Origin of the sequence: Flavobacterium arundinis, from assembly GCF_038289855.1 — a bacterium.
Classification (GTDB): Bacteria; Bacteroidota; Bacteroidia; order Flavobacteriales; family Flavobacteriaceae; genus Flavobacterium; species Flavobacterium arundinis.
The window spans coordinates 237,829-295,499 of the sequence record NZ_JBBYHR010000001.1; the positions used below are offsets into that span (position 1 = coordinate 237,829).

Consider the following 57,671-nt stretch of genomic DNA (forward strand, 5'->3'; position numbering starts at 1 on the left):
TACAATATATGTTCCTGCTGCCAATCCTGTAGCCGTAGCTGTAGTTTTTACAGGCACTGTAGTCCATGAGTACGAGTAGGCTCCCGTTCCGCCTGTTGCTGTTACAGTTGCCGAACCATTCGTGCCGTTAAAGCACGATACATTAGTCTGGGTTGTGGTTGCTGCCAGTACATTCGGTTGGGTAATGGTAACTGATTTTGTGATTGAGCAGCTGTTGGCATCCATAATGGTTACAACATAGGTTCCTGCAGAAAGCCCATTGGCTGTAGCCGAAACCTGTACCGGTACAGTATTCCATGAGTATGAGTACGCTCCTGTGCCTCCAGTTGGTGTCACCGTTGCTGAACCATTCGTGCCGTTAAAACACGATACATTGGTCTGTGTAGTTGTAGCTGCAAGTACGTTCGGTTGCGTGATGGTAACCGATTTGGTAGTTGAGCAGCTGTTCGCATCGGTGATAGTTACAATATATGTTCCTGCTGCCAATCCTGTAGCCGTAGCTGTAGTTTTTACAGGCACTGTAGTCCATGAGTACGAGTAGGCTCCCGTTCCGCCTGTTGCTGTTACAGTTGCCGAACCATTCGTACCATTAAAGCACGATACATTCGTTTGTGTGGTCGTTGCTGCCAGTACGTTCGGTTGGGTGATGGTAACCGATTTTGTAGTTGAACAACTATTAGCATCGGTGATATTTACAATATACGTTCCCGCTGCCAATCCTGTTGCCGTAGCTGTGGTTTGTACCGGAATGGTGTTCCATGAATACGAGTAGTTTCCCGTCCCGCCTGTTGGTGTTACTGTTGACGATCCGTTAGTGCCGTTAAAGCACGATATATTGGTCTGCGTGGTCGTTGCTGTCAAAACATTTGGCTGGGTAATAGTAACTGTTTTGGTGATGGAACAACTATTAGCATCAGTGATATTTACAATATACGTTCCTGCAGAAAGCCCATTGACTGTAGCCAAAGTTTGTGCCGGAATGGTGTTCCATGAGTACGTATAGGTTCCTGTTCCGCCTGTTGGCGTTACAGTTGCTGAACCGTTCGTACCGTTAAAGCACGACACATTTGTTTGCGTAGTTGTTGCTGCCAGTACATTCGGCTGGGTGATAGTAACCGATTTGGTAGTTGAGCAGCTGTTAGCATCAGCGATAGTTACAATATAGGTTCCTGCTGCTAAGCCTGTGGCAGTAGCTGTGAACTGGACCGGAACGGTGTTCCATTCGTAGGAATAAGAATAAGGATCGGGTAATCCTGTCCCTGCGTCATACATAACACTACCGCCGTCAGCCAGTGCCGTAGCCCAGCCTGTTGCTTCGCCATTGCACAAAACATTTCCCTGATCAACGATCAAAGCAGTAAGCACATCCGGCTCTCCAATTATGAAGCTTTGGGTAGCTGTGCATCCTGCAGCACTTGTAACTGTTACGGTATACGTTCCTGCTGCCAGGCCGGTAGCTGTTGCTCCATTTCCTCCATAAGGTGCCCAGGAGTACATATAATCAGCCATCTCGGTAGGCGTTGCAAGAGGGTCTAAACCGCCTGTCGCATAAACTGTTGCCGAACCTGTATTGTCGCCGTGGCAGGCCACATCATTGTAGGTGTATGGGGTTAAGATCAAAGGCTCCGCTACGGTAACATTTATCTGTGTATAGGCACTTACACACCCGTTTACCGTTTGTGTGGCAAAATATGTTCCAGATCCAAGTGGTTCAGTACTATCAATAGCGGTAACGCCATGGTACCATTGTATATTTTCTCCTGTTATTTCAAGGTCGGCAACCGTGGCAGCGTTGCAAAACACCTGGTTTGCGGCAACCGGTGCAGCTACTTCCGGGTTCACTATCACATCAAAACTTGCTGTCGCTTCACATCCCGCTGCTGTAGCCGCATTGTAAGTGACTGTAGTTGTACCCACAGGGAAAACACTGCCTGATGGGAGTCCTGCTTCAAGGGTTAACACCGGTGGCGCAAGAGGCCGCGCATTAAAATCTAAAATCGTATGCGCGTAGCCAAATCCGATGTTGGCAAGATCTGTAGGCTCCGGTAAATTACAACCCACAGTCCTTATATAAGAAGCTCCGGTTTGTGCCGCATTTGTTCCACCCGGATAAAACGATGTACCGGCATCTACTGAGAACGCTATCACTAAGGTCGAATTACCAGGCACTGTGATCCCTCCCATAGGCGCCGAGTATAACACATTTGGTGCCGTATTTACAGCAATAGTAGTGCTTCCCAATATTGTAAGGTTATCCATAATGAATGGGCCCGACAACGTGTATGCTGTTACTGTAACATTCTGTGTGGCCAGATTTTGTTCCACCGCAAAATTTATGGTATCCAAAAGAAGCCCGTCCGAATAACCCATGGCCTGCAGGTCGAAAACCCTCAGGTACGTATTATCGCTTGACGGACAGGAAATGCCGTGCTGGGGAAGCGGCATCCTGCTTGCGGTTTGGGTAAGTAACCCTCCGTCTGCGGGTACGATTGCCGCTTCTATGCTATAATTGACCACCTCATTCGCGCAGGCGGTAATAGTCGCAGGAACAGTAATTACAGGAAACCCATTTATCGTTACTGCAACTGCGGTCATTGCGCTTTCGCAATCGTTCAATGTTTGTGTTACAAAGTAATTCCCTGAAGTCAATACAGTTGAAGCATCCAAAGATATTCCTCCTGTAGTTGTATCATACCATTTTATATCAGTGCCTGTAGCTACAAGCTGCCCTACCGTTGCGGTACCACAAAACGACTGTGCTGCCGCTAAGGGCGCAGGGGTATCATTTACTGTAATATGTACTTCCAGCCTCTGGCTTTCACAGCCGTTAAGGGTTTGCGTTACATAATAATTCCCTGTTTCCAGCGGTGTATTGGCCAAAAGCGGTGTGCCATCTGTAGCAACATCATACCATTTTATATCGGTCCCGGTAGCCTGAAGATCAAAAACTATTGCTGCGTTGCAAAATATTTGGTCAGATGCGACAGGTGCGAGAGTTGCAGGATTTACCACAACGTCAAAACTCGCCGCAGCCGTACACCCGGCAGCGCTGGCTGCGGTATAGGTAACCGTGGTAGTACCTACAGGGAATAAGCTGCCGGAAGGTAATCCTGAATCGAGTGACAACGTAGTGCCGTTAATTGCATTAAAACTCAATAATAGGTTAATGCCAGGACCAAACGGTACAGGCTCAGTATATCCACAAGCATCGGCCTTTAGATAGCCGGTAGCAGATTCTCCATCTGAATTGTAACCAAACAGAAGAGTATCTGGCGATGAAACCGCGATTACGAGAATCGAGTTTGCAGGCACCATTATATCACCCATCGGTACTGTATGAGAAGAAAATGACGATCCTACTGGAAATGTAGTGTTTCCTAACAGTGTAAGGTTTTGTAAAAGCAATGGCCCCGACAACGTATAGGCGCTAAAGGTAGCCTCCCCATTTGTCGAACCACCATTGAAAACGACAGAGCTTAATGTAATCCCATTCGAGTATCCTAATGCATTGAGGTCAAAAATCCTGTATACTGCATCTCCTCCATTACCACATAACCCGCTATAAGTCAATTGGTTTTGAGTCGTGTTTTGAGTTACAAACACTTCATTGTTTACGCTTACATCATAGGTAACCAGCTCATTGGCACAAACTGTTATCGTGGCAGGGACTGTGATCACGGGATCACTTATACTTACTGCTACTGCCTTTCTGGCGCTTTCGCATCCGTCTATAGTTTGCGTTGCATAATAAATACCTGTTAACAATGCTGTTGAAGCGCTCAAAGGCATTCCTCCTGTTGGAGCATCATACCATTTAATATCAGTTCCTGTAGCAGCAAGGCCGGCAACCGTTCCCGCAACGCAAAAAGACTGCGGTCCCGCAACCGGTACCGGAGTATTATTTACGGTAACCTGTACTGCAACACGGTTGCTTTCGCTATCCGGAGCTACTTTTCTTATCCTGTGATTAAACCTGTCTGCAACATATATCGTACCGTCAGGATTTATAGCAAGGCCATCAGGGAAATTAAATTGCGCAGTGTCAGGAGCGCCATCTGCGAAAGAACCCATATTAGATCCCGCTATCGTGCTTACAATACCCGATGGCGTGATCTTCCTGATCCTTGCGTTACTGTCGTATATAAATAAGTTTCCTGCTGTGTCATTTTGCAATACCTGTAGCTGCCCAAATTTGGCTGAACTTAACGGGCCATCTACATAGCCAGAGCCGTTAGTTCCCGCAAATGTTGTTACAACTCCTGAGGGCGTGACTTTTCTTAACAGGTTATTGTTCGTGTCTGCAACAATTATGTTACCATCAGCATCAAAGGCTAATTGTCGCGGAAAATAGAATTGTGCGGCTGTACCCGTTCCGTTTGCAGATCCCTGCGTACCCCCTGCAAGTGTAGTAACTACACCTCCCGGTGTGATCTTCCTTATGGCGTTATTGCCCTGATCTACAACATACACATTGCCGTTAGCATCGACTGCCACGTCAGTAGGAAAATTAAATAAGGCATTACTTCCTGTACCGTTGTTAAATCCCGCATATGCTCCCGCCAAAGTAGTCACTACTCCGGCAGGTGTGATTTTCCTTATGGTATGGTTCGACTGATCCGCTAAATACAAATTGCCGTTCGCATCTATGTCCATTCCGGCAGGTTGCTGGAACCCGGCATTGGTACCGGTGCCATTTGCGTTTCCTAATGTACCGCCGGCCAGTGTAGATACTATACCGCCCGGCGTTATTCTCCTAATTGCACTATTCTCACTGTCGACAATATAGTAGTTGCCTGCATTATCAATAACTATCGAGCGTGGGTTGTTAAATGTCGCATCTGCAGCATTACCATTTGCAAATCCCTGCGTACTTCCCGCAAAAGTACTTACGATACCAGGCTTCACCTGGGCTGCATAGTAGTTACCTGTTACGAGCGTGCTTACACTGCCGAGGGGGGTACCGTCTGAAATAGCGGCAAACCATTTTACGATAGTCCCCGTTGCCGGTGTGGCAGCAAGGCTGGCGATTATTGGTGCCTGACTTGCGCAAAATACTTGCGCAGCCTGGCTGATATTAATTACGGTAACGGCCAACCGTGATGGGCTTTCGCAGCCGTTTATAGTTTGTGAGGCATAGTAAGTTGTGCCGTCTGTTAATGCCGTGGTTGTAACTAAAGGCGAACCTCCTGTTGCTGCGGCATACCATTGCACAGTAGTACCTATGGCTGATAAATTAGCAATTGTGCCGGTGCCTGCGTATACCTGGCTTGTTACACCTGTAGGGGCAGGTGTAACATTTAAAGTAACTGCTACTGATGTGCGGGCACCTTCGCAGCTGTTGAGGGTTTGGGAAACATAATAAGTCCCGGTACCCAAAGCTGTAGTTCCGGCAAGTTGTGTTCCGCCGGTTGAGGCAGTATACCATTTTAATACTGTTCCTGTGGCAACAAGGTTAGCAACCGTGGCACTGTTACAAAATGATTGCGCAACGGCAGATGGTGCGGGTGTGCTACAGCCATTACATAAGATATACCGGATCCTGCTAACATTTTCCACAGTGCAGGATGCGTTTTTGTGAATATAGTAGCGAATACTCCCGCTATTTGCACCGGCATTCCAAGCCAGCGGGGATATACCCGAAGCGAGTATCGTTGTGCCCCCGCTATCAGATATAGTAATATAATCGGTAGCTGTAGAACTTGAAAATGTATATTGTGTGTTTGATGTAACGATAACCGCAGCATATTCACCCGCCCAGGCATCGGTATTTATCGTTTGCGCCGCGCCTGTACAGGTTGGAGTGAAAATTTGATCCGGGTATTGCGATCCGGTAGTACAACCTGCAAATGTTGTGGTGGCCGCATTTTTATTTAGGGCCATTCCTGCCGAAGGCGCAATGGCCGAAGCAGACACATAGTCGAGCATTTGCTGTGATTTTAGCGTTGTGCATAACATCACTAGAGACAATGATAGACAAAAGGAGGTTTTTTTAACGAATAATTTCATAATAAAAAAATGTTAAATTTAACATGTGCAAGGTTACGTCTTAATATCCGAAAGGGTAACCCAATTCGGATATATTAATTTTTAATTTGAGACCTTTAAGTTGTTGCGATTGTGCTTGATAAAACTGAGATGTCTTTGGTATAAAAATCCATTGCGAGATGCGCAATTCTTTAAAAAGCAAAGATGAAAGATTTGCAAAAGAAATCGTACAAGGGGAAACCCCTGAACTTTAATAAACTATCGAAACCAATTAAAATATAAATACTTTTACCAAAAAAAATATGGGCTTCCATACAAACAATCTAAAAATATTCGCTGTATTTATCTTGCTGTCCACTGTATTTGCATGCCATGAAAAAAGTGACAATGTGATATATGAGAAAAAAGTCAGCACAGGTAAACTTGATGCTACTTTTGCATGGCTGGATAAGGAGGAAAATTACGCAAAGGCTAACTATATGCCCGTTTTTTACGACTATTACCAAAAGATATTAAACAAAGATATAGGGCAGGCAGCTCATGTATTGGAGGTTGTTTGCAGCAAAAAAGCACGTGCCAGATCATTCGACAAAAAGTTTGTTAACACAATAAATACTTTTAGCAACAGGTACAGGTCGAAAATACCGGTTAAAAAAACATTATTTATAAATTCCTATTTTACTACTCTGTACAATGATAAAGGCGACTATAAAACTGCCATTTCCTATGCGCTGAAAACAGTCTCAACCGAGGTTACAGATTATGATAGTTGCCGGGACATAGCTTATGCCTATTGTGATTTATCTTTTTGTAATTTCAATATTGGCAACCAGGACTTAGCCATTAAATACAATATGCAGGCATTAACCTATTTTAAGAAAATTAATCATATTAATGGCATAGGGGCGGTTTACAATAGCCTGGCAGGGATTTATTACACTGCAAATAACTATCCGGAAGCTGAAAAATATTATGATAAAGCTATCGATTGCTTTAAAAAAGCGAAGGATCTGGATAATGTCTTTATAGCTTTATACAATAAAGCTGCGATATATAGCAACGATAATAATAAGAATTTAAATGCACTTGTTGAATCGACCTATAATTATTTTAATTCATCCGGATCCAAGTCTAAGGACACTAAAATAAGTGTATATACGAGTTATATCAGTTCGTTATTGCGCCAAGAAAAGCTTAAGGAAGCCAAAAAAATAATAGATGAAATTGAACCTGTTGTAAGGGAGGTAAACAGCACACAAACGAACATGGAGTTTGACGTGATCGTGGCAGATTATAAATTAAAGAACAACGAACCCATTGATACCGAAAAGATTCGCAATACAGTAATTCCATATCTGGTTGAAAATCAAAACTACCAACGGTTAAAAATCTATTACCTCATTTTAAAAGATGATGCAGTTAAACGAGGTGATTATAAAACAGCTTATGAGTATGAAATAAATCTAGTAAATGTGTCATTAGATATCGGCAATGAAGCTAATTCAGATAAAGTGATCGAACTGGATAAAAAATACCAAAATGCTGAAAAAGAAAAGAAGATCGTAACGCAGGAAAGAACCATCGCTAAAAAAAATTCGACAATAGCCTGGCTGGCATTTTCAATTTTGGCAGCACTAGTAATAATCGTAGTGTATCAAAGCAGGCAAAAACAGAAAAAGCTGAAAAATGAAAAACAAACCGCGCAAACCTACACCAGGCAGCTTTTAGAAAAAACGGAAGAAGAGCGTAAGCGTATTGCCAGCGACCTGCACGATAGCGTGAGCCATGAACTGTTAAGCTTAAAAAATATGTTTGACGAAAAAACATCGGTAACCAATACTAAGATAGATGCTATTATCAATGATATTCGGAGCATAAGCCGCAATTTGCATCCCGTAATGTTTGATAAGATAGGATTGAAAGACAGCATCAGGCAATTGGTAGACCGCGCACAATCAGTAAATAATTTTATGATCACTGCTGAAATGGACTATGAATATGACCTGACATCATCTGTAGAATTGCAGATTTATCGGATTATACAGGAAGCAATATCTAATATTATTAAATATGCCAATGCCATAGCATCGAAGATCACTATTTCGGAGTCAAAAAACAAAATCCACATCGAAATAAAGGATAATGGACAAGGTTTTGACGTTGATGAGACCCTGAATAGCAGCGCTGCCTTTGGACTTCACAACATCATCGAGCGAAGCAGGGCTATTGGCGGGGAAGCCAAAATATTTTCTGACAAAAACGGAACGATCATAACAATTGAGATCAAAAAACAATGAAGATACTAATAGCGGATGACCATCCTTTTATGTTGCAAGGCACTAAAAGCTTTATAGAATCCTACGGTTATAAAGTAACTGATACCTGTTCAAACGGAATTTCGGCACTTAACCTGATCTTACTCCATCTGCCCGATATTGCCATTCTGGATATTAACATGCCCGGTCTCGACGGTTTGGAAGTCGCCAAAAAAGTGCAGGAAGCCAAAATTAAAACGAAAGTGATCCTGCTGACCATGCATAAAGAAATGACCATCTATAAAAAAGCCACACAATATAACATATTCGGCTATATATTAAAAGAACATGCCCAGGCAGAGTTAGAACACTGCTTAAGGGAAGTTAAAAACGGCAAAAAATACATCAGTGCATTCTTAGAAGATGATTTAATTCCTTCTGCCGGACCAGATACGGGCGAACTGGCAACACTGACTTTTTCGGAAAGAAAAATATTGGAGCAGGTGGCCTGCCAAAAAACCAGCAGGCAAATTGCCGATTTGTTATTCTTATCTGAAAAGACCGTTGAAGGGCACCGAAGTAAAATAATTGAAAAGCTGGGCCTGCCCAAAGAAAAAAATGCCCTGCTGAAATGGGCTATTCAAAATTATAAATCCCAACCATAAGATTTTACGACAACTTCATTAGTTTATAATAGTAAACGTTCTCCCACTCAGGACATCCAAACCTCTATCATAAAAATTATCTCGCAGATTAACCGGAATAATAGGCCAATTTCTTTAAATCCTGCATAAAATGGTTTGGAATTTGTACACTTGGGGTTACAAAATAATCTTACATAATTTTCAAATTATTAGGGATCAATGCAAAAACCTGTGGGATTGATATTAAACGAATACACACAGATTTTAAACGAATATCCCTTATTAATCAACAGTTACACATTATCTTCAATTTGTTAAGCAGAGTTCCCTAACTTAGCTCTTAGTTATGCTGCAATGTTAATTTGGTAATATAATACGTTCGGCTATTTTTATGGTTTGTACTGCCTTTCCTATGCCCCAAATCGTATACGCATTTTAAGATAGAGCAGCAATTCAAATCTCCGGAGATGGTAAAAAATAAATTACGGAAATTAAAATTGAAGAGGAAACCTATTTATGGAAGCGGGTGCATCTTCATCCGACAGGCCGTGGACATACCGGATGTATTGAAAAGGTTGTGATTTTTCTTGAAGGGCATAAAAAATCGCCACTTCAATTATCATTTAGGGAAAACGACAACGGCAATCTTAATCAGAATATTGGTACAGACAGATGGTGCATTGGCTATCCCGATGAAGGCGTGATTTGGTTGTTCAAATATAAACCTCCTTTGATTAATAATGAGCCGTACCCAATAGATGAACGACAAACGGTTGGCATCAATTTAAATCGCCCGGCTGTTATCGCCGCCCTAATCAGGTACTTCCTTCAAAACGATTGGAAACCCAAAGAAAGCGTAACACCATACATAGTTGACGATGCCTTGAAATTACCTGACATAATTGATTTGCCGAAAGGCATATAATGAATACACAAATGAAACAAGAAATAAATCCCGATTCAAATGAAATTGTTTCGAGGTGATGATTATGTATTTCGAAGTATTAGAAAGCCTTCCGATCAATCGGATTTTGGTCAGGGTTATTTTTTAAATTTTAGATAGGAAACCAAACAGCAATTAAGGAGGGAAATGAGCCAAATTTCTAATGGGAATATCATCCCAAAATACAAGATCGGGACTACTATCTGCATTGACAAAATAAAAGTGCTGGACTTCTATGATCGATACATCGACCACAGGAAAGCTCATGAACAATGGGAAATTTACACTTTGAAAGATGATTCCGTCCTGATTTTAAAACCAAGTAATGAGCCAAATAAAATTTTCGTAGACCTGCACTTGAATATTGAGATTGGTTTTATCGGAAAAATATGGTTCATGGAATTTTGCAAAGACAATCATTCGAAAATAAAAAATTTGCGAACGGGTATAATTATGCCGGTATCGGACGGTGCCATCATGTCCGATATTTACACCTCAAAATCTTTCGGAATCGCAAATCATTTTCATAACAATCCAAAGGACAAGCAAATAAAGGTAGTAAATCATCGGCAATAAAAGTATGCTGTTAAACTAAAATTTGATTATTATGGGTTGGGACACGCAAATCAATATTATTGTCGAGGGGATTGAAATCGGGGAAATGGAAATAGCTGATGCCATTTTTGAAAGCGATGCCAAAGACTATTACCAAAACGGAATGTCTTTTATAAAAATCAGGGAATGCGGCAGCGATTCCAAAGTATTGTTTTTCACCTATGAACGAAGGAAATATTTGCCTTATTGGGCGATCGTTGAAGTGTCAGAAAAATTTAAAAAAAATTATTTTACAGTGATCGCGAGTAGCCCTGATTTTTTAGGCGGGCCATCAGGACTTGTGAAGATTACCAATGGCAAAATCATCGACAGTTATGGTTTTATGGAAAGGTTTGGAAATCAGGAACGAACCCAAAGGACTTTAGAAGTTCCTGATCCGGAAATAATGTTCCGGTGTTTCGGAAAAGATAAATTAGAAGAAACAATTCGCGGGCTATATATCCATCAACATCCTAAAAAATGGATTGATGAAAAATATTCGGAAAATCTGCTGGAGTTCAATGAAGAAGAAAGGAAAAGATTTGCTGCTATGCTACCGGCAACAACCGCGGTACCATTTAAATGGACAGCAATAAAATAAATGAGCGCATAACTCTGGCAAGTTTGCCAATAACAATTGTGTGAATCAACATCAAATAAAAACTATATGCATAGAATTTTTATTGAATTTCAACTAAGTCGCGACTGCACAGAGCAAGATTTATCTATTATTTTGTCATTATGCGAGGAGTTGTTGCCTCCGCCCAAAAAAGCATACATCACTCAAACAAAAAAAGTCAAGGAAATTGGAATAAATTCTTTCAACGATAAAGAGGTTTTTAAAGCATTTTCGAGGAACAAATATGGCATAGAGTACGAATGCGGCACAATCCAACATGGTGTTCTTATCAACGCATCAACTTCCGGCGGTGTGTTTAAGTTTCTGTTAGAGCAGGGTGATGAATATAAAATAGCAAAAGAAATGGCTTTAAAATTAACCAACAATGTAGATTTAAAAAAACTTGAAGTAGCTCCTGTAAATTTCAGGTCATTTGATAGAAAATATGCAAAAGAGAAACGTACCACCGATTTCCCCGGGTTATACTGGCTGCAATATTACGATGCCGAAGAATTTAAGAAACAAGGCGGCAAAGCCATATTCGACAATCCATACATCGACGCACAATTGATCAAAGACGGCATTTTTATAGAAGTTGGCAAAAGCCCGTATGATTTTCAAACACCAGAAGGCGAAACGCTCATGATCAATGCCAATGCTGCGATGCCTACTCCAATAAAATAGGAAATTTAAGAATGTATTCTATCATGGAAGAAACTATAATCACCTTTGGCTGTCAAAAAGAATTTTCGGAACGTGACTTAAACTTTATATTAATGCTTTGTGACAAATTATTGCCTTCACCTGTAAAAGCTTATGTAACGCTGGCAAAGGGGGTAAAGGAATTTCCTGTTTCCTCTTATCTTGACGAAAATGTATATAAGATGTTCTCACGTAATAAATACGGAATAGAATATTCATCGGAACCTGAAAAACCTCATGTTTTAATTTCAAGGGAGGAAGGAACCGGGGTAATAACCATACCTCTGATTAATAAGGACGAATACCATCTCACAAAAAAATAGCACTGCAATTGAGCGAAAAACTGGAGTTAGAGTTTTTAAATGTTTCTCCTGTTAATTTCAGGCATTTTTTCAGAAAACATTACAGCCGCCACAAACGCACTAAGAATTTTGCAGGTTTATACTGGCTGCAATACTATGGCACCGAAGAATTCAAAAAACAAGGCGGCAAAGCCATTTTAGAAAACCCGTATATAAATGCCCAACTGATCAAAGACGGCATTTTTATAGAAGTCGGGCATAGTCCGTATGATTTTCAAACACCGGAAGGCGAAGCGCTCATGATTAACGCCAATGCAGCAATGCCGCCTGTAGTAGACTAATAATATTTTGAGCGTTAAAAAATAACATTGAGAAAAATAATGTTCGAATACTTAATAAATATGATCTAATGGAAGAAAACTGCATATTTTTCGACACACACGGAGAATTGACACACGGCGATATATTATCTATACTAACACTATGTGAAGACCATTTTCCTGGTCCAACACACGCATACATTACACAGTTTAAGAAAGTACTAGAAATACCTGTAACTTCTTATTTGGATAAAAGTGTGCTAAAAAAATTCAATCGGAATAAGTATGGAATTGAATATAGTGCCGGCTATGAAAATCCAGGTATCCGAATTACAAAAACAGATGGGCGCGGCCTCATATCAATTCCATTAAAAAAGGGCGATGAATACCATATGACAAAGAATATTGCCTTACAATTAGTAAATCGACTTGAGCTCAAAAGTTTAGGTGTCTCTCCTGTAAATTTCGTTCTGTTTAAAAGAAAGTATAAAGAAAACCGGCGAACGACTGATTTCCCCGGCTTATACTGGCTGCAATATTACGATGCCGAAGAATTCAAAAAACAAGGTGGCAACGCTATCTTAGACAATCCTTATATTAATGCACAACTGATCAAAGACGGAATCTTTATAGAAGTTGGGCATAGCCCGTATGATTTTCAAACACCGGAAGGCGAAGTGCTCATGATCAATGCCAATGCTGCGATGCCACCGATAGTTAGAAACTGAATTCAGAAACCATAAAAGGTAAGTCTAAAAACAAAAAATAAATGAATACTTTCTTTTACACAAAAAAGGCGTTTTCAGAAAAAGAAATTTTATTTATACTGAATCTTTGCGATGAATTACTTCCTCCGCCAAAAACTGCAGTTATCACTCAGGCAAATAATGTAAAAGAATTGCCCATAACCTCTTATCTGGATAAAGAAGTGCTGAAAGCATTTGTGCGTAATAAATACGGCATAGGATATGAATCTGATGAAGGTAAGCCCAGCATCAGGATCACGAAACCAGATGGAAGGGGATTTGTCAGCATTCCGTCAATAAAAAGAGAAGAGTTTCATATAACAAAAAAGATTGCCTTACATTTAGCGGAAGGATTAGATTTAAAACTTTTAGCTGTTCCACCCGTAGAATTTGAATCATTTAATAAAATATACAAAGAAAACCGGCGAACGACTGATTTCCCCGGCTTATACTGGCTGCAATATTACGATGCCCAAGAATTCAAAAAACAAGGCGGCAACGCTATCTTCGACAATCCTTATATTAATGCCCAACTGATCAAAGACGGAATCTTTATAGAAGTCGGGCATAGCCCGTATGATTTTCAAACACCGGAAGGCGAAGCACTCATGATAAAAGCCAACGCAGCAATGCCGCCTGTCGTAAACTACTAATATTTTGGGTATTAAAACAGCTTTTATAAACACCATCAATAACAATGTATTTAGTAATTTATGGAACGCATAACCACCGATACAACCCGTTTTTTCAACGAACTGAGAAAGGAACTGCTCCCCCATTTTAATCATCAACATCAAGATTGGATGTTTACTTTTTGCCAAATCGGACAACTGGCTGACCATGCTTTTTCATTCAGTCTTTACGGCGGAAGCGAAAACAAAATAGTGTTTAGGAAATGGGATGCAGCATTAGACGGAAAACGATACTTACACATATACAATCTCGATCGCCTTGCGGTTACTGAAAAGGCGATAACGGCAAGCGACTCCGAAATAAATGGCATCCATCGTCTTTTTAAACCTGAAACCTTTTCAATAGTGAATCCTGACACATTGGCCTTAGATGGCCTTCATTGTGAACTACTCACGCAGGATAAAGACCTTAAGTGGAATACAGATGAACAAATGAATGAGCAACTCCATATCTTTATAAAAATCCTCAGGGATCAGGATGCTTTCAGTTATTAAATCTTAAAAATCTTCCCGCATGAAAATATTCAATTTTTTTAAAAAGAAAGAAAATGCCATCCCGAATGAGGCGGCCATAAAGCCCGAACCCGATAAATCCCGCTGGCTGGGAAAAGATTTTGAATTCCTGATCCGTGGCGACATCGAATTGACAGCCGAAAATTATGACGATATCATGACACCAAATACAATGGCGTGGCAGAAAGTTATTCAGGATGGCTACGCATACTATAAAGTAGGCAATGATGAGATTTGTTATTCCTGGGAAATGCCGGGAATACAAATGACATTTAATCCTGAAATAACGTATTTAAAAGCAAAACAGATTGCTGACGAGGTAATGCAAAATTTAATAAACGCAGGGCAATTCCCGGAACTTGTAACACTTCAAAGTGATATTCTTTACCGCCTCGATTGATCGCTCATAATTGATTCCCTGACGAGGATAGCGTCAACGCAAGTACTCACGCTAAGCATTTATGAGACTTGCAGGAAATTACATTTCAAAATATACTTTTAAAGCGATCACTTCCCGGGGCGACACAACCGACTTCAAATATACCTGCCCCGAATATTCAATCTTTTTACAAACACCTGTTTTATTATCGATACATCACTGGTACTCGGTAAAATGGAATATGGCAAATAGCAGCAATGGCACGAAGTAGAAAAGTCGGCCATCAAGCAGTTATTGTCCTTGAAGTTGAAATAATGGAGGTATTCCTGCGAATTTCGCTGACAACGCTATAGCGCAAAGTTGCCCGATAATGATTCCAAATCACGTTTTTCTAAAAACGGATTTCCTCTAAATCCCAACACATTTATACGAAATATCGACACATACACATCTATATCTGTTTTCCACTTTATCCGGCTTTTTATTTATTAAAATTGCACAATAATTTAAGTAAACCAGAACAAAATAAATCAATCTTTTTGCTCAAAGATGCCCTATCCGGATAGCGAGATTTGCGATGTTTTGTTTTTTAATTAACCAGACAATTTAATATTAACCAAGCTGGAAATGTATCCAGTTAAAAACACCAAAAAATGAAAAGAAAAATCACCATCTTATTCATGTGTATCAGCCTTCAGCTCTCGGCACAACAGTGCTGGCAGATGATTTCAACCGGAGGCAAGCATACTGCAGCGATAGGAAGCAACGGAACGCTCTGGACATGGGGCCAGAATGACGTGTACCAATTGGGCAGCGGCACAACTAATTCATGGGCGCCGCTACCCATGCAAATAGGAACGGCAGCCAATTGGCAAACTGTTTCGGCGGGTAATGAGCATACTGTTGCAAAAAAAACAGACGGTACCATTTGGGCGTGGGGCAATAATTATTATGGCCAACTTGGCGATGGTACAGGTATCGCGAGAAACGTACCTACCCAAATTGGCAGTGCTTCCAACTGGAGCAGCGTTAATGCAGGTTATGAACACAGTGTAGGCGTAAAAACTGATGGTACGCTCTGGACATGGGGCAGCAATTACTCCGGTGAATTGGGTATAGGAAACAATGTAGATAGTGATGCGCCGGTACAGGTAGGCACCGCAACCAACTGGCAAAGCGCCACTGCAGGCTACGGGTTCACCATAGCGATTAAAACGAACGGAACGTTATGGGCTTGGGGAGATAACAGCAATGGCGAGTTGGGAATTGGCACAACGGTAGCCACAAATACGCCTGTTCAAATCGGCACATCTACTGACTGGAAAAGCGTTTCGTCCGCAGTTGCGCATACCATTGCAAGAAAATCTAATGGAACCATTTGGGCATGGGGCTACAATGGCGACGGTCAGTTAGGTATCGGAAATACCACCAGCGTTTTGGTACCGACTCAAGTCTCAGCGGCTGGTAACTTTATAACCATTAGCACCGGATATTTCCATTCAATGGCCATAAAGGCCGATGGTACACTTTGGGCATGGGGACGCAATAACGACGGACAGCTGGGTGATGGTACCACTACAAATAAAACCGTTCCCACAAAAATCGGAACAGCTACAAACTGGCAGGGTATCGATGGCGGTTCGGCAATCACCGTAGCAAAAAATGCCGACGGGAAACTCTGGGCGGCCGGAGATAACGGCAACGGACAGTTCGGGAATAATGGTTTGACCGATTCGGCCACGCTGATGGAAATGGCTTGCCCTGCAGGCATTTTTATAGCACCTACGTGCTGGAATACAGTCACCGCGGGCGAGAATTATTCCATATCCAAAAAAATGGATGGGTCGCTTTGGGGTTTTGGCCATAATAACTACGGGCAGTTGGGTCTTGGCGATACCGCCGACCGAAACCTTCCTACACAAATCGGAACTTCTGGCAACTGGACAAACATTGCCGCAGGTGGTGAGCATGTAGTCGCGGTAAAAAGCGACGGCTCGCTCTGGACATGGGGACGAAATAATTACGGCCAACTAGGCGATGGTACTACAGCCAATAAATCTACCCCAATTCGAATTGGCACTGCCAACGACTGGGTAAAAGTGGGTGCAGGTTTCGATTTTACTTTTGCAATAAAGTCAGACGGCAGCCTTTGGGGTTGGGGAAGAAATAACTACAACCAGTTGGGTAATGCAAGTTACACCAATGAAATTACTCCGGTTCACATCGGGACGGAAAACAACTGGCTCACTGTAGAAGCTGGCAATTATCATACGCTCGCAATCAAAACCAATGGCACGCTTTGGGCCTGGGGGAGAAACGACTACGGACAACTTGGCGATGGCGTTGGTTCGAACCGTGACGAGCCTTATCAGATTGGAACCGATTCGAACTGGCAGCTAATCTCCGCCGGGTACAATTCCACCGTGGCAAAAAAATCAAATGGCACGCTCTGGGTCTGGGGTGAAAATACCCATGCCCAACTGGGACTTGATGATACGGCCGATAGGAATATACCGACCCAGTTGGGCACTGCAAACAATTGGAAAACTGCCTCAATCGGCTATTGGCATACGCTGGCAATAAAAACCGATGGGACATTGTGGGGTTGGGGCTATAATAACGCAGGGGAAATAGGCAACGATAATTACACGCACAGCACCTATTATGTGCCAATCCAGGTTGGTACAGCTAGTAACTGGGACATTGTGGTCGCAAATTTAGGCACCAGTATAGCGACCAGGACAGAACACTCGTTATGGGCCTGGGGGAGAAACCTATATGGAGAAATTGGCGACGGAACCACAACCGGGCAATATGTCCCTGTGAATGTCGATTGCTACACCAGCGTTTTGGGTGTTTCAGATTTTGATGAAATGGATACCAATGAAATGAAGGTTTATCCAAATCCGGTAGCCGATATTTTGAACATTGACTTCGACCATGAAATCAAAAGCGTATTGATCTATAATTTGCTGGGACAGGAAATGATGACCAAAACGATCAATGCCAATGAGGGCAGTATAGACGTTTCGCATTTATCACAAGGCACCTACCTCGTAAAAGTAAATTTCGGTCAGGAAACCAAAACCCTAAAAGTAATCAAACAATAATTACAATAAAATCAGATTCTGAATGCATCCGCACTTGGAATCTGGTTTTTTTAAATGAAAACCATGAAAAAAATTTTACTCACAATACTGGCCATAACCGGCTGGAGCAATAGCCAGGCACAGGGATTCACGAGTCCTGCGCTGCAATGGAACATTCCTATAGTAACCGATAACTCAGAATATCGCGCTGCCTGGGATTACCACCAACTCATCGATATGGACGGTGATGGAAAAATTGACCTTGTCGATACCGAAAACCAGGCAACCGAAAGCATTCCCGAAGTATTCCTTAACGGCAGCCAGAAATACTGGAAAGTCTATTTGGGCAATGGAACGTCATTCAGCGCAACGGCCATACAATGGAATATCCCAATAAACACCGATACGTCAGACTATCGCATGTCATGGGATTACCACACGCTTATTGATATGAACGGTGACAATAAGCCTGACTTTGTAGATACTGAAAATCAATCTACAGAAAGCATTCCGGAAGTTTTCGCAAACGGCAGCCAGAAATATTGGAGGGTGTACCTCAACACAGGCTCAGGATTCAGCCCCACCCCTACGCAATGGAATATCCCGATTTCTACCGACAGTTCAGATTACCTTCTTTCTTATGATTACCATACCATAATTGACATGAATGGCGACAAAAAACCTGATTTTGTCGATACCGAAAACCAGGCGACCGAAAATATTTCAGATGTGTTTTTAAATGGTAGCCAAAAGTACTGGAAAGTGTACCTCAACAATGGTTCAGGATTCGATGCGACCCCTATGCAGTGGAACATTCCGATTTCGACTGACACCTCAGACTACAGGCTTTCATGGGATTACCATACGGTGATTGATATAGACGGCGACAACAAGCCCGATTTCGTTGATACTGAAAACCAGGCGACTGAAAGCATCCCGGATGCATTTGTAAATGGCAGCCAGAAATACTGGAAAGTTTACCGCAATACAGGTGTGGGATTCAATGCTACCGCCGTACAGTGGAATATTCCGATTTCCACTGATACTTCTGATTACCGACTGGCCTATGATTACCATACCGTGATTGATATGGACGGCGACCACAAGCCCGATTTCGTCGATACTGAAAACCAGGCAACCGAAAACATCCCGGAGGTATTCGTCAATGGCACCCAGAAATACTGGAAAGTATATAGCAATAACGGATCTGGGTTTGCGGCATCGGCGATTCAATGGAACATCCCAATCATCAGCGACACGTCAGAATATCGCCTGGCGTATGATTACCACACGGTAATCGACATGAACGGTGATCACAAACCGGATTTCCTCGATACCGAAAATGAAGCAATTGAAAATACTCCACAGGTTTTCTTTAACGGAAGCCAAAAATATTGGAAGGTCTATCTCAACAACGCTACAAGTCTCGGAAACCGTGATTTTGACAGGGCAAATCAATTGGTAGTATATCCAAACCCGGTAAACGAGACTTTTAAAGTGGCAAATGCCGGAAACCTATCGACAATGCAAATTTATGACAGTAAAGGTATGCTCGTGAAGTCGGTCTCCGACAATTTAGAAGACGATATTAATATTGAGAATGTACCGAGTGGGATTTATCTCTTAAAAGTGACGGATACTAGCGGACATACTTTTACAAGCCGACTAATTAAAAAATAAAGTACCATAATAGGAAACGAAAAACCCAGGCACGAAATATCGTGCCTGGGTTTTTGCCACTTAAGTTATATCAGCAAGCATAAAAATAGACTTACTTCATTGAAAATTAATATTTAAATAATTAGCAGCGGATGTGCTTCTGCCAAAGTTTCCGCACGGCTTTCCAACCTTTTTTACCAACCGCAAAACCTGCAAAGCCTTTCGCTTAAAACAGCCGAAAAATTTATTTGGTACATATCCAGGATTTGTGAGCTGTCAGGCCAACGGAATTAGACCACTTTTAGCTTCATCAATGCACCGAAATTAGTTGTCTCTACAAATCTCAAGGAATATGACATGTTGCTACCGCCATTAAATTTTTTAGGTCGCACCAGTATCACCTGACCAATATAGCTTACTGACCATTTTATCAAAGGCGGCAGAGGCAATAAGATCGTCCTTAAAAACAAGCAAACCATTCCGCTGTCAGTACGCAGGAAAGATTCTTTTTTAGAACTATAGATTATCTCCAATGGTATTTTCTTTCGAAACGAATATCTTGTGGATGTACTACGAATATACACTGGATCCCGACAGGTATACATCGGTAAAAATTGTTATTTCAATTTGATTTACTTTAGTGTGCCCGGTTCAAAATCGGTCAGCAAACCAACACGTATAAACTTTTATTTTTATATGTTTGACTAATGGCTAAATAAGTTACTAATCTGGATTTAAAGAATATTTAAAAGAATCATAAATCAATATGGAAAAAGTAAAATCATTTTTAGAATTGATATTCAAAAAAGAGCAGGAAGCGATTTTCTTAAAACGCCAAAAAGGTAAAATTGACGAGCATAATGAATTGGTGAAAAATGAAATTAATAACCAATTTCAGGATGCTTACGATAAGAGTATTGATCAAGTCATCCCATTTAATCTCATCGGTGAAATTTTAAGTCCGTCCCCTGACCGTTTTTATGATGCATGCGTCAATAAACCCTATCCGGGAACACGGTATCTGTTTAAAATCACTGAATATACGCACTTAGATTACGGCACTATTTGGGCCTGCTACACTTCTTTTCCAGACTCCGGAGGTCTGTCGAAAAGAATTTCTGACTGCTTTTTAGTGGCCGAAATAAACAACGAATTAAAAGTAATTTCAGAAATGGTTGTCGCGTCCGATTCAAGGCAGTGGCAGCATGTTGCCGGAGACGAAAATAAAACGCTTCGCTTAGACAACCTTGGAAAGCCCATAAAAACAGAAAGATATCTCGAACCTGCAGAAGATGACTGGAGCATGAAAGAATATTTAAAAAATTCCTAACAGATAAAAACATGAAAATGAATAAAATATATCAGCTAATAAGCTAAACAATCAAAAAAACACCAATTAATATCTATGGGAGAATACGCTTTCAATTTCAAAACAGAATCGAGAAAGGAAATTATTGAAAAATTCAATCGCGTCTCCAGTGCATTGGATTGCAATGATGATTACAAATTTACTTTTAAGGCAAAACAGGCAATTCAGGCAGCAGCATTCCTAAGCAAACTTGAGAATCCCACCGACATTGAAATTTCAGCTGAAGGCAAAATTGAAATAACCGAACAGCGTGATCTCGCAGGTTATTTTAAACTGTTAGATATTCAGGATGCAGAACTGGTCAATCTGACCATGTACAACAATCCTGATCTTAATTACGACAACCCGTTTGGAGAACTTACTTTGGTCAAAAGAAAGAACCACATAGGAATTTCATTTAGGGGAAGCATCCCGAAGCCAAAGAACAAAACGCAGGAAAAAGAATATTTCGGGTATATGATCAATCTCTTTAACGATTGTTTTGCCGTTTTGGGTTTGGATGCCAAGGCGGAAATCTGCATTTCCGACGGAACAAAATCAAGCTGGAGAAAAGGAGATAAAGGCATCACAATCCATAACGCCGAAAGCGACAAAAACAAGGACTTTCAATTCACCCAATCCTATCTTGCCCAGGGATGCAACAGGCTCGATTTTACCGCGACCAATATTGAACAGTCTACAGAAATAATGAAGCGCATCTGTTTGTCGATTGCCAATACTGAGGCGTTCCGGGAGAAACGCGGGAGTTACACCATCTGGGGAAAAGCCGGTGCGGTACTACCGGTCATGAACCAAACCGGCATACCGGTAACCGAAATCGCAAACAAGATCAGCCGGGAAATAGATTCCAGCCAAAGTTTACTGACCGCGATGGAAACAACGCCTCGATTTGACGGATGGATTTACATTAAACGCCCCTACTCTTTCCAGAATTCATTATCAGACATGTTGAAACTCACGCTTCAGGATGAAAAATTTTTCGTCAGTGTGCAAGCCGGAATGACCTCAGAAACCACAGTAAATAAGTTCAGGACAATGCTTTCGAAGCAGTTGGGCGAAGAAGTGGAATTAACTAAAATTTATTATTAGCCGATGGCAATAAAAACTGTTTTTGTTGATCCGGATGAAAATTTTTCCCATCCCGAACATGCGTTGAAAAACATGCGTATTGCTATCCAACAACTTCGGGTATTATTTCCGGAAAAAGAATGGTCTTATCACCAAAACCACTACAAACAAACTTTACAAAACCCAAACAATTAACCATGAATACAACCGCTTTCAAAGATTTTATCAATAAGCTAAGCGAACGCAGCGATATCGAAATTCACTCCATAGATCTTGGACAGCCCGCAAGTGCAGCCGTTCTCGACGACTACAAAGGCGAGATCCCAACCGAATTATTAGAATTTTACGCGGTAATGAACGGCTGCCACCTATACGCATCATTCAAACATGATCGCAACCTTGAAGTGGGCATCAACATTCCTGCAATTGAATACCTGCACGCGTTCCGTCCTGCCGACCAGACCAACCTCAATATCGACGAAAAATTCCTGTCGCTCGAATTTGAATGGATTGAAAACAACTATTCGCCTTTTTACTATGTAATGGCATTAGGTGAAACGGATGTAAACCAATCAGCAATCATGCGTCTGGAGTTATTTCCTGAACGGCATATGGTGAAGGCTGCCGACAGCCTTGAAAACTGGATGGAAAAGGCAGCAGATGCCGGATTAACGGTCGGCTGGGCTTCTCCTGACTTTCACGACAATGTTACTGCCATAAAAAAACTTTTAAGTACCCCGCCAAACAACAACGATACGAAAGAGCCGATAGGCGAAAATAATCGTAAGACCGTAAACAGGCAGTTCAGGGATGTAAACTTCAAAATCTCAATAATCGGGGCATTGCATGAACTTGGGTATTACGTTGAGGAAGCGGAGCGCATCCAAAACGAGAATGCCGACTGGGACCAAAGCCACAAACCCATTCCGGCCGTTTTAGAATTTTATACCAATCTGGAAATCGACCAGAACTATCTCGATGAAATTGAGGGCTTATACCCTGATGGCGGTGATCTTTGCTACCAATACCTATTCAACGAATGGGATGGCGAAGACAATCAGTTTGACATCAAATCGCTCGAAGGAATTGAACTCCTGACTAACCTCAAAATTTTCGAGCCCATCAGTATGATTACCGATGACGGACTGGACTATGCGCCGTTATTGCTCTGCAAAAACCTGGAAAAGGCAGCACCCGAATTTATTGATGACGACGAGGACGGAATTTTACAGCAGTTAAAGGACAGAGGCGTTGAAACTGGCGACAGGCATAGTAAACATAATAACGAAGTTTCTGTTTCAGAGCCGGTTCCGTTTGACACGGAAACAAAAAGGATCCTTGTTTTTTCCCTGAATGAATTTGAAGAAAGATTTGGCAAACTGGAAATGGACATCTCAAAAACCGTTTATGAATCTCCGTTCTACATTTACGATTTATCCCTGGAATCCCAAGGCCCTAAATTTCCTGATGAAAAAGATATCAGTGACGAAGATTTCAGGACAGGCTTTGAAATATTGAATAAAATATGGCTGGATCATATAGTCCATTCATCAGCCATGTATTATACACCTATTTTTAAAAAAGAGCCCAATCCGGAAAATAATAAGCATTCTATATCCTGCAGTTATGGCTTTGCGCCGGGCTACGATGTAAATGCTGCCATCGAAAATATAGCACGATACGATTTTGTGGTTGTACGGTGGGAGGATTTTTGGAAGATTTAGTTCAGGAAATGCCACTTTTAAGCAAAGAAACTGACAACATTCAAAAGGAAATCAGACCCCAAATATTACGAATTGATAAAACAGATTGTTGAACAGACCGATACCAAAACATAAAATGATGATACACGAAAGTTTTAAAGCCAGATTGGGAGAACCCGAAACATTTGGAAAAATAGACCTCTCCGTTGTGAAAACAAAGTATGCAGAACAATTAAGCCATTTTGAGGACAGTGATCTTTTGCTGGAGTATTTAGAACATTATGGCCAGGCAGTTTTTAACGGCGGGGTATTTTCTCTAATAGATCCAACTGATTATGAAGAACTTCTTGGAAAATTTACAAAGCTAAGCAACAGCCCGATCATGCCATTTGCAAAGTCGGCGATGGGTAATTTTTATTTAATAGGAGAAGTAGACGGCGAAAATTGCCTGGCCTTTTACAATATCCATACAGAGCAATACAGCTACATTGACGATGAATTCTCTATGTTTTTCAAACGCCTGGCAGGAAACAGGGCCAACATGGAAAGTGAGGGCTATGGACACTTCGAGTTTCCAGCGCTCGAAAAATATGGGCCGTTAGGGATTGACGAATGCCTTACTTTCGTACCGGCATTGATTCACGGCGGTGCAGAAAGCCTTGATAACATCCAAAAAGTAAACCTGAAGGAAAATTTAGGACTACTCTCCAAACCCCTTACCGAAGCTGACATAGAAATGAAACGCAAAAACGGGTACGGAATGAAACTGCTGATACAGGATGAAGTAAAAGGCAGCCTTCATGAAACCAGCTTTGGCGGATACCCGGTTCGCGAAACCGGAACCCCGTTTGCGTGGCCAAAATGTGATTGCGGGGCTGAACTTCAATACCAGGGTAAAATAAAGACAGACATCGGATACGAGCAGATTTTTATGTACAATTGTGCCCACTGGGGCGACGTCGAAATAATCATAGTAGATTCCGAAAACCTGGAATTTGTGACACCCGCAGATCCCGACATCGCCTTGAGGAAAACCGAAACCAGTGTTGCCGTAACAGAGGTCGACACTAACGATTATGAATCGGCACGCCTAAAATGGGCAGCCAACCACAAAACCGTACTGGGACAGCAAAACGGGCGCCCCTATTGGATACAGGACGACGACACACCCACATGCGATTGCTGCAACAAAAAGATGCGCTTCGTAGCCCAACTGGAGGACGATAATGATTCAGCGATGAATTTTGGAGGTGGTTGTGGCTATTTATTCGATTGCAAGGAAGGTAAAACCGCAAAATTGATTTCGCAATGCTAACTTTTTAATTATGGAAAACCCTTTCGACAATAATTCGTGACTGATTTTGTTACTAAAGCCCATAAATATAACGACACTTAAGTAATGGTACAGAATTAAACAGCACCAGTCGATAGGCACTATTATAAAAGCACAGCTTGAAAAAAAATCGAACAAAATGCATCACATCAGCGAATTGTTAGGAAAGAAAATCACGGGTTTAAATAAAATAGTAATTGCAGAAAGTAAAGAACAAACAAGCCTGACTGATAGTATCCTGCTTGGTAGTAACAGTGTTTCCTATCAAATATACACGAATCAGACAGGGATTTATGTCCAAACGATTATCAGTACGAACGATATCGTAATCGATGGCGAATATGAAATTACGGGTGTTTTGTATAATGCTATCTTAACCGTTGAAGATTTTAAAGTTGATCGTATCGAATTGTTTTGGGACAAGGATAAAATGTACATCCTTGGTGTTGTATTAAAATCAAGGGAGAAGCAACTGTTTTTTATCAGACTAGCCGATGAAATCAGCTGCGAGACCCAGGACAGTTTCAAAATGAAATTAGGGCAGTCAGCTGACTTTCAAACAGAAAGTATCATCGAATGAATCAAAAAATATCCCAATCCGGGGAACTGAAAGTTAATTAAATGCACAAAGACCAGTACCTGAAACCCGAAAATGCCGGAAAAGATGTCTTTACGATCTTTAAAGAGTTATCTGAAAATAATAGTCCGATAAACGCAATAATCAAATTGCGCGAACTATTTCCTGAGCTCACTTTGAACGAGGCCAAGGAAATAATGGTTATAGCGCAAACCGGGTACAAAGACCTGAATGACTACCAGCAAAGTTTATTGAATCAACGAAATAAAATTACGGAACTGGAACACGGTGCGAAACAACTTGGCTTATCCTATGAAATTTTAGATACAAATGAAGGCGCAAAAATAATTGATGCAATACTAAAAAAATTCCAACCCAACAAAACCACCGGGCATTTGGCGATTGACTCACAAAGATCCATTAAATTCAGTACGGAAGAAAATGAATTTTCTTTTACAAAAGATTTCGAAGAGGAACCCGTTTATTTATTTTTCGAACAGGATGAAATTCATAAGGGTTGGATTTTCGTATTACACAATGGCCGTGAACTGTGTAACTTACTTGAGCATTGCTTCGGGATGGAATATTTTATTTCCAATAAGCAGTACCAATATCTGATATCGGTCAACTGGTATACCATTGAAATCTGTCATTCAAGGAGTTAACGAATGATCCGCAAATGGCTGCCAGTTTCAACATTTCCACTTTACACACCTTCAAAATAAAATGTACAAACAGATTACTATTAACCATGGGAACCTATACAGAACTAATAAACAATCCATAACGAATACAGTATTTAGCAGATTATAAAACGATTTTACCGAATTTGAACAATAAACCGCAAAACGTTACGCCAATTTTAGAACGACACTTCCGAAATGAACATTTACCAAAAAGACCATACAAAAGAGCCAAAAATTTTCACTCTGATCAGAGAGGGGAACAATGAAGACGCTAAAAAACATTTAGGGCAAAATCCGTCCGAAATATTTCTTAAAGGCTGGATGGACGATACGCCTTTACATATTGCTTCTTTAAGCGGAAACTTTGAAATGGTGCAATTTTTAGTCGAAAAAGGAGCTAACGTAAACGCCGAAAGAAGTGGAGTCTATGCGACACCGCTCTGCTGGGCCGACAATTTAGAGATCGCAAAATACCTGCTCGAAAATGGAGCCACAATGGACGATAGAGAGCTTTATTTCGCAACAAGGACAAACAAACCGGATGTCGTGGACTTATTGTTATCCAATGGCGCAAAAATTGACAACAAGGAACCTCAATACTTAGTGTGCAATAGTATCGAATGCGTAAAGATGTATCTTAATCACCAGATTCAAATAGATGGATGCGATAAGAACAACAGCAATCTCCTTCATAACCTCGCCTGGCTTGACCTTCCCGAAGTTTTTGACTTCGCTTACAAAAACGGATGTCCCTGGAAAAGAGACAGCAGCCGACGAACACCTTACAATTTAGCTAAACAGGGTCGAAGAGAAAATATCCTGAAACATTTTAAGGAAAACTATACAGAATTAATTTCAGTCGGGATTGAAAATATTGCCATAGCTGATTATGAGTTTGAAACGATCATTTTTCTTAAACAAAGCCCTACAAATCCGGACTGTTTTATCGGCTTGACCAGGAGTGCCAAACTTGTAAAATACCTATTGCAAAGTGGAGAATTAATAACAGAGCGGGTTGCATCAATCAACATTTCATACATCAGGAATTTTAGCTTTGATAAAAACGGACGCATACTATTCCCCACTGATGATAATAAATTACTGCTGATTGAACAGGATACCTTTCAGCTGATCGATTCGATAGAACTCGAACACAACTTAATCCTGAATAATATCGAATACCTGCCATCAAAGAAAGTTTTTATGAGTAGTTCTCAAGGTGGGGAATTAGTCCTGCTTTCAGAAAACTATACAGTTATCAGTAAATCAGAAGCAGAGAATGGTATTATGCTCCCAAAAGTAAATCAGGACGGGCGTTTGGTTTCCTTTTTAAGCTACGATCAGGAAACATTCTATGATCTGTACAAAATGGACGACGATTTAAAATTATCATATATCCATACGTTTTTCAAAGACTGGGATAATAGTTCAAGTGGCTTTGGCTTTCTGGGAAATGAATTTGCCGTTTCATTTCCTGATGTATTAGAATATTATTCTTTTGAGAAAGACGAGTTGAATAGATTGTGGCAAATCGACATCTCACAATATAAATCAAAATTTGACCACAGTGATATAACAATTACAGGCCAAAAGACAATTGTTGTCGGAAAAGGGAAAACACTATTGTTTATCAATACCCCGGCAAAAGCGGTAACCCGGGAATTACAACTGGAATTATTGGCGGAAATCAAAGAATTGTATGTAGACGAAAACCAGGAAAATTTGATTATTACTACAAACAAAGAACTCAAAGTAATTGGACTAAAATAAAAACAGCGAATTAGTTGATTTGGTAAAGAAAAACAATGCTTTTCAATGCGTTCATCTGTTGTCAGCGATTGTAACGACGCCGACAGGTGCAGCGTATTGGAGGGTCGACCATTCTTGTTTCATTGTAACCCTGTTTTGCTGCATAAAAAAAGAACCGCCTAAAAAATACTTTTTAGACGGCTCCTGCCCAACTAAATCAACTACACTAAACATTACAAAATGTAAAGAGAGCCAAATTAATTTTTATTTTGTGTACACAACAACACATCCCGCATCGGCGGCACTGTTGTTGGTTGCAGGGTTTATGCCTGTACCACTGCCGTCTTCACGGTTTGCGGCAATAACCACTGTGTTCCCTGTATTATCAAGAGAAACGGTATGTCCAAAATAATCCGATGCATTTAGACCAATTGCCGTTGGCATTTTAAATTTAAATGAAGGTTGCCACGATGAACCCACATAGTTAAATGAGTAAGCGGCGCCCGAGTCGGCTGTACCTGCATTATCTGTGCCGTTAATACAGCCAAGGCTGCCATCTTCAAAATGTGCACCAACTGCTATAGCGTTACCATCGCCAGACATTGCTACTGAAAAGCCAAAGGCATCATTTGCCGAAGTATTTGAGGCCTTAAGCATTGCCTGCGAAGACCATGTTGACCCTGTTCTGGAATAAACATATGCTGCGCCTGAATTTGCAGCGCTGGTGTTTACCGCTGAGTTAACACCAGTGCCATTGCTATCCTGGCCAGATGCACCCACTACAAGTTTGTTACCTGTATTATCAAGGTCAACCGAGATACCAAAAAAGTCAGATGCTGTTATACCGGAAGTTTTTATATAAGCTTGCTGTGACCAGGCAGAACCTGAATAAACAAATACATATACTGCACCGGCATTGGTTGATGAATTGTTAGCCAAAGGATTTATGCCTACATTACTTCCGTCCTCATACATCGCTCCCACAGCTAAGGTAGTACCATCTGAATTGAGTGCCACAGCGTTGCCGAACCAATCACTTGCATCAGTAACATGGGCTTTCATGTAGGTATTATAGCTCCAGGTAGTACCGCTTCTTTTATAAACATATACAGCGCCCGATGCCGATTTAGTTTCTGTTTCTACCGGGTTTATACCGACATTGCCGCCGTCTTCATAAGTTGCCCCCACAGCCACAGTATTGCCATCTCCGCTTATAGTTACCGACGCGCCAAATTGGTCAGTATTTTTTGTAGCAGCCATCGATTTAAGGTAAGCCTGCTGTGACCATGTGGTGCCTGACCTCACAAAAACATAGGCTGCCCCAGAGTTTGAGGCCGAGTTGTTGTGTGCAGGGTTTACACCGGTGCCACTGCCATCTTCAAGCATGCTGCCTACAACGATAGTGTTACCATCGGCACTGATATCTACTGCATTCCCAAAAACGTCGCTGGCTTCAAGTTGGGTAGGCTTCAGCTTTGCCTGAAACGCCCAGGCTGTTGTAGCCGAAGTCCTTGTATAGATATAAACGGCCCCGGCATTAGCAAGGCTGTTATTATTGGTAGAGTTTATATTTCCTCCGGCCAGGCTGCCATCTTCGTGCGTTGCGCCCACTGCCAGGGTAAGGCCGTCTTTAGATATTTTTGAAGACTGCGCATAGTACTGGTTTGCAGAGTCGTTATAGCCTCCAAAATAATCTGAGGCTCCGGTATTATTGGCCTTGATGAAAGATGCTGAATTGCTCAATGCAGTACAGCTAACGGTATTAAAAGCTGGTACCGACGCTGGTGTGCTCACTGTTACCGCAAACGTACATGTAGCAAATGCTGTAGCGCTGCTGCTTACAGAAACGGTATAATTAGCGGTAGTTACGTCAGTAGGGGTGCCACTTGCCGTCAGGGTAACGTTCAACGCACCCGTTGCAGTGGCTGTAGCCGTGCCGGAAAAATATATGCCATTTACCGTATTTGTCCTTACATAAAAAGTTCCGACTGTAGACACAGTAAGTGTAACTACCTTAGTGTTAGTACTGCCCATTGCTGTACCCAACTGATATACTCCACTGAGGGTTCCACCACAGTTAACGGCAGATGCGCGTCCGGTACCGCTTTGTACCGGTACTATAAATGAACAGGCAAACCCGTTTACAGAATAGCTAAGGGTAGTGTTTTGCGGTATTACAGGTGTTCCCGAAATTACATAGTCAATAGGCTGTCCCGAAGACGTGAAGGTACCATTAACTGGAGATGATATTTTAATACCGTTTGCCGGTGCTGAAGTAATACCATAAATACTTCCGCCTGCATAGGCAGGGCCTGCTGTATATGACTTATATACTGTTCCCGGGTCTATAGCGGTATTGGCATAAATATTTCCGGTAAGTACGCCTTCAGTACCACATGACGAAACAATTGCAACACCATTCTGAACACTGATTACCGTAGAACAAAGGGTAGACCCAAAATTAAAGGTTGCAAAGTTTTGCCCGGAAATGAGCGGATATCCTGATCCTGCCAGCTTAACGGTTTGTGTGCCGGTCGTTGTAAAAATACCGGAATCGGCAAAATACATACCGGCAGCATTTACAAGTATCTCATAAGAGCCTGCTTCTGTTACGTCGAGGTTTACCGTGAGGTAATTAGCGTCGGGGTCAAGTTCTACTCCTGTAAAATAAGTACCCGACACACTTAGTGACGAACAATCTGTTACATATTCAGCGCTACCGTCGGCATTTTCCCCGCATATAGACTTCCACCTGGTTTCCGAGATATTGTAAATATTAATGCAATTTTCGGTTGTGTTATAAATAAGCATACTGTTTGTAGGGGTAGCAATCGCATCGCGTTGTGCGGCTGTCATCCGGGGAAGGAGCATACCTTTGGCAGTACTTTCCATTTCGAAAACTGCGTTATCATCAACATCGGTGACATTATCTCCTACTTTTACCTGTGCCGTGGCGGTATAGGCCGCCAGGGCAAAAGTGGCTATTAAAAGAAGTTTTATTTTATTCATTTTGAATGTTTTATGGTTAATTTTCTGGATAAGAATTATTTTATATTAATAAGTTTAGCGCCTGCAACAGTGCCGTTGGAAAGCGTTATTTTTGCCATGTATACTGCTTCTTCATGGCTAAATGCTTTTGTAAGTTCCGTTCCTTCAAGGTTGTAGTAGGCTTCTATCAGCCTCCCGGCCAGGTCATATATTTCGACACTCTTCAGGTCGCTATTGGCCTTTACGCTCAACTGTCCGCTTTTGATGTAGGCCATAGCTGTGGTTTGGCTTATGCCATTATTATCAAGGGGCTGCTGGTATACCACAAAAAACCTGTCATTTTGGGCAGCTTCTTCTACAGAAAACGTATAAGGCTGGACTGAGAGGTCGCGGTATACACCGTACTCGCTGTCGTATAAGTATACGGTGACATCGCTGTCGTTGAATATTCCCTCCTTCTGACTGATTGAAATAGTGAATTCTCCCTCATCATCAGCGCCTTTGGATACACCGATAGGCACCACATCGGAAATTTCAAAAACGGGGCGTGTGTTGATCGATAATTTTTGGGTATCTATAAAGCTGTACAATTGCGATGTGCTTACACTGTTACGCCCGGCGTCATAAAGCCTGTCATAGCCCATTGTGGCCTCTTCAAAATAGCCTATCTGTATCTGGCTGAACACACCGTTAGTTCCGGTCATGGTAAGCTTAAACCTGTCGCGTTCCTGAGCATCTTCGGCGCTCATCCTGAAGAAATTGTCATTCCCGTTAGTAATACGCATACAGTTTGTATAGGTTACTGTGCCATTGCCCAAAGCTTTTACCCTGAATCCCTGCGCAGAGGCTATCTTTCCGGTAGGCAGCTGCGAAGATGGCGAAGTAACTACTGTACCCGCAAGGTTCCACACCGCATAATCTGCCTGTGCATAATTTGCCGAACCATTATTAGAAGAAGCAGCCGTCCAAAAATAAAGTGTACCGTCAAGCGAGGTATTTGCCCGGAGGAATTTAGCTGCATCAATGGCACTCGGATAGGGGTTGGCCAGCAATTCATAACTCGTACCACCATTTGGCGAAGCAGGATTATTCGCAACACTAACGGTTACATCTCCATTATTCGCTATGCCTGTTACAGGAAGGTCTATTACTTCCTCTGCAACAGCATCGATAAACGGCGCCTGCTGTTTTACGCGGGTAATAAATCCCTTGCCATTAGTTATGGCGGTAAGTGCCTGCCACCCTCCCCCTGCTCCGGTAACATACTTATATTTCTGGTCGAATGCGCCTGCCGTGGCCTGACCCTGTGCTATGGCATTACTAAGCTGGCCATAAAAATCTTCGGCTATCGGGGTACCCCAGTATACATAATCAAAACGGCGTTTGGGCCTTGTAGTTTTTGTCAGCGCTATTTTTGGCGCTGCAGCAGTAGTATTGCGCTGTACGACAGAGGCTTCACCTTCCATTATAACTTCCCCGCTGCCGGTACAGCCGTGTACTATTTCCAGGTATTCCCCGTCTGAAAGGGTAATATCGGCATTTAGTTGCAGCGAATTACAGCTAAGGCTTCCGTTATAAGGCCCATTGATAATTGCAGGGTCTTGTAGTGTGGGAGCCGAAGGCGACCAGGAAGAACCATCCCATGTCCTTGTAAAGCCGGAGGACGCTACAAGTGGTGCGCAGCCGTCTTTTATTGCCCCGAAAGTAACATAGCTGTACACATTTAGGTCTACATTTCCTGCCGTTGCCGAACCTGTAGAAAACGTGCTTAAATTGCCCAAAACAGACATATAATCTGCAAACGAGGATAAAACTTCCCATTTTGAAGTAGTGTTGTTAAAGCCAGCCACTACAAGATTGTTCAGTTCATTGTCCGTAAGGACACTTATGCCACTGGTTGTGCGCCATGTAAGGGATATTGAAGCAACTGACAGACCCTTTACATCCCAGAATTCGGTTGATGATATAGCCACTAACTCATCGCTTTTGGATGTACCTATAATAGCCGGATCGGCACGGTAATAGGCCGCAGCCGTAGTCCCTGCGCTTCCCGGGGTAACCTCTGTAGGCGCATATATGCCGGATGCCCCTATCGGGAAAAGAAAAGCAGTAGTGCCATCATAAGCAGCATATCCATCGGTATAATGATTATTTGACACACCGGTAACCAAAACGCCCTCGGCAAAAAAGAGTTTACCATACGAAGCGCTATTTTTAAATGTAGCCGTGGTGGCAGGATAAGCCCCGAAATTATAGGTCCCCGATTTAACATACAACGATGCATTTGCGGCAATATAAATGTTGCCGTTATTTTGAACCTGGGAATACATCAGCGTGTTGAAGAGCATTAGTGAAAATACTGATCCAAACCTGAAAATCCCTTTTTGTAAAATAAATATCTTCAAAATAAAATAGGTTAAAGGTTCACTGATTTTTTATGAAGCAGCCCATTTTTTTTTATAATAAAATAGGCAAGTAAGAATCCAAGCAGCACTAAGTATACCTGGTAACCGTCAATAGGAGCCGGCGGTTCATCTCCCGGCGGCGGAGGGTCGGGCCCATCATCAAACTGAGCATAAGTCAGCCCGGAGACAAAAAGCAATACCCGGGCAAAAAAGAATTTGGTTTTTAAATTCATATGTAAAATTATTAGGAGTTTATGGTCTGCATTTTCACGGCTATTGCTTTATCAGGAAAAGCTACTATACCACTTATGGAGCACTGCCTATATTCAATGATGCAATAAGAAAAATTGTCTCAATGCTGCAGGTGGTTTTGAGGCATGTTTAATTAAAGGAGTTATAGTAATACTCACTTGCTTCCTTTGCATCCTTGAAGTCGAGTTCGAAAAAATCGGATATCTTTTCTAAGAGCCTTCTGTTTATCTTGTAAATGGAATCTATAACAACGCCCAACTGCTCAGCAATTTCATTTGCCTGCTTGCCTTTACACAATGCTTCCAGTACAAATTGCTGCTTTTTTGTAAGATTGATATTGGGAGGATTTATATATTTCTTTAAATGGTTAGTGAGTAAAATATCTTTGACACCATCTTCAAATATGGAAAAGGTTATATTGGAATTATAGTAGTCCTTAATTGGTATGACTATTACTACAAATTCAAATATCTCTTTTAGTTTAAATACCGGTATTATAGTTACCTTACAGAGCCAAAAAATTCCCTGGGGAAATTTTAAAGGGACTACTACAGACAAATAAACGCCCTCCTTTAAAACGATACCGTTCGTGAGCATTGAATAAAAACCTTTGGCCGCATCTATAAATTGTGAGCGGAAACAGGATTTTATTTTTTTCAGGAAGGCTGATGCAGTATAACATCTTAAACTGGAAAAGCTGTGAGGATTGCCTATAAATTTCAGGCTATTGTCCAGAACATTATAACTCCAGCATAAATATTCAGGAATGTGCTTGTTTTCATATTTATGAAATGAATAATGGTCGCCGGGACTGTACCTGTTTCTTTCAGGAACTTCTGAATGCAGAAATTGAGGAAATCTTGTTGCTAACTTAGTCATAGTGTGAGGTGTGTTTCATTGGTAAATTTCGTTCAAACAGAAATGATTGAATATCCTAGGCTAGGACGATTCTTAAGATTTAATTAATAATTAAATTCCTATTAAAAAAAAATAAATCTAAACTTAAATATTTGTAGGAAATGGAAACAAAATTCTCATATTGCCGGCCTCTGTATTAATAAGGTGTATTGATTGCCGGTTCGTGTTATAGCCTGTGTGCACTTTTATACCGGGATCAGGGCGATTTTAAAAACTGTAATTTCTATAGCCTGGAGACAACTAAAATTATCATTACAACTGCGATATCTTATATTGAAGTATCGTGGGCTTTTTGATAGGTACTGTACGGTTTAAAATCGTAATTTTGTTTCACGATTACCGATTTAAATTAAACAAATATGATACAAAATCCATCTGTATATATCATTGGCGCGGGTGCAGGCGGCCTGGCTGCGGCGAGGTTTCTTGAAGCTAATGGCTATTCTGCTACGGTATTGGAAGCTGAGAAAAAAATTGGGGGACGCCTGCAGACCGACGTCATCGAAGGATATGCTCTTGACCATGGTTTTCAGGTGCTTTTGACTGCTTATCCTGCTGTTAACAAATATGTAGACCTCCCCAGCCTGAATCTTGTCTGTTTCCAGCCAGGCGCTGTAATTTTTAGCGGCGGCAGGCAATCGGTATTGGGAGATCCTTTAAGGCAGCCGTCAATGCTGCTGAAAACTTTACTGTCGCCTGCTGCTTCCGTAAAGGATAAATTTCTGGTGTACCGCCTTACACGGCAGCTTAAAGCAAAGACTCTTGATGCGATATTTGCCGCCCCCGAGATATCAACCCTGGAATACCTAAGAGCGTATGGCTTCAGCCCTGTTATAATTGAGAAATTTTTCATGCCATTCTTCACAGGCATTTATCTGGAAGACAAGCTTTCCACTTCTTCGAGGATGTTCGAATTCATATACAAAATGTTTAGCCTCGGAAAAGCAGCGCTACCGGCAAATGGCATGCACGAGGTCGCGCAGGCGCTTGCCGGACCATTGAAAAAAACGGAAATCAGGACAAACACGAGGGTGGTGAAAATAGAACGGGATAACAAGCGTATCCATCTGGAAAACGGCGAGATTATTAATGCCGATTACATTATCCTTGCTACGAATTCGGACAAATTGCTGTCCGGTTACCACAGCGAAGCAATCTCGTGGAAAAAATGCACAACATTGTACTTCAAAGCTGCGCAGCCCGTGAGCAACCGCCAGCTGATCGGGCTGATCCCGGATCCGGACGCAATCATCAATACCCTTTCCTATGCCCTAAGGGTAGATACCCGCGAGGATAACGAAGTGATGCTTTCGGTAACCGTCGTAAAAGAACATGCTTTGGCAGATGAAGAGCTGACTGAAAAAGTACGCCAGGAACTCATGGAGCACTGCGGATTTAACAATACCAGGCTTGTGAAGCTATATCATATCCCAAAGGCGCTACCCGATTTAAAAAATGTATCGTACAGGCCTAAGAATGTAACAGCATCTGACGGCATCTTTCTTGCAGGTGATACGCTGGCTAATGGTTCCCTGAATGCCGCGCTGCTATCCGGGGAGGATGCGGCTAAGGCACTGATAAAATACCATAGCTCAATCGCGGTTCAGTAGCGGTAGCAATGAAGACCTGCGTTAATTAATTCGGCAGGAAATTAGCGGAATACATAATTGTGTAGCTCGGCAATCTTATCTGCAGCCCTGAAACGCCCGCCGTAATAAACGGTAGTGGTGGACGAGGCGTCATCAGCAACACCACGCGAGCACACGCAAAGGTGCTTTGCCTCAACAATTACAGCGACATCATCGGTATCAAGCACCGCACTAAGTTCAGCGCCAATCTGGTTGGTAAGACGCTCCTGAACCTGGGGCCGCCTGCCGAAATACTGAACGATCCTGTTGAGCTTGGATAACCCTATGACTTTTCCAGAAGATATGTACGCCACATGTACCCTGCCCATAATAGGCACAAAATGGTGCTCACAGTAGGAATATAAAGTAATATTCTTCTCGATGAGCATCTGATTATAGGCATACGTATTCGAAAAAAGCGTGCTTGCTGGCTTATTGGCAGGGTCAAGCCCTGAGAATATCTCTTCAATGTACATTTTTGCAACCCTTTCCGGAGTTCCGCGAAGGGAATCATCGCTCAGGTCAAGTCCGATTACTTCCATGATTTCTTTAAAAAGCAATGCGATCCTGACCTTCTTTTCCTCATTGGAAACCGCAAAAGCATCTTCCCTCATTGAGGTAGCGTAATCAGCAACTATGCCCTCACCTGTTATCGTTGTATCATCAGAACAGCAGTCTATTGCCTGGTGTATGTCTTTCATATATTGTTTTATCACTAAGCTGCAAAGCTACATATTTGTTTAATATAAATTATAATTTAGTTAAACAAAATAACAACAACACATACACAAGTAACTTTTGCCACTGAGAGAATGCAACATTTAACATTGAGCCTCAAAATCAAAAAAAACACATCTACTTAGCAGTTAACCAGCGGTAAAAAAACATGGGGGTTCTGATCAAAAATCATGACAACCAAATAATCGTAAACAAACACCAGTAATTATTATCTAACTTATTACTCTTAAAATTGTTCAATTAATTTCTAATTTAATTAAACTAAATATTACGAAATTTTATATACGCTTTTTTGTTTGCATTATTCATGCTGCCTGTCAAACGCACAGAAAGTACGCATACAGGTACTATGCAATTTCAGTTGTCATGACAGCACAGTAAAAATCGGATTTTCACCTGATTGTTCCTGTGCGACCGGCATGAAAAGATACCATAAGAGAAAATCGTAGAGAATATCTTCACTCTGGGAACCACCGATTTTAACCCCTACCCTACCGAGACCGGAACTATTCAGCCCGTATGACAGCAATTCATGCCTATCATCTGACAAAACCAACTCTGCCAGGGGATTATTACGGATCTCGAGCTGTAGGATTACCCCATTGTGATACAGATGATATTTTGAGCTGTACCACGTTATCGGCGATAACTTAATTACTTCTTTTCCACTGCTGTCGGCTATCAGGATTTCAGATCCCCAAAACCCTTTAACCCTAATCGTATAGGTTTTCCCCTCGATGGTGGCCGTTGCCCTGCTCCCGGCAGACGAATCCATGGTGAGTACTCCGGCAAGGCGTTCTCCAAGGTACAGGCTATATCGGCCATCACCATTGTTTTTCCATATTTTTTCCATGACTGTAAATAAATTAATGGTTTAGCTGATTGGTCGTTTTGCAGCCATTGTGTTACAATTGAAGGTGTTAAGAAATCATTAATCCTTCCACGAAGTAGCTTATGAAAAGTAGCACCAGCAATTGAATTCTCTTTCAATTCTGCGTAGTTTTGTAACGCCTGTATCAGGATAACCTGAATCCAGGGTAAGGCAGAAAAAAACAGGGAGGGAAGAAAATGGAAGAGATCGGAACAAGCTGGACAATGTGCCCGGAATGCAAGGGACAAGGCAAAAAAAGCCGTGGGCTCAGCAAGAAGGCGCAAAATCAATACCGGGCAGCGCTCGGATTATTTGAAAAAGGCGAAGGGCCGGCTCCGGTTCGCCCTAAGGGGCATTTATATCCCTGCCCAAAATGTTCGGGTTCAGGGGTAGTTGCTTCTGCCAGCCCCCACACAGCAGATAAAGAAAACTATCCTAATGTGGCCATTATCGGAGGCGGTATTGGCGGGGTCGCCCTTGCTGTTGCCTGCCTGCACCGCGGGATACCATTCACTTTATATGAGCGCGACAATAATTTCGATGCGCGGTCGCAGGGCTACGGGCTTACTTTGCAGCAAGCTGGCAAAGCAATAAAGGGGCTGGGTATCCTTTCTCTTGAAGAAGGAGTAATCTCGACCAGGCATGTGGTACATACAACGGATGGAAATGTCATCGGTGAATGGGGAGGCCGGAAATGGCTGGAGTCAGACCTGCAAAAATCACCAAAGCGTTCGAACATGCATATTGCACGGCAATCTTTGCGGAAGGCACTGCTTGAACAACTTGGCGGCACTGATGCAGTACACTGGGGACATCAGTTGATTGGCCTTAACCAAAATCAAAATAAAGATATTGAACTGCTTTTTCAGGTAAACGGAAATATAAAAAGCTTCAGGGCAGATCTTGTTGTGGGAGCCGATGGCATCCGCAGTTCGGTACGGAAACTACTCGTTGGTGAAGATACCACTCCGCTACACTATCTTGACTGTATTGTAATACTGGGTATTTGCCCGTTAAATGCCCTTACAAGCCTCAACAGCCCTTTACTGGATTCAGCTACAGTATTTCAAACCGCCAATGGCAATGAGCGGATCTATATCATGCCTTATGATTCCGATTCTGTAATGTGGCAGCTAAGTTTCCCATTGCCGGAAAAAGAGGCCAAAGCATTAAGCGCCCTGGGACCTGTGGGACTAAAGGAAGAAGCCTGCCGCAGGACGCAGTGGCACGACCCTATTCCTCAAATTTTAGCAGCAACACCGGAAAACCGGATTTCGGGTTACCCGGTATATGACCGTGAATTGATAAATCCGGAACTGCTAAAAAAAATGGGGCCGGTAACCCTGATCGGGGATGCCGCCCACCCTATGAGCCCGTTTAAAGGGCAGGGCGCTAACCAGGCGTTGCTGGATGCACTGGCTTTGGCACGGGCCATTTCAAGAGGATGCAGGCCTTTATCGAACTGGCGGGAAGCCGGGATAAGGGAAAGTGTATTAGCAGGGTTCGAATTGGAAATGCTTGAACGCAGCGCTGTTAAAGTAGAAGATTCCGCCGCAGCCGCACAGTTCCTTCATTCTGAAATCGTACTTCATGAAAGTGATTCACCGAGAGGGCGCTGCCTAAAAGGAAAAAATATATAGCACCAAGCTAGTGTGATCACATCAATAATACCTTCAGAACTACAGCAAATGTGATTTATGAAGGTATCCTTTAACTAATTTTGCACTCAGATAGTAACCCAGTAATCAACAGTTTTGAAACTACCTTTTTCCTATTACTTAAACAGGGACGTGATTTTCCTGGCACAAGACCTGCTGGGTAAAGTGCTCTACACAGCGACAGATGGTGAAGTAACCGCAGGTGTTATCGTAGAAACAGAAGCCTATTTTGGTATACAGGACAAAGCCTCGCATGCCTATGGCGGCCGGCGTACAGACCGGACTGAAACTATGTACAGCCAGGGTGGTGTAGCCTATGTTTATCTTTGCTATGGAATCCATAACCTCTTCAATGTGGTTACTTCTGTTGAGGGCGAGCCCCATGCGGTATTAGTAAGGGCTGTTGAGCCATTAGCCGGTTTAGCAATTATGGAGCTCCGGCGGAACATGAGTGTTGCAAAGCCTGCAATCTCTTCCGGTCCGGGTTCTGCGGCTAAGGCCTTGGGTATCGACCGCTGTTTCAATAAAAAAGACCTGACAGGAAACGAAATATGGATTGAAGACCACGGTATCCGCTATGCCCCCAACGATATCGCTGCAACGCCGCGTGTAGGTGTGGCCTACGCGCAGGAAGACGCGCTTTTGCCATGGCGCTTTTTTGTAAAAGGTAATAAATACGTAAGTAAGCCAAATACGTATTAATCCCAATTAGCGGTTAACAAAGAAACAACCCGAAGGCTGTTTCTTTTAAAAAATTATCATCTGAAAAATTACTCTCTGTGTGAATCAGGCGCCGCGTATGTGCCATTTCCTGGTTTTAAAAATAAAGGCAGGACAGTTACTATCCTGCCTTTTATTTTCATGCTGTTACTGAATAACTAATTTTTTAGTTACTGATTTATTTCCGGCATATATTTTTACCATATATATTCCGTCTGAAAGGTTTTCAACGTTAAGCTGGGTATTTGCAGACTCCATTACTTTAGTTCCAAGTACTGAATATACTTCAACTTTAGAAATGTTTGAAAGCTGCGAATCGATAGTTACAACGTTACTGGCAGGGTTTGGATATAGTTTTACAGAAGCCTCCAGTTCCGGAGTTTCAACACCAAGTCCACATGTTTCGCCTACTGTATATGTAAAATAATTTGTAACCGACTGCCCTCCTGCATATGCAAATTTAACAGCGAAAGCAAGATCTGTTCCTGTAGTCTGGCCTGTAACTGTTCCTGTGAATGTAAGCCCCTCAGTATTTGTCATCATCGTTTCAGTAAACGGTGTTTGCTGCCACAGGTATGCTACCACACCAACTTTGTCAGTATCAAGCATCGTAAAAGTAACGTTTACGTCATTGCCAACAGTTTCGAAGCTGTAGTTATAGCCCATAGAGAAAGTCCCCTGCTGCGCTGCTGCGCTCATACCGGCACATTCTGTATTGGTATCTTCTGTAGTTGTTGCTTCCAGTACGATCCCGCTATTTGCTGCCGCGTTCCCGGTTGCATCAGCTGCTGTTACGGTAAAGCTATAAACCGCTTCCGGCGAAAGGTTATTGATAGTTACAGTAGTCTCTTCTCCTGAAACTCCTGTTACTGTAGTTGTCTGGCCATTTACGGTAATAGTGTAGATAACAGTACCTGAATTATCAGTACCGTTGAGCACTACCTGAACCGAAGTCGCCGTTACTGTTCCCACTGTAGCTGTAAAGCCTGTAGGAGCATCATTGTCAACCATAAGGGTAGTAGCATCAACTACAATTGCATTATTCGCTGCTTCATTGCCTGCTGCATCGGCTGCTTCTACGCTAAAGCTATAAGCAGTTTGTGGAGCAAGGTCAGTGATAATCACCGATGTGGTTACTCCCGAAGTTCCCGTAAATGTCATAGTTTGCCCGCCAAAGGTTACATTGTAAACTACGGTGCCGGAATTATCTGTACCATTAAGCAGCAGTTCAACTGTATTGGCAGTAATAGCTCCTACAGTAGCCGTAAAGTTTGCAGGCGCTTCGGTATCTTCCGGAAGCTCGCAATCCTGGCCTACAACATAAGGGATATAAGCTGTTGCAGACAGGCCTCCCGCAAAAGCAAACTTAACCGCAAGGCCAATTGTTGCGCCCGGTGTCTGCCCTGTAAGTGTTTTAGTAAATGTAAGCCCTGAAACATTTTGCATTTGCGCTTCAGAGAACGGCGTTTGTGTCCATAGGTACGCTACTACGCCTACTTTGTCGGTATCAAGCATTGTAACTGTAACTACAACATCAGAACCATTGATCGTTTGGAACGAATAGCTGTATCCTGTAGAGAATGTTCCCTGCTGTGCTTCGGTACCGGTTCCTGTACATGGCACACTGTTCGAGCTTCCAAGTGTTGTAGCCTGTAGCGATATTGGGTTGTTTGCAGCAGTGTTGCCCGCTAAATCAGTGGCTGTAACAGTAAAGGTATACGCAGTGTCGGCATCTAAGCCGTTTAGTACATACGCCTGTTGTGAACCTGAATTACCTGAAACTGTTACACTGGTACCATTATAAGATATCGTGTAGATAACGCTGCCCGAATCGTCGGTACCGTTAAGAAGGAATTGTACAGATGTTGGGGTAATTGTGCCTACTGTAGCCGTGAATGCCGCAGGAGCCTCAGTATCTACAGTACCAGAACAGTTGTCGCCCACAGTATAAGAATAAAATACCGTACGGGAGAGGCCTCCGGCATACGCAAATTTAACTCCATAACTCACAACGGTGCCAGGTGTAAGGTCTGTTACAGTTTTTGTAAATGTAAGTCCGGCAGATTGTGTCATTTGCATTTCAACAAATGGTGTTTGCTGCCATAAATAGGCTACTACACCGACTTTGTCAGTATCCAATAATGTAAAGGTAGCGGTAACACTGGTACCTGTAGTCTGGAAACTATAGCTGTATCCCGTAGAAAACGCTCCCTCTGCCGCAGCATTGCTGGTCCCTGCACACGCGGTATTGGCAACAGCTTCCAGTGTGGATGCCTGTAGTACAATAGGGTTATTTGCCGCAGGGTTACCTGCTGCATCTGTTGCAGTGATACTGAAAGTATAATCGGTATCGGCTGTAAGGTTGTTTATAACAAATGCCTGTTGTGTACCAGAAACACCTGTTGTCGTAGCAGTACTGCTACCATAAGCAACATTATAGATCACACTTCCTGAATCATCGGAGCCATTGAGCAATAACTGAACAGAAGATGAAGTAGTTGTCCCCACTGCAGCTGTAAAGCCTGTAGGCGCTACAGTATCGGCTGGCCCACCGCCGCCGCAGTTCTGCCCGACTACATATTCTACATATTTAGTAACTGAGAGGCCGCCGGCATAGGCAAATTTTACTCCATAATGAATCGTAGCGCCCGGCGTTTGGCCAGTAATCGTTGTAGCAAATGTTAGTCCGCTTACATTTGGCATTTGCACTTCTGTAAATGGTGTTTGCTGCCACAAATAGGCTACTACACCCACTTTATCGGTATCAAGCAGCGTGAATGTGATATTGACACTATTGCCTACTGTCTGAAACTGGTAGCTGTATCCCGTAGAGAACGCTCCCTGCGATGCTTCCGAACTTGTCCCTGAACATGCATCATCAACTGTAGCGATGGTATTATTCAGGCTTGCATTAGTGACCCTGTCACCTGCAGTTTTGCTGAAGCCTGAATACTGCGATAAAACTACGCAGATCAGGAGCGACAGCACCTTAATACATTTTTGGTAATTGTTGTTCATAAATTTTATATTTTCTGCTAATATAATTGTAATTTTTTCAAAGATGAATAATTTTGAAGTATATACAAACCATACATCAGCGGTATTTGACACTACAACATTCATAATACACCTATACATCAACACTACAACTACACCGTTTTCGTAAGCAGGTAAGGCAATTACAAATTTAAATTTACTCAAACGATACAGCATCACTCTTCAAATAAAAAAAGCAGAACTTTTACAGTCCTGCCCTTTTTCTTTAACGAATGTGAGAATATTTATTTTATAACTAATTTTTTAATAGCAAATTTATTACCTGCATGTATCCTGATAAGGTATAACCCTTCTGCCAGGCTGGCAATATTAATTGTATTTTCCCTTGTTTCCAATACTTTGCTTCCAAGTATTGAATATATCTCTACTTTAGTTATCGCAGCAGCGGGCGAGTCAATATACACTACGCTGTGTGCGGGGTTTGGATATAGTGTGAAGGCAGTTTCCATTTCATTATCATCAACACCTGCAATGCAGTTTTCCCCTACTACATAACTGATATATTTTGTAACCGAAAGCCCGCCTGCATAAGCGAATTTAACGGCATAGGTTATTGTCGTGCCTTGTGTGAGCCCGATAAGGGTTTTAGTAAATGTAAGTCCTGATACATTAGCCATATCTGCTTCTGCGAATGGCGTTTGCTGCCATAAATATGCCACTACGCCTAACTTATCAGTATCCAGCAATGTAGCAGTAACAATTACATTACCTCCGGTGGTTTCAAATGAAAGGGTATAGCCTGCTGTAAAAGTGCCCTGCTGCGCTTCACCAGATGTTTCGCTGCAAATTGCAGTAACGATAACATTTACAGTTACCACCTGCGACGTTCCCTGCGCTCCTTCATTATCAATGGCTACAGCGGTAATATTATGGCTGCCACCTGCAGGTGCAGCCCAGTCAAAACTGTAAGGGGCAGTGGTATCCTCCCCTATCTGGGTTGCGCCATCATAAAATTTCACTGTTGTTACAGTCCCGTCAAGATCGCCCGCCGTTGCATTGATCGTAATTGTTTCTCCAAGATTATAGTTTGCACCCCCCGCAGGTGATGTGACCGATACTGAAGGACTGGCATTGCCTCCGGCAGAAACAATAATGAGCACTTCGTCTGTGGATGTATAAGTACCGTCGCTAACGGTAAGCCGTACTTTATACACGCCCTGAACCAGGTTGGAAATAGCTGGCGACATGCTGGTGTTGGTATTGAAAGCAATCACAGACGGCCCATATACCTGCTCCCAGCTATAGGTTATCGTATCACCGCCAGGGTCATTACTACCAGACCCATTAAGGGATGCGGTAGTGGCCGGCAGTGTTACTGCTACATTTTCCCCGGCATTAGCAACAGGAGGCACAAAGCCAAGCGGCCCGGTATATGCAAAAGTCATGTTGCCAAGGTTAAAACCGCCATTGGTCACCGCAACGCGCAATACGTGCTGCCCTTGTGTGAGCATCACATTGTTAATGACTTTATTTGCCCAGGCACCCCAATTGCCGCTGGTTGTTACCGATGCATCAGTGCTTACCGGCGTACCATCGATCTCAAAATGGAAAGGCCCGCCGCCCCCGGTATTGCCTGAAGCATAACGTACTGTTGCCGTATACATTCCTGCTGTCTGTACATTAACGGTGTACTCCATCCATTCCCCTGCATCGATCCATCCCACAGTTGGGCCTTCGCCAGGTGTGACACCGGCATCTACATATTCGGCAGGCCTGTAAGTACCCTGATTGTTTGCAGTCACATCATAATACGAGATGTTCTGGCCTGAACCGCCTTCAAATATATCGTAGTTTCCTGCCTGTATTGTTCCGGGAATCTGGAAAGGGGTACCTGAATAAGGTACCTGTTCACCTACCATCACCTGTATAGTATTGGTAGCAACAAATGCCTCGCCAACATAAACCCTTGCCGACATACTGTGGATGCCTAAGGCAAGGTTTGCCGCAGGCATTTGGTAGGGTGCAGCGGTATCTTCGCCCATAAGCGTATTGCCATCATAAAAGCCAACCTTTGTTATTCCTGTACCTGTAACTTCAGTAGCCAGGTTTACAGTGCCATTGGCGAATGCCTGGTAAAAATCTGCCGATAGTATGCCTACCACGTTAAGGTCCATACTGGTTACCATTTCGTGGGCGGGCACATTCAGTGTAAAACCATCCGAGAATGTTACTACAATAGGCGTATCACCGTAATTGTGGGCTACGTAGATATTGTCACCATTATTATTAAACACCGCAGCAATAGGATAATTGGCGGTAACATCAGTATTCACCTGCCCAAGTACATTCATACCGTGCAGCCAGTAATAGGTCTGCGCATCGGATATACCAAATTTCAATGCCCTGTTAGGATAAGAATTATAAAGGTTTAATGCAGCCTGCGGATTAATAAAGGCGAGATACTCCCAGTAGGTATCGTGCCACAGGTTTTCGTTGGCCTGGTTGGTCAATATCCCGGTGTTTGTAGTTATTTCATTCCATAATGCCTGAACATACTCCGGATGATGCGCCATGTAAAACGAGCCGCCGTGTATAGGGTACATTTCTATACCGTACATCGCAGCAATATCGGTAGTCCAAAATGTTTGGTTATCATAGCCATTGCCCCACACCCTCGAAACCATTTTGTTGCCATATCCCGGCTTGAACACCCTGTTATGTACATCGAACCAATATTCTTCAATAGCGGTCTGCTCTGTTGTATAGATATAGATACCCAAGTCCCTTATGGAATTATTCTCTGTTATCGTTCCCCAATGGATAAGGGACGAAGCGAATTGCATACTTTCAGACGTTGATTCCTGGTTGTTGCCAAAAGGGGACGACGCAAAACCATCAGCCCAGCTATGACCTGCGTACGGACTGAAATTCCTAAGGTAAGGAAACATCGTATCGTTCCTGTCCTGGTTGGCTACATCGCGTACGAGCATGTTAATCATTGGCCCCCACTGCGCTGCCCAGCCAGGCTCGAACTGCTCCATAAAAGCAGCCGCATGGATAAAGTAACCCCAATGAAAATGGTGGTCGTTTATACTGGTGTCCTGCCCATATCCCGCCGGATACCCAAACATCGTAGACCATGTACTATTATAATAAAACATGAAAGAAACTTCGCCTGCATCGGCCTTAAGCCAGTTTTGCAGCCTTTGTTTTATAGTTGCTTTTATGGTGTTCAGGGCCTCCGTATTTCCCATTTCATTTGCTATCCGCGCCGTTTGTATCAGGCGGTTCATCAACTGGCCTTCATTATATGAATCCGTCCAGGCATCAAGCTGGTCGTTCTTTATAAGGTTAACTTTCGATGTCAGCAATGCCGGGTCGAAACCGGGGCTGTAGCTGTCGACGTAGGGCAACGTAGTAAGGATGCCATTAAAAGTATTTTCAACTGTAAATGTATTGCCTGCAAGGAGTTTCAGTTCTCCTCTTATAGTGCCATAGTTATAGCTGTTTGGCTGCGGAGATGCCGAAGCCAGGTGCGCCCATTGGTGCGGCAGCAAGCCAAGCAATACGTTTGTGCCCGAACCTTCTTTTACACTGGTAGCCACATTAAAAACTGTGGTAAGCTTTGATGTAGTCTCATTATAATTCCATGCAGTAGTAGTGTTCGTTGGGAAAACGTAGGCATATTGCTTGTACTCATTCGCTACCACAGGCAAATTCGCTGTTGGTGGCAAATAGGCCATTGACCAATAGGTTTTGTTATTTAATGTCGACGTGTAGGTAGTACCGTTTTGGATCCACGTACTGCCTACCGGGGCATAAATTGCAAAATCGGCGCCCTGATGCGAATTTGTAACAAGAAGCATTTCATTGCTGACGGTCACTGTGCCCTGCGTAACCTTTATTTCGGCTACATCGGCTGCATTTTTTGTAAAATAAAGGAATGGCATACCAATTCCCGCCGTAGCAGTAAAGGACTTTGTACCGTTCGCCCAGTTCATGCTTACAGTCCAGTCTGAATAATCAGATACGGTTGCCTGAGAAGCATTTAGCCCGGATACCCCCACTGTTATAGGGAGCGTATCATCCATGGGTTGTGTAGCGCCATTTGCTGTAGAAGCCGGCACTATATAACTCACAACGAGTCCCTGGTTAACGGTGCGTAAAGCCAATGGATAATTGAAAAGGTTATTGACGTGATTTTGCTTTATCTTGGAGGACCACCAATCGTTTGTTGGTACGGGTTTCCCTATAGCGTTACCACTTAACAGGGGCGATCCCGCAGGAAAGGCATTCCTGCCTCCGGAGTCAGTTCCCGGAAAAGTTGTCCTGTAGCTACCGCTCCCCACTGTTGTAAATTGGGCACATATATGCTGTGACAAAACGAGAGACAAAACGATCAGTACTATTTTAATGCATTGTTTGTAATTATTCATCTATGTTCTTTTTTGCTAAAGTATTATGATTGAAGTGATATCTATAAGTTGACTATTATAATTAAACCATACAGACAGGAATAACAAAAGAAAATGTTGCCATTTTGCCTATACATAAACAATACACCAACTACATTTTAGATTGGATTGTAAACAATGTTTAACTCGACTATTTCTCTTTACAAAATAGTAATTGTAATAGTATCTGATAAATGTTTAAATTTTAATATTTCGTCTATGTAACAAAAGGGGCTGTATCACCCCTGATACAGCCCCTTTACCTAAAACTACTAAAAAATGTGAAAATTAAAAAACTATTTTCCGGCTTGCTTTAGCACCCTGTACTGTCTGTACCTGTACGATAAGCATTTGTTGTTCTGACTGAAGGCCTGCGATGGCTGTTGTTACTGCATTAACATCATTGGCACGGTAAAGCAGCCTGCCCTGTACATCATACACTGCAACAGATTTTATCTCAGTGTTTCCTGTGCTGATGTTTATTACATTGCCCTGTTTGTAAACGATCATGCTGTTGGCATCAAAAGCAGGTATGTTAGTACTTAAAGCCTCTGCATACACCAAATCAAAACGGCCTGTAATTACTCCTGCCTCAGCAGTGAATTCGTAAGGGCCTTGCTTAAGGTCGTGCGTTGTGCCTCCCAAAAGGTTATCCCTAAGATAAATATCCTGATCTGCCGCAAATACGCCGTCCGTGTGGTCAAGCGAAATGCTGTAATTGCCTGCTGTAGTAATTTTGTATTCCAATGGCACAACGTCTGAACTATCAAAGGCCGGCCTTGCCTGTATGCCAAGTTTTGCATCACCTGCAAGCGAATAGATCGATATCTCGCCATCAGTAATGGCTTCACCATCCCAACCGAAATCAAGGCCAAAAGTTGTTGCCGGTGTATATGCAATTGTTGTTTGCCCAAACGCGCCTTCGCTATTTGTAAGGTTCAGCCATAGACGTGATTTAGTGAAGTCCTCTTCCATTTCTGTACGGAACATCTGACCGTTATTTGCAGCTACGCGCATTGCGTTGGTAAAGATAACCGTATTAGAAACCGCTTTCACAATAAAGCCCTGCCCCGGATTTATAACCCAGTTTGCACTGTTATTTGGATTGTTGAATACACCGTTGCTGCTGTCGCCCCAGGCATTGCCTGAGTTTTGGTTGTAGCCTGCAAGGGTCAGGGAAGCATAGCAGGAAGTTGATGCATCATTCTTTTTCCTCCAGAAATAAATGGGAGTATTATTTGCTAAGTTATTCTGGTTTGCCGCAAAAAAGGCTGCAATATTAATAGATGACGGGTAAGGATTACCTATACCATTGTAGCCGTTCACATCATTTTCTGTACCTTCCTGGTCATCCAAAGGAATTACTGTTACATTCACGTTACCATTGTTAGGAACGCCTGTAAAAGTACCTTCCCACGGCATGCCCGGTGTCTCTGCACTTACAAAAGCAGGATGGTCGTTAGCAACGCGTATAAGGTAGCCTTCGCCTTCGCCAAATACAGTGGCCACCGGATCGGCTACTGTAGCATAGGCATCACTAAGAGGGTTATAGTGGTAAAAACGGTTGTTAAGCGTTTCAGGGGAGAATCCTTTAAGGGTTTGTGCCGCTACCGGCGAAGCCCACATAGCATAATCCAGCCTGTACATTGGCGCACTTTCTTTTATTACTGATATGACACCTGTATTATCCACATCATCCGACTGTATAAGGTTAGCATTGTTCTGAACTGTAAATGTTGCTTCAGTATCTACGGTAACACCACCTTTTATCTTAAAGTTGTCGCCACTGGCAATAACCATTTCGCCACTGTTTACAGCTAATGATCCTGCAATGATCTCGCCATTGGTGTCTGAATTATAGTTTCCTTCCACAATTGCGTTGTATTGGTTCGAAACTGGTATGCCATTGCTCCACGATGTACCATTCCAGATGGTTGTAAACATGTCACCCACACCTCCGGCACAGGTATCACCTACTATATAGCTGAAGTATTTCGTACGTGAAAGGCCTCCTGCATACGCAAACTTAACTGCAAAGTTAATAGTTGTGCCTGGCGTAAGCCCAGTTATGGTTTTAGTATATGTCAGTCCAGTAGTATTTGTCATAATTGTTTCAGAGAATGGTGTCTGCCTCAAAAGGTATGCTACCACACCGGACTTGTCGGTATCAAGCAATGTAAATGTTGCTGTAACATCTGTTCCGTTGGTAACGAATTTGTACGTGTAACCAGTTGAGAACGTACCCTCTTCAGCCTGCGTGCTTATGCCCAAACATGGCGTGCTTGCATTAGGCAATGTGGTTGCTTGCAGTACGATATTGTTATTAACAGGATGGTTGCCGGATGCGTCCCTTGCTGATACAGTAAAGCTATATGAGGTTGCAGGAAGTATTCCACTGGTTATGATCACTGATTGCTGTATTCCTGACGCGCCTGAAACTGTTACCGTGTTAGCTCCATAAGTAATGTCGTACGTAACAGTGCCGGTATTATCAGAACCGTTAACCAATAGCTGGACAGAGTTTGTTGTTACAGCACCTACCGATGCAGTGAAGTTTGTAGGTATGTCGGTATCAATTACCGGGTTTCCATCACAAAGGTCTCCTGCTGTATAAGAAAAGTATACCGTACGCGAAAGGCCGCCTGCATAAGCAAATTTAACCCCTAAGCTAACCGGTGTTCCCTGAGTTATACCTGTTAGTGTTTTTGTGAAAGTAAGCCCAGAGGTGTTTGTCATTTGTGCTTCTGAGAATGGTGTTTGGCTCCACAAATAAGCTATAACACCTGTTTTGTCAGTATCGAGCAAGGTAAAGGTAGCAGTGACACTGTTAGCACTGCTTGTGAAATTATAGCTATAACCTGAGGAAAAAGAGCCTTCCGCTGCGCTTGAGCTGAATCCCAAGCATGGTGTATTAACATAGGCCAAAGTTGTAGCTGCTACTACGACAGAGTTGTTAGCTGCTGCGTTACCGGCTGTATCGGTTGCTGCGACGCTAAAGTTGTAAGTATGCTGCGGTATAAGACCGGTAATAATCTTTGATTGCTGTACACCTGTGGCGCCAGTAATTGTTAAAGTCGAACCGCCATACGTAATAGTATACGTTACAGTTCCTGAGTTGTCGGTACCGTTTAGCAATAACTCGGCCGACGTTGCTGTAACAGCACCCAATGTAGCCGTAAAATTACCCGGAATTTCAGTATCGTTTACAATGCCGTTACAATTGTCTCCAACAGTATATGAGAAGTATTTGGTACGGACAAGGCCACCAGCATAAGCAAATTTAACTGAAAAATTTATTATAGTTCCAGCAGTTTGTCCTGTTATCGTTTTTGTAAATGTTAATCCGGAAGTATTAGACATTTGTGTTTCAGAAAATGGTGTCTGTCTCCACAAATACGCAACTACACCTGATTTATCTGTATCAAGCATGGTAAATGTAACGATTACACTGCTACCGCTACTTTGGAAACTGTAATTGTATCCTGTAGTGAATGTCCCTTCTGCTGCCTGGTAACTGGTTCCTGCGCACATGGTATTGGTGTCGACAGCAGTAGTAGCATTTACCAAAACAGGTGCATTTGCCGCAGTATTACCGCTGGCATCTTTTGCAGTGACGCTAAAGTTATAGGCAGTTTCAGGTGTAAGGTTTAATATAACTTTTGACACCTGTACTCCTGAATTACCAGGAACAGTAGTTGTAGTAGCTCCGTAAGTAATAGTATATGTTACACCACCTGAGTCATCCGAAGCTTTTAGCAATAACTGTACTGTACTTGATGTTACAGTTCCAAGTGTGGCTGTAAAAGCTGTGGGTGCCTGAGTATCCGGAACTACAACGCCACAGCTGTCCCCAACTGTGTAAGTGAAGTATTTCGTGCGCACAAGGCCACCTGCATAAGCGAATTTAACAGAAAAGCTAACGCTTGTACCTACAGTAAGGCCTGTTATTGTCTTTGTAAATGTAAGGCCTGAAGTATTGGTCATTTGATTTTCTGAAAATCCAGGTGTCTGTGACCATAAGTAGGCTATTACACCTGTTTTATCAGTATCGAGCATTGTAAAAGTAGCGGTAACATTGCCCCCGGTGGTAGTAAAACTGTAATTGTATCCGGCAGAAAAAGTACCCTCTGCCGCCACCAAACTGGTTCCTGAACATGCCGTACTGGTATCCAAGGAGGTGGTAGCATTTACAACGATTGGATTGTTGGCTGCTGTATTACCGGCAGCATCTTTAGCTGTAACGCTAAAACTATAGGCTGTACTTGATGCAAGGCCACTGATAACTTTCGTTTGTTGTACCCCCGAATTACCAGTAACTGTTATTGTGTTAGATCCGTAAGTGATTGTGTATGTTAAAGACCCTGAATTATCGCTGCCATTCAGCAACAATTGTACAGAATTCATCGTAACAGTTCCCAACGTTGCAGTAAATCCTGTAGGCGCTTGTGAATCTGCCGGGACAACACCACAAGCATCCCCAACTGTATAGGCAAAATATTTTGTACGGGAAAGGCCTCCTGCAAAAGCAAATTTAACTGAAAAATTAACTGTTGCACCCACTGTTAGACCGGTTATTGTTTTGGTAAATGTAAGTCCCGACGTATTAGTCATTGAATTTTCTGTAAATCCTGGTGTCTGTGACCACAGGTAGGCTACTACACCGGTTTTGTCTGTATCTAGCAATTTAAAAGTAGCAGTAACACTGGTACCGCTGGTTGTAAAACTATAATTATAACCGGTCGAGAAGGTTCCCTCAGCCGCTACAGAACTGGTTCCGGCACATGCCGTACTGGTATCAACAAGTGTACTAGCAGCAACCGTTAAAGGACCGTTAGCCGCAAGATTATTGGATGCGTCTTTAGCCGTTATACTAAAGCTGTAAGGAGTATTTTGAGTTAGGTTGCTGATAACAAACGATTTTTGGACTCCAGATGTGCCTGTAGTTGTTACAGTGGTTGCGCCGTAAGTAACGGTATAAGTCAAAGAACCTGAATCGTCCGTCCCGTTAAACAATAACTGGACCGAGCTTGCTGTAACCGTACCTAATGTAGCAGTAAAATTTGTTGGAGCAGCAGTATCGACAGCGCAGTTGTTACCTACCACATAGCTAATATATGTGGTCACAGATAGACCGCCCGCATAGGCAAATTTACAGGCTAAATTAAGTGTTGTTCCTGCCGTTTGGTTTGTCAGGGTGATGCTGAATGTCTGTGTTTGTCCTGAAACAGCAGACATTGAAGTTTCTGTAAATGTTGGGTTCTGTTTCCACAGATAAGCTACTAACCCACTCTTAGTGTCAAGTAATGTAAAAGTAGCTTTAACACTAGTACCAATTGTTTCAAAATTATAGGTATACCCGGCAGTAAGGGCATTTCCTTGTTGTATTTGTGTGCCCGACCCTGAGCACCCAGCAAAGGCTGTGGTTACCGCGGTATCAATATCCGATGTTGTGTTTGTGCATTCAATAGAAGCGTAATCTACGCTACCGGCAGCAGCATATTGCGAAAAAATAACGCATATAAGCAGCAAGAGCACATTGAATTGTTTTTGGTAATTATAGATCATAAAATTTATATTTTGAGCTAAAGTAAATTAATTAGTTAAAATATAATTAACATTGCAGTATATACAAACCATACATTAACTAATTCCATCATTGCAGAACACTAAATTCACCTATACATAAACAATACAACTAAACCGTTTTCGTAAGCATTTAAAGGGCTTTTAAAAAATTATATTTATCAAAATAAACACCCATATATTTTTTTAAATTAACAATAAAAACCACAAAAAAAAGAGTTATAATTTTTTAATTATGATGTAAAATTAAATTTTAACATGTATTTCTTAAATCAAAATTAAATGAAGACACCCTGGTATATCCATGAAAAATCGACATACCTATAACTTAATTTATGTTTTCTACGCAAGATAATTCAAATAACGAATAACCGAAAAATAAATATTTAAAAACCTTTTTAATATAATTTTGAATACCATTTTTATTACTCAAAAACCATATATTTAAATCTTAGCCATCACATATAATGAAAGTAACTATATTTATAACGACAGAGAAAATCATAAAATTTTATTTCCTAATTTAGCATTTCGTAATTACTACTCTAAAATACGATTTCAACAATATGGATTTCGACAAAATCATCGAGCTTTTGGCTTATACCCTGCCCGCCATTGTTACAGGGGGCGTTGCCTATTACTTTTTCAGTATGCATACCAAAAATGAGGAAGGCCGCCGGCGTTACCTCATCCATAAGGAAGCACAAAAAAATGCGCTTCCGCTTCGACTCCAGGCTTTCGAAAGGCTCGTGCTTTTCCTGGAGCGCATCAACCCGGCCAAGATACTTATCCGCTTAACACCGCATTCATCAGACAAGCATGAGTATGAGGAATACCTTGTTTCGCAGATAGAGATAGAATACGAGCACAACCTTTCGCAACAGATTTACATCTCTTCCGAAAGTTGGGATATTGTGACTACCGCCAAGAATGCAACCATACAGATGATACGCAAGGCCGCATCAGATGGTGCGATAGCCTCAGCACAGGACTTACGAGAAACAATACTAAGAAACTTGTTCGATAAACAAACGCCAAGCAGCGCTGCCATTGCACAGCTTAAGAGTGAAGTATCAGATTTGTGGAATTAGTAATTTCAAATTTCCAGAAAAATATAAAGGCATCGTAACAGATGCTTTTTTTGTTTATGTTTGATATAAAAAACGATCTCATTGAAATTATATAAGCCATTCTTATTTCTTATAATTATCCTTTCAATCGCGGGGATAATTGCCGGCGCTGCAAATGGACATGATGAAAGGTTTATCAGTTATACCGCCGAACCGGAAAGCCTTTCCATGTTTCATAAAAATAAAGCCGGGAAAAATTTTGGCAGCATCGAAAACCTGAAACAATGGCTTCTCGGGAAAAACAAAAAACTGTCCTTTGCGATGAATGGCGGAATGTATAAGCCCGACCATACTCCACAGGGATTATATATAGAAAATGGGCGGCTGCTTTCGCCTTTAGATACTTTAAGCGGCAATGGCAATTTTTATCTTAAACCGAATGGAGTATTTTATATTACAACTAAAAACAGGGCAGATATTTGTAAAACACCTGATTTTAAAAATGGTAACACATTAAAATATGCCACGCAGTCAGGGCCAATGCTAATCTCCCGCGGACAGATGCATCCCGCATTTAAAAGAGGCTCTGCAAATCTTCAGATTCGAAATGGCGTTGGTATCCTGCCGGATGGAAATGTGCATTTCGCAATGTCGAAAGAACCAATTAACTTTTATGATTTTGCCGCGTATTTCAAAAACATGGGATGTAAGAACGCCTTGTATCTTGACGGATTCGTCTCCCGGACATACTTACCTGAAGAAAACTGGCTTCAGACTGATGGCAATTTTGGCGTGATCATTGCAGTTACACAATAACAGTTATCTTTCATAAGTTTTTTAACAAACGTTTTTTTATTTAAGTTTGCCTTGTAAATCCTTACTATGAAAACTATTTTACTTATCGGCCTGTCATTGTTCTTCATTTCGGCAAAAGCGCAAAAAACACGATATGAAAATACGTCTTATGGCTTTTCTATGGATGAACCCGTAGGCTGGATTTGGGCCAATAACGATGACCTTAAACAAAACCTCCACAAGCTGGACCTTGATAATTCAAAGTTATTAAAGATCATTAGCGACCATAAGGGTTCCTTGCTGCTTATGTCGTTTTACAAATATGACCCTATGACCCACGGCGGATTGATACCAGCCATACAGGTAAACGTACGGGAAAAAAAGAATAAGGATTTTGAAGTATTTAAATCGTACGTAATTAAAAGCGCTAACAGTTTTAAAGAGCTTCATCCCGACTATGAATACATAGACGAGCCGCAGGAAATAAAGATAAATAAAGTTAAAAGCATTTACTTCAGCGGGAAATTTACCATGAAAACGCAGGCAGGCCTGGAATATAGGGTACGCAGCAAAACGTATGTAATACCACACAATGATTTTTATTTCCAGCTTACTTTTACCGACGGCGTTGTTAATGAAGATAACAGCAAAGAGTTCGATGCTTTGATAAAAAGTATTAAGATTGGGAAATAGCCTTTTAGATATTAGATTGTTGGACGTTCAGACTTTCTCGGAAAAGCAAAAATCTGAAGTTTAGAAAAATCACTTTTCTGTCAACAACCCTTCAAGCCTTTTCCTGTCGCTTTCGGGCAATGACGGCAGCAGGCTTTCAAACTGTGCCCTGTAGCCTTCTTTTTTAAGCAATCCCCTGATGCTATCTTTGGCAAACTTCACAAACTGCCATTTGTGGTGGCCGGCTGCATTTACAAGGTTTTGGAGCATAACCGGGTCGGGTTTGGCAAGATAAAGCAGGTTAGCCAATGCATTTTGCCGTACAGTGCTTTCATATTTTGGAGAGGAATATTCCTGTATTTCAGCATAGAATTTTTCCTTATCGGCAACGCGATAATCCTTTGCACCATAGGCCAGTGATAGCCAAAGAATCCGCAGGTTCTTATCGTTGAAGCCTACCCATCCGTTCGATTTATCCAGGAATTCGGCCTGCCTTTCGGGAAATTTACTGCAAAGGATGTTCAGTGCAATCTCTTTAGTGATGTACGAATTGTCATTAAGCAGCGTGATATATTCTTCAACAAAATCTTTAGGGATTGTAGTTACGGTACGCGCTACTGCCTGTCGCAACCTTATATCGCCTGTTTTCATGGCATAGCGCACCAGTTCTGCTTTTTCTTCAAAAGGGACTTCAGCCGTCTGGAAAATCACTTCTTCTTTGACAGGATAAAACTGGTCGGATTGCAGTATTTGCAGGTATATGGGTTTCTTTTCAGCAAAGCGCTTATCAGACAAGTCGCCCAATTTCAGGTACAGCTGCATAAATTCATTCTTATTAAGTAACGATAACGCCTCGTTTACCTCGAAGCCACCTTTTTCAAGCCAACGCTTTCTAAAAGCATTGGTATCATAGGATGAAACTTTGTTAATCTCTGCAAGGAAATTATCGGTTGTCACATTCTTAAAACCGTACTTCTCAAGGTAATTTTTTACGGCAGTGCGAAAGGTCTCATGTCCCACTCCCTCGCGAAGCACATGCAGCGCCCATGCCCCTTTTTGGTAAAATGACAGCACGCTTGCTTTTTCATTCATCACCGGAATGGTATCGGTCTTTGCAGCCTGCTGGAGGCGTTCGGCCATTTGGTAAAGCTCATAATTGAAATGATCTTCGCCATAAAGTTCCTTCTCAGCAAGAAGCGCATAATAGGTGGCAAAGCCCTCCTGGAGCCAGTGATGCTTTCCGCTTTCGGCAGTGATAAGGTCGCCAAACCACTGGTGGGCCAGTTCGTGTGCATTGACATTAATATAAGTACGGTCATTAAACCCGGTTTCATCCACCACAAAATCCTGTGCAAAAATGGTCGATGTTGTATTCTCCATTCCTGCATACAGAAAGTCGAGCACCGGCACCTGGCGGTAAATGCCCCAGGGATATTTAACACCTATTTCTTTCTCCAAAAAATCAAATATCCGTTTGCTGTCACGGTAGGTCGGTCCGTATTTATCAAGGTCTTCATGGCGGAGGTAATATTCAAGCGGCGTACCGGATGCGGATAATTCCGATTGCTTATCAAATGTCCCGATGGCAAGCATCACGAGATAGCTGCTCATAGGCTTTTCCATTTCGTAATGCCAATTTTGCTGGATACCTTCTTTCGATCTGTCTTTTAATTGACCATTGGCCAACACAGTATAACCATCAGGATAAAGTACCGTCATATTGAAAACAACTTTCTCATTCACGTCGTCAAAGCTTGGGAGCCAGTGGCTGGTGTACTTGCCCTGCCCCTGTGTCCATATCTGGTCGCGGGTGCCATCCTTTACAAAATATAGCGTTTGCTTTGGCTGTGCTTCATAATTGAACTCCACAGTATTTTTTCCTTTCTTATAGTCTCTGTAAAGCTTTAAGGCAGTCGCCGAAGCAGCCCATCCTGTTTTTCTTTTGCCGTTCACTTTCACGTCGCTAAATTTCATATTGCGGGCATCGATGTAAAT

Annotated in this window: 39 protein-coding genes (1 of these 39 running past the window's edge); 28 read left to right on the plus strand and 11 right to left on the minus strand. The window is 42.2% G+C overall.

The features are described from left to right. On the minus strand, positions 1-5,925 hold a 5,925-nt coding region (locus AAEO56_RS01060), incomplete at its 3' end, for an Ig-like domain-containing protein (RefSeq protein ID WP_341695159.1). Between the two features lie 362 nt (positions 5,926-6,287). Here AAEO56_RS01060 and AAEO56_RS01065 point away from each other — a divergent pair. From AAEO56_RS01065 to AAEO56_RS01170, 22 genes are all read left to right on the plus strand, one after another. Next, on the plus strand, positions 6,288-8,282 hold the full coding sequence (locus AAEO56_RS01065) for a tetratricopeptide repeat-containing sensor histidine kinase (protein ID WP_341695160.1): 1,995 nt from the start codon (positions 6,288-6,290) through the stop codon (positions 8,280-8,282). Next, entirely contained in the window at positions 8,279-8,905 is a 627-nt protein-coding gene (locus tag AAEO56_RS01070) for a response regulator transcription factor (protein ID WP_341695161.1), read from the plus strand. Before AAEO56_RS01065 ends, AAEO56_RS01070 begins: the two co-directional genes overlap by 4 nt. Before the next feature lie 505 nt (positions 8,906-9,410). Continuing rightward, entirely contained in the window at positions 9,411-9,809 is a 399-nt protein-coding gene (locus AAEO56_RS01075; RefSeq protein ID WP_341695162.1) for a hypothetical protein, read from the plus strand. Positions 9,810-9,974: 165 nt separating this feature from the next. Next, positions 9,975-10,403 (plus strand): hypothetical protein, encoded by a 429-nt coding sequence (locus AAEO56_RS01080; protein ID WP_341695163.1) that lies wholly within the window; start codon positions 9,975-9,977, stop codon positions 10,401-10,403. Between the two features lie 31 nt (positions 10,404-10,434). Next, on the plus strand, positions 10,435-11,022 hold the full coding sequence (locus AAEO56_RS01085; RefSeq protein WP_341695164.1) for a hypothetical protein: 588 nt from the start codon (positions 10,435-10,437) through the stop codon (positions 11,020-11,022). A gap of 66 nt (positions 11,023-11,088) precedes the next feature. Further along, positions 11,089-11,724, plus strand: coding sequence for a hypothetical protein (locus AAEO56_RS01090; protein WP_341695165.1), 636 nt, complete (start codon positions 11,089-11,091; stop codon positions 11,722-11,724). A 23-nt stretch (positions 11,725-11,747) separates the two neighbouring features. Continuing rightward, a complete protein-coding gene (locus tag AAEO56_RS01095) occupies positions 11,748-12,065 on the plus strand; it encodes a hypothetical protein (protein ID WP_341695166.1) in 318 nt (105 codons plus the stop codon). 8 nt (positions 12,066-12,073) lie between these two features. Further along, positions 12,074-12,385 carry a hypothetical protein gene (locus AAEO56_RS01100; RefSeq protein ID WP_341695167.1) on the plus strand — a complete coding sequence of 104 codons (312 nt, stop codon included), beginning with the start codon at positions 12,074-12,076 and terminating at the stop codon, positions 12,383-12,385. A gap of 68 nt (positions 12,386-12,453) precedes the next feature. Continuing rightward, entirely contained in the window at positions 12,454-13,092 is a 639-nt protein-coding gene (locus AAEO56_RS01105; protein WP_341695168.1) for a hypothetical protein, read from the plus strand. A gap of 41 nt (positions 13,093-13,133) precedes the next feature. Then, positions 13,134-13,763: a hypothetical protein gene (locus AAEO56_RS01110; protein ID WP_341695169.1), complete on the plus strand. Its 630-nt coding sequence runs from the start codon at positions 13,134-13,136 to the stop codon at positions 13,761-13,763. Between the two features lie 60 nt (positions 13,764-13,823). Further along, on the plus strand, positions 13,824-14,297 hold the full coding sequence (locus AAEO56_RS01115) for a hypothetical protein (RefSeq protein ID WP_341695170.1): 474 nt from the start codon (positions 13,824-13,826) through the stop codon (positions 14,295-14,297). 19 nt (positions 14,298-14,316) lie between these two features. After that, on the plus strand, positions 14,317-14,715 hold the full coding sequence (locus tag AAEO56_RS01120; RefSeq protein ID WP_341695171.1) for a hypothetical protein: 399 nt from the start codon (positions 14,317-14,319) through the stop codon (positions 14,713-14,715). Positions 14,716-15,347: 632 nt separating this feature from the next. Further along, a complete protein-coding gene (locus tag AAEO56_RS01125; protein WP_341695172.1) occupies positions 15,348-17,804 on the plus strand; it encodes an RCC1 domain-containing protein in 2,457 nt (818 codons plus the stop codon). 63 nt (positions 17,805-17,867) lie between these two features. Further along, positions 17,868-19,463, plus strand: a complete 1,596-nt coding sequence (locus tag AAEO56_RS01130) for a T9SS type A sorting domain-containing protein (protein WP_341695173.1) — start codon at positions 17,868-17,870, stop codon at positions 19,461-19,463. Between the two features lie 745 nt (positions 19,464-20,208). Continuing rightward, positions 20,209-20,772: a hypothetical protein gene (locus AAEO56_RS01135; RefSeq protein ID WP_341695174.1), complete on the plus strand. Its 564-nt coding sequence runs from the start codon at positions 20,209-20,211 to the stop codon at positions 20,770-20,772. A 75-nt stretch (positions 20,773-20,847) separates the two neighbouring features. Next, on the plus strand, positions 20,848-21,900 hold the full coding sequence (locus AAEO56_RS01140) for a hypothetical protein (RefSeq protein WP_341695175.1): 1,053 nt from the start codon (positions 20,848-20,850) through the stop codon (positions 21,898-21,900). 3 nt (positions 21,901-21,903) lie between these two features. After that, the gene (locus tag AAEO56_RS01145; RefSeq protein WP_341695176.1) at positions 21,904-22,074 is read left to right on the plus strand and encodes a hypothetical protein; all 171 of its coding nucleotides are present in this window, start codon (positions 21,904-21,906) and stop codon (positions 22,072-22,074) included. Between the two features lie 2 nt (positions 22,075-22,076). Continuing rightward, entirely contained in the window at positions 22,077-23,603 is a 1,527-nt protein-coding gene (locus AAEO56_RS01150; RefSeq protein ID WP_341695177.1) for a DUF6892 domain-containing protein, read from the plus strand. Positions 23,604-23,718: 115 nt separating this feature from the next. Beyond that, positions 23,719-24,897 (plus strand): T6SS immunity protein Tdi1 domain-containing protein, encoded by a 1,179-nt coding sequence (locus AAEO56_RS01155; protein WP_341695178.1) that lies wholly within the window; start codon positions 23,719-23,721, stop codon positions 24,895-24,897. Between the two features lie 157 nt (positions 24,898-25,054). Beyond that, the gene (locus AAEO56_RS01160; protein ID WP_341695179.1) at positions 25,055-25,495 is read left to right on the plus strand and encodes a hypothetical protein; all 441 of its coding nucleotides are present in this window, start codon (positions 25,055-25,057) and stop codon (positions 25,493-25,495) included. Positions 25,496-25,536: 41 nt separating this feature from the next. Beyond that, the gene (locus AAEO56_RS01165; RefSeq protein WP_341695180.1) at positions 25,537-26,157 is read left to right on the plus strand and encodes a hypothetical protein; all 621 of its coding nucleotides are present in this window, start codon (positions 25,537-25,539) and stop codon (positions 26,155-26,157) included. A gap of 216 nt (positions 26,158-26,373) precedes the next feature. Continuing rightward, positions 26,374-27,948 carry an ankyrin repeat domain-containing protein gene (locus tag AAEO56_RS01170; protein ID WP_341695181.1) on the plus strand — a complete coding sequence of 525 codons (1,575 nt, stop codon included), beginning with the start codon at positions 26,374-26,376 and terminating at the stop codon, positions 27,946-27,948. Positions 27,949-28,191: 243 nt separating this feature from the next. Here the strand turns inward: AAEO56_RS01170 and AAEO56_RS01175 are convergent, their stop codons facing one another. From AAEO56_RS01175 to AAEO56_RS01190, 4 genes are all read right to left on the minus strand, one after another. Next, positions 28,192-30,936, minus strand: coding sequence for a hypothetical protein (locus AAEO56_RS01175; RefSeq protein ID WP_341695182.1), 2,745 nt, complete (start codon positions 30,934-30,936; stop codon positions 28,192-28,194). Between the two features lie 35 nt (positions 30,937-30,971). After that, on the minus strand, positions 30,972-33,320 hold the full coding sequence (locus AAEO56_RS01180; protein WP_341695183.1) for a hypothetical protein: 2,349 nt from the start codon (positions 33,318-33,320) through the stop codon (positions 30,972-30,974). Positions 33,321-33,331: 11 nt separating this feature from the next. Then, positions 33,332-33,553, minus strand: coding sequence for a hypothetical protein (locus tag AAEO56_RS01185; RefSeq protein ID WP_341695184.1), 222 nt, complete (start codon positions 33,551-33,553; stop codon positions 33,332-33,334). A gap of 148 nt (positions 33,554-33,701) precedes the next feature. Next, positions 33,702-34,451, minus strand: coding sequence for a hypothetical protein (locus tag AAEO56_RS01190; RefSeq protein ID WP_341695185.1), 750 nt, complete (start codon positions 34,449-34,451; stop codon positions 33,702-33,704). Positions 34,452-34,849: 398 nt separating this feature from the next. Here AAEO56_RS01190 and AAEO56_RS01195 point away from each other — a divergent pair, with 398 nt between their 5' ends. Continuing rightward, positions 34,850-36,100 carry an NAD(P)/FAD-dependent oxidoreductase gene (locus AAEO56_RS01195; RefSeq protein ID WP_341695186.1) on the plus strand — a complete coding sequence of 417 codons (1,251 nt, stop codon included), beginning with the start codon at positions 34,850-34,852 and terminating at the stop codon, positions 36,098-36,100. A gap of 41 nt (positions 36,101-36,141) precedes the next feature. On the opposite strand, the gene folE is transcribed toward AAEO56_RS01195, so the two are convergent. Together folE and AAEO56_RS01205 are read right to left on the minus strand one after the other, a co-directional pair. Then, positions 36,142-36,819, minus strand: coding sequence for a GTP cyclohydrolase I FolE (folE, locus tag AAEO56_RS01200; RefSeq protein WP_341695187.1), 678 nt, complete (start codon positions 36,817-36,819; stop codon positions 36,142-36,144). Between the two features lie 401 nt (positions 36,820-37,220). Beyond that, a complete protein-coding gene (locus tag AAEO56_RS01205) occupies positions 37,221-37,709 on the minus strand; it encodes a hypothetical protein (RefSeq protein WP_341695188.1) in 489 nt (162 codons plus the stop codon). Between the two features lie 215 nt (positions 37,710-37,924). Here AAEO56_RS01205 and AAEO56_RS01210 point away from each other — a divergent pair, with 215 nt between their 5' ends. Both AAEO56_RS01210 and AAEO56_RS01215 read left to right on the plus strand, forming a co-directional pair. Further along, positions 37,925-39,367 carry an FAD-dependent oxidoreductase gene (locus AAEO56_RS01210; RefSeq protein ID WP_341695189.1) on the plus strand — a complete coding sequence of 481 codons (1,443 nt, stop codon included), beginning with the start codon at positions 37,925-37,927 and terminating at the stop codon, positions 39,365-39,367. Positions 39,368-39,481: 114 nt separating this feature from the next. Then, positions 39,482-40,087 carry a DNA-3-methyladenine glycosylase gene (locus AAEO56_RS01215; protein ID WP_341695190.1) on the plus strand — a complete coding sequence of 202 codons (606 nt, stop codon included), beginning with the start codon at positions 39,482-39,484 and terminating at the stop codon, positions 40,085-40,087. Positions 40,088-40,252: 165 nt separating this feature from the next. On the opposite strand, the gene AAEO56_RS01220 is transcribed toward AAEO56_RS01215, so the two are convergent. The 3 genes from AAEO56_RS01220 to AAEO56_RS01230 all read right to left on the minus strand — a co-directional run bounded on the left by AAEO56_RS01220 (position 40,253) and on the right by AAEO56_RS01230 (position 53,121). Beyond that, a complete protein-coding gene (locus AAEO56_RS01220) occupies positions 40,253-43,123 on the minus strand; it encodes a fibronectin type III domain-containing protein (RefSeq protein WP_341695191.1) in 2,871 nt (956 codons plus the stop codon). A 263-nt stretch (positions 43,124-43,386) separates the two neighbouring features. Further along, on the minus strand, positions 43,387-47,538 hold the full coding sequence (locus AAEO56_RS01225; protein ID WP_341695192.1) for a glycosyl hydrolase: 4,152 nt from the start codon (positions 47,536-47,538) through the stop codon (positions 43,387-43,389). Positions 47,539-47,844: 306 nt separating this feature from the next. Next, positions 47,845-53,121, minus strand: coding sequence for a fibronectin type III domain-containing protein (locus AAEO56_RS01230; RefSeq protein WP_341695193.1), 5,277 nt, complete (start codon positions 53,119-53,121; stop codon positions 47,845-47,847). Positions 53,122-53,705: 584 nt separating this feature from the next. Here AAEO56_RS01230 and AAEO56_RS01235 point away from each other — a divergent pair. From AAEO56_RS01235 to AAEO56_RS01245, 3 genes are all read left to right on the plus strand, one after another. Beyond that, positions 53,706-54,230 (plus strand): DUF7935 family protein, encoded by a 525-nt coding sequence (locus AAEO56_RS01235; RefSeq protein ID WP_341695194.1) that lies wholly within the window; start codon positions 53,706-53,708, stop codon positions 54,228-54,230. An 81-nt stretch (positions 54,231-54,311) separates the two neighbouring features. Further along, the gene (locus AAEO56_RS01240; protein WP_341695195.1) at positions 54,312-55,025 is read left to right on the plus strand and encodes a phosphodiester glycosidase family protein; all 714 of its coding nucleotides are present in this window, start codon (positions 54,312-54,314) and stop codon (positions 55,023-55,025) included. Positions 55,026-55,091: 66 nt separating this feature from the next. Further along, positions 55,092-55,697 carry a hypothetical protein gene (locus AAEO56_RS01245; RefSeq protein WP_341695196.1) on the plus strand — a complete coding sequence of 202 codons (606 nt, stop codon included), beginning with the start codon at positions 55,092-55,094 and terminating at the stop codon, positions 55,695-55,697. Positions 55,698-55,766: 69 nt separating this feature from the next. Here AAEO56_RS01245 and AAEO56_RS01250 read toward each other — a convergent pair whose 3' ends face one another. Then, on the minus strand, positions 55,767-57,671 hold the 3' portion of the coding sequence (locus AAEO56_RS01250) for a M1 family metallopeptidase (protein WP_341695197.1). Its footprint extends 168 nt past the window's final position; the window shows 1,905 of its 2,073 coding nt (coding positions 169-2,073); the start codon falls outside the window, past its right edge; the stop codon is at positions 55,767-55,769.

Bases quoted from the DNA above. Each gene is read 5' to 3' on its own strand.
- AAEO56_RS01125 (WP_341695172.1), top strand. From the start codon at position 15,348: ATGAAAAGAAAAATCACCATCTTATTCATGTGTATCAGCCTTCAGCTC.
- AAEO56_RS01235 (WP_341695194.1), top strand. From the start codon at position 53,706: ATGGATTTCGACAAAATCATCGAGCTTTTGGCTTATACCCTGCCCGCC.
- AAEO56_RS01230 (WP_341695193.1), bottom strand. From the start codon at position 53,121: ATGATCTATAATTACCAAAAACAATTCAATGTGCTCTTGCTGCTTATA.
- folE (WP_341695187.1), bottom strand. From the start codon at position 36,819: ATGAAAGACATACACCAGGCAATAGACTGCTGTTCTGATGATACAACG.
- AAEO56_RS01160 (WP_341695179.1), top strand. From the start codon at position 25,055: ATGCATCACATCAGCGAATTGTTAGGAAAGAAAATCACGGGTTTAAAT.
- AAEO56_RS01220 (WP_341695191.1), bottom strand. From the start codon at position 43,123: ATGAACAACAATTACCAAAAATGTATTAAGGTGCTGTCGCTCCTGATC.
- AAEO56_RS01175 (WP_341695182.1), bottom strand. From the start codon at position 30,936: ATGAATAAAATAAAACTTCTTTTAATAGCCACTTTTGCCCTGGCGGCC.
- AAEO56_RS01170 (WP_341695181.1), top strand. From the start codon at position 26,374: ATGAACATTTACCAAAAAGACCATACAAAAGAGCCAAAAATTTTCACT.
- AAEO56_RS01065 (WP_341695160.1), top strand. From the start codon at position 6,288: ATGGGCTTCCATACAAACAATCTAAAAATATTCGCTGTATTTATCTTG.
- AAEO56_RS01185 (WP_341695184.1), bottom strand. From the start codon at position 33,553: ATGAATTTAAAAACCAAATTCTTTTTTGCCCGGGTATTGCTTTTTGTC.
- AAEO56_RS01210 (WP_341695189.1), top strand. From the start codon at position 37,925: ATGGAAGAGATCGGAACAAGCTGGACAATGTGCCCGGAATGCAAGGGA.
- AAEO56_RS01245 (WP_341695196.1), top strand. From the start codon at position 55,092: ATGAAAACTATTTTACTTATCGGCCTGTCATTGTTCTTCATTTCGGCA.
- AAEO56_RS01140 (WP_341695175.1), top strand. From the start codon at position 20,848: ATGGGAGAATACGCTTTCAATTTCAAAACAGAATCGAGAAAGGAAATT.
- AAEO56_RS01085 (WP_341695164.1), top strand. From the start codon at position 10,435: ATGGGTTGGGACACGCAAATCAATATTATTGTCGAGGGGATTGAAATC.
- AAEO56_RS01150 (WP_341695177.1), top strand. From the start codon at position 22,077: ATGAATACAACCGCTTTCAAAGATTTTATCAATAAGCTAAGCGAACGC.
- AAEO56_RS01195 (WP_341695186.1), top strand. From the start codon at position 34,850: ATGATACAAAATCCATCTGTATATATCATTGGCGCGGGTGCAGGCGGC.
- AAEO56_RS01110 (WP_341695169.1), top strand. From the start codon at position 13,134: ATGAATACTTTCTTTTACACAAAAAAGGCGTTTTCAGAAAAAGAAATT.
- AAEO56_RS01190 (WP_341695185.1), bottom strand. From the start codon at position 34,451: ATGACTAAGTTAGCAACAAGATTTCCTCAATTTCTGCATTCAGAAGTT.
- AAEO56_RS01070 (WP_341695161.1), top strand. From the start codon at position 8,279: ATGAAGATACTAATAGCGGATGACCATCCTTTTATGTTGCAAGGCACT.
- AAEO56_RS01090 (WP_341695165.1), top strand. From the start codon at position 11,089: ATGCATAGAATTTTTATTGAATTTCAACTAAGTCGCGACTGCACAGAG.
- AAEO56_RS01105 (WP_341695168.1), top strand. From the start codon at position 12,454: ATGGAAGAAAACTGCATATTTTTCGACACACACGGAGAATTGACACAC.
- AAEO56_RS01165 (WP_341695180.1), top strand. From the start codon at position 25,537: ATGCACAAAGACCAGTACCTGAAACCCGAAAATGCCGGAAAAGATGTC.
- AAEO56_RS01205 (WP_341695188.1), bottom strand. From the start codon at position 37,709: ATGGAAAAAATATGGAAAAACAATGGTGATGGCCGATATAGCCTGTAC.
- AAEO56_RS01135 (WP_341695174.1), top strand. From the start codon at position 20,209: ATGGAAAAAGTAAAATCATTTTTAGAATTGATATTCAAAAAAGAGCAG.
- AAEO56_RS01095 (WP_341695166.1), top strand. From the start codon at position 11,748: ATGGAAGAAACTATAATCACCTTTGGCTGTCAAAAAGAATTTTCGGAA.
- AAEO56_RS01120 (WP_341695171.1), top strand. From the start codon at position 14,317: ATGAAAATATTCAATTTTTTTAAAAAGAAAGAAAATGCCATCCCGAAT.
- AAEO56_RS01115 (WP_341695170.1), top strand. From the start codon at position 13,824: ATGGAACGCATAACCACCGATACAACCCGTTTTTTCAACGAACTGAGA.
- AAEO56_RS01225 (WP_341695192.1), bottom strand. From the start codon at position 47,538: ATGAATAATTACAAACAATGCATTAAAATAGTACTGATCGTTTTGTCT.
- AAEO56_RS01130 (WP_341695173.1), top strand. From the start codon at position 17,868: ATGAAAAAAATTTTACTCACAATACTGGCCATAACCGGCTGGAGCAAT.
- AAEO56_RS01145 (WP_341695176.1), top strand. From the start codon at position 21,904: ATGGCAATAAAAACTGTTTTTGTTGATCCGGATGAAAATTTTTCCCAT.
- AAEO56_RS01080 (WP_341695163.1), top strand. From the start codon at position 9,975: ATGAGCCAAATTTCTAATGGGAATATCATCCCAAAATACAAGATCGGG.
- AAEO56_RS01155 (WP_341695178.1), top strand. From the start codon at position 23,719: ATGATGATACACGAAAGTTTTAAAGCCAGATTGGGAGAACCCGAAACA.